The following is a 46724-nucleotide window of genomic DNA, read 5'->3' on the forward strand; positions in this document are numbered from 1 at the left end:
GTCGAAATCCGGCAAGACTTCAAGAAGCAATCCGTCCTCTGCCCATAGAGGCACAGCCACCACTGACGGATTGCCAAGTCGTGTCTGCGCCACAAGCGTGGTATGCAAACCAGGTTCATCCTCATCCGCCTTCTCGAATTGCACATCCTTCCACGATGCGTCATCCGGAAAACCAATGATAGCCTGATTGGCCTGACCCTGTTTGGCAACCTTTTCCCCGTCTCCGTCCATCAAAGCCTTTTCCAGTCTTTCCAAGAGTGAATCGGGTACTTGCACCATCTCTTCGTAGACCGCTTGCACCAGGGTGTCGATCTCATCCGGCAGGGTTAACTCCTGTTTCTCCTGCAAAAGGCACCAGGTCCGCAAGAGGAGCTCTTCACGATATACCGCCCCCCACCAGAGTGGTTTCCCGAAAGAAGGTGGCTCGTCCCCGACGAGTCCGGCAACCAAGAGTTGAGGCTCTGGTATCGGCCGGAATTCCCTTGTGTGCCTCCACAACCGCCCGGCCCGTTGAAGGACAAGATCGACGGGGGCGAGGTCCGTGGCTATCACATCGAAATCAAGGTCAAGGCTCTGTTCCGCCACCTGGGTGGCGATGAGGATTTTCCGGCCGGACCGTCCCCCATCCTCGCCGAAGGTAGCCAAGGCCAGTTCCTCACGTTTCTGCCGTTGATTGGAAGGGAAACGGGCATGAAAAAGATAGATTTCTGTCCCGTCAGTTAAGCGTTTCCCGACAGATTGCCCTTGTGCCTTGATTGTCTCACCATTCGGGAAAAGCCTGTACAGCTCCTGAGCACGTTGCACCGTGTTGACCAGGGCCAGCCCCAAGCCGCCATTTGCAAGTTTTTCCTCCAATGCTGAACGTATTGCCGGTAGATCCGACGAGATTCCAAACAGGTTTATTTTCAAACGCCGAGCGGGGTCTGCCTCGAAATGGACCTGATCGACTCTGCCAGAGTGGAACATGGAGAGACGAGGGTACTCCACCTCATGCGCGGGAAGATCGGTATTGACAACCTCCGCCAATTTGCGCCGGATCGACGGGGGCATGGTCGCGGAGAGCAGCACAATCGATGAGCCCAGCGCCAGCAACCAGCGCATCAAGTGAATCAGTAATGTGCCGGTGTAGGCATCGTAGGCATGAATTTCATCGAAAACCACCACCCGATTTGCAAGCCCCCACAAACGGACAAAGTTGTGCCGAACCGGCAGAATGGGCAACAAAGCCTGGTCCACTGTGCCAACACCATATTCCGACAGGAGCGCCCGCTTCTTGGAAGTGAACCATTCCCCGGCCCGGATCTCGCCTCCGGTATCGGGATCGTGGATGCCGGAAAGACGCAGATTCTGAAAGGTGTCATTAAGTAGCGTGGCGCCATGCACCAGTTGCAGATCGAGCTTCCGGTTGCCTCCCTGGCCGGATAAAAACCTGAGGGTTCGTTTGAACATGGCGTTCCCTGTGGCCTTGGTCGGTAGAGCCACATAGAGCCCTCGATGGCCGCACTTGCGCTGTAGCTCCAGATGTGCGTAGAAAGCGGCCTCTGTCTTCCCCTCTCCCATGGGTGCCTCCACCAACAGAATGGCAGGCTTTGTCAGTGCTGCAAGGGCCTCGCTGACCGCTTGCTGCAACGGACGGGGAGAAAAGCTGAAAACTTCCTCGAAGGGCCTGGATTCTTGGGAAAGCTGAGTTCGTGACTCCCAGCCGATTGCGTTCAATGCCTTTTCCGCCTTAACTCTGCTCTTTCGAAACCAGCCAGGGAGGTCAGGGCAATCATCAGGACAACCGAAGGGAAACCATTCTTCATTGGAACCAATCCAATCGGCAAAACTCGTAAGTCCCGCCAGCAACATAAATTCAGGCCCGGAAATGGTCGGCTTTGAGGGTAGTACTGAAGGGTTGAAAACCCCAAGCAAAGCCTCCGCAAGGCCATGACGAGCTTGTGTCCAATCATTCCTTACTTCTTCAAGTCGCTCGCCCCTGCCAACATAAATTTCTAGCGACGCCTTATCTTTCGCGTTTTCTGAGGCCCGATTGCCATGATGACAACCAACCGCATCCGCCGCCAGTTCGGCCAAATCTTCCGGCCATTCCCGGTCACGCAGAATCTCTGCCAAAGCAATCTGACCAACAAATCCGTGTCGGATGACGATATTCGGACTTCGTGGAAGACGCAAACCTGTCTTAGGAAGCAGCTCCGGCCACTTGGACTGAAACCCCGGACAAGACTTTCCCAGATCATGGCAGGATGCCAGGAACAAGAGCCACGGGCGTGCCTCCCCCCAGCCCATCCCCAATATTGCCGCCATCATGTCACGTGTCTTCTCTGGTTCACGTGCCAGTATCGCGTCCACACTGGCAGCAACATCTAGCAAGTGAAGGATGAGGGGGTGCCACTCTGAATCCCCATTTCTGGACGTCTTTGCCCACAAGTATCCAAATATTTTGTCCAACCCAATCCTCTTGATTTTCATTCCTTCCCAACCGCTGCCACATCCAGACAGTGATAAGGCAGCAAATGATATCGCAACGGTTGGCCTTCCTCGGCTTTTTCCGCCTTGCCCCAATAGTTAAAAAACCGTTCGAACCGTTTCATTGTTTAAACCGTTTGTTGAACTAACTGTTTAAGCGTTTAAACCGTTTCAGCCGCTTAAGCGTTCCAGCGTTCAAACCGTTTGAGCGTTTGGGCCGTTACTTTTTCAGATACGACTGCAGCATTGCGTCAAATTCTTCCATTTCAGGATCTTTCGGTTTCTTGTATTTCTGGCCCTTAAACTTGCTCCTCTTCAGGTGCTCGATAAACTTGTGCAACATGATCGACAGTTTCCGGTGCTGATCTATCAGTATCTCTGCCTTTTCCCGGACGATATATCCCTGGTCCTGGGCCACATAGAGTTGGCAGCGCACCTCGCCACAGCTCCCCTTGGCAATGGCAAGAAATTGGATGAATTCCTGGTTGCCGCCCCGTTCGTACCCCTCGGCGATGTTGGACATCACAGACACCGAGGCACGGCGGATCTGGTCTCTGAGGCCGTAGTCCTTGGCAAAATTCCCCTTGGCGGTCGCGGCATAGATCTGGTTGGTCAACACCCTTGCCAGTTTCCAGGTTTCCAGGTCTTCGAAGTTTTTCACGATCATTGTTATACCTCGTTTGAGCCGTTCCAGCGTTTAAACAGTTTAAACCGTTGGAACCGTTTGAACGGTTACTTCCTAAAACCCGATTTTCCGCTTCGGTTTCTCATCCGTGTCCAGCAACTGCCGGATCGCCTTAAAGACTATCTGGAAGTTCTCGTCGTACTCGGCGAGTCTGTTTTCCAGGATTTCGAGCCGGTCGGCAAACTCCTTGTGGCCGGCAACCATTTCGCGAAGCTTCACAAAGGCCCGCACCACATAGATACTGACCTCGACGGCTCTCTTCGTTTTCAGGATCGACGCGACCATCAAGGCCCCGTGTTCGGTAAATACAAGGGGAGAATATCTTCTTCCACCATGACCGGCAGCATCACTTGAGGTCGCAAATTGCGATCTCAAGTTTTGTCGGTCTCGTAACAACCCGAAAGGCTTCAAATGCCACCTAATAACATCAACTACTTACAACATGACACACGTCCGTCTCGCAGGTTGTTGCGAGACCGACAAATGTTATTGGATTGCGGACAGAAGAACAATGCTAGATTATTACCAGGGTTTTGATAGGCAAAACCTAGTAGTCGGCCTGATGGTTTACCGGACCGGGGACCAACGGCGGAACAGGTCCTCAGCTCCGGGCACCAAGCAGGTCGAGCAGGCGGGCGTGGATATTATCAAAGCCGCCGTTGGAGAGGATGGCGATCACGTCGCCCGGTATTGCGCTACGGCGGAGATGGTCAAGAATTTCGTCGGTATCGGCAAAGTAAAGGGCGTCCCGGCCGCGGCTGGCAAGATCCGCCACCAGTTGTTTGCTGGAAAAGCGTTCCCCGGGCGGCACCTTGTGCAGGGCCGGCGGCTCGCGGACAATGACCATATCGCTGTGGTCAAAACAGCCGGCATAACGCCCCTGGAAAACGTTGCGCATCGAGGTGTTGGTGCGGGGCTCAAACACGGCTATCAGCCGCCGCCCCTGGTATGCCTCGCCTAATGCGGCCAGGGTCTCCCGCACCGCGGTGGGGTGATGGGCAAAATCATCGATCACCGTGATCCCGTCCACCTCGCCGCGCACCTCCTGCCGCCGTTTGACCCCCTTGAAAGAGGCCAGCCCGGCGGCCGTTGTTTCCGGACCGATGCCGAGCCGGTGCAGCACAGCAATGGCCGCCAGTCCGTTCAGGCCGTTATGGCGGCCAGGCATCGGGCTTGCAAAATCACCATAGAACTCATCCCGGTATTGGACCCGGAAGGTCGTGCCCCGGGGGGTTACCCGCAACTCCTCCAGTTGCCAGTCCGCATCCGCTCCCTGGCCGTAGCTCTCCACCCGGCAGCGGGCCTGGGACACGATCTCCCGCACCACCGGATCATCGGCACAGGCGATGATGCAGCCGTCCCCGGGCATGATCGCCACCAGCCGTGCAAATGATCTTTTCACCGCCTCCAGATCTTCATAGATATCGGCATGGTCGAACTCGATACTGGTGATGATCGCGATCTCGGGCCGGTAATGGAGAAACTTGGGTCCCTTGTCAAAAAAGGCGGTGTCATACTCGTCGCCCTCAAGTACGAAAAAAGGGCTGTTGCTGGTGTTGAAATTGCGGCCGAACTCCTGGACCAGGCCGCCGATCATGAACCCGGGGGTATTGCCGGCCGCATGGAGCATGACCGCCAGCATGGAGGAAGTGGTGGTCTTGCCGTGGGTGCCGGCCACCACCAGCGGACGCTTGCCGGCCAGAAAAAAGGTCCGGATCGCCTGGGGAAAGGACAGATAGGGAATCCCGGCCGCGGCCAGGGCAACGGCCTCGGAATTCTTCCGGGTGACGACATTGCCGACCACCACCAGGTCGGGCCGGGGAACAAGGTTCTCCGGCCCATGGCCGCTGATCACCGGGATCCCCAGCCGGGCCAGAAAATCGCTCATCGGCGGGTAGACCTGCCGGTCGGAACCGGTGACCTTGTACCCCTGGCCATGGAGCAGACCGGCCAATGCGCCCATGCCGGTGCCGCAGATGCCGATCAAGTGGATATGACCGATGGAACCAGGGACCCGGTTCAGGTCGGGAGAAAGTTGCGCGCCTTGGTCAGCAGCCGGGAGATTCATGGGGTTCCGTTGGCAAGGCCTGGGGGAAACGGACCGGACAACCGGCCGCCGCGGCTGCAAGATGCGGCCGCGGCTAGCCCGCTGAAGAGAAAAACGGGCTACGAGCGAACAGTATCGTGGACCGACCGGTAGATGGAGTCAAAGGTCTCGCCAAAGTTGCCCGGCGAAAGACGGCCCACCTCAATGAACTTGACCACGATCTCCTTGGCAACCTTGAGAATCGCCTCATCGGATACCGGTTTGATCTGGGAGTCCGGCCCTGGTAAGGGGATGTTTTTCTTTCCTGTCATGGAGTCACCATAAAAAAAACCTCTGCTGCCGGAAGAAGGCCGTTTCTTTACCAGGACAGCAGAGGTATTTTTCTCATAGGAAAAACCGACAAGGCCCTCCCTAAAGAACCGGTTCAAACAGCCTCGGCCGAGGCCATGGAAGTATGGGTGGTGGAGCTAAGCGGGATCGAACCGCTGACCTCTTGAATGCCATTCAAGCGCTCTCCCAGCTGAGCTATAGCCCCATTCCCGAAAGGAGACCCGGACAGCGCCCGGGACGGCCCCCTGCGAAAACAGGGCTTGGATACCATGTTTGCCGAACCGGTGTCAAGTTTTTTCTCCGGGAACCGAGGCTGGGCAAGGTATAGCACTTGCCAAGCCCATCATACTCTGTTAGAGTATTTCGTCTTTATTCGGACCTGTTACCCTGCCTGGCGGCACCCCGGGCAAGCGACCGCCGGGGGACTCCGGAAAGGGTGGTTGCCGATGACATGGTTCCAGCAAGTTCGGGCGGTTCCGGTTCATTTCAGGGGCGCCGCCATTCCTGTCCCCGGGCGGACCGATCTTCAATCTTTTCCTTAACAATTTCTTTTGAGGACCCAAAGGACCACTTCATATGTTCTCTCCACTGAACGCAATACTTGGCTGGCTGTCCAACGATCTGGCCATTGATCTGGGCACGGCAAACACCCTGGTGTACATGAAGGGCAAGGGCATCGTCCTCAGGGAACCCTCGGTGGTCGCCATCCGCACCGACGCCCGGGCAAACAAGGTATTGGCCGTGGGCAAGGAGGCCAAGATGATGGTCGGCCGGACCCCTGGCAATATCGTCGCCACCCGGCCGATCAAGGACGGGGTCATTGCCGACTTCGAAGTCACCGAGGCCATGCTCCGCTATTTCATCAACAAGGTGCATAACCGCCGCACCTTTGTCCACCCCCGGATAATCATCAGCGTGCCTTCGGGCATCACCCAGGTGGAAAAACGGGCGGTCAAGGAATCGGCTGAATCGGCCGGAGCCCGGGCCATCTATCTTATCGAAGAGCCGATGGCCGCGGCAATCGGCGCCGGACTGCCGATCACCGAACCCACCGCCAACATGATCGTGGATATCGGCGGCGGCACCACCGAGGTGGCGGTGATCTCCCTGGCCGGGATCGTCTACGCCAAGTCGGTACGGACCGCCGGCGACAAGATGGACGAGGCGATCCTGCAGTACATCAAGCGCAAGCACAACATGGCGATCGGCGAGCGATCGGCCGAACAGATCAAGATCACCATCGGCGACGTGATGCCCGACGAACCCTACCAGACCATGGATATCAAGGGCCGGGATCTGGTCTCCGGGGTGCCCAAGACCCTGACCATCAACTCGGCGGAGATCCGTACCGCCATTGCCGAACAGGTGGATGCGATTATCGATGCGGTGAAAATGGCCCTGGAACTGACCCCGCCGGAGCTGTCCGCCGACATCGTTGACCAGGGAATCATGCTCACCGGCGGCGGCGCGCTGCTGCGCAACCTTGACAAACGGCTGAACAAGGAGACCGGGCTGCCGATCATCATTGCCGACGATCCGCTCTCCTCGGTGGTGCTCGGCTCGGGCAAGGCCCTGGACAACATCGATATCCTGAAAGAGGTCATGATCAACTGGTAACGCACCCCGTGACCCTTACCGCCGCTTTCCGCCCGTCCTCCGCCGCCAGTGCCGGCCGTCTTCTGCCTGTCACCGGGAGCGCCGGGGGGTGACATCATGAGGAAACAACATGGCAGACAACGCCCCGGACAGTATAAGGTACTGCTTTACGGGGCCCTGCTCACCCTGATCCTGATCCTGATCATCTCCACCGTGGGAAGACAGGAGTTCGGTTCCTCCCATAAATTCTCCCTGGAACTGATCGGGCCGCTCCAGTCGATGGTTTCCCGGGCCACTGATTTCAGCCGTGAACTCTGGCAGGACTATTACGCCCTGCTTGACGTCCGTGACGAGAACAAACGACTCCGGACCGAGTTACAAAAGGCCCAGGAACGGAACAACCAGTACCGGGAGGCCGCCGCGACCAACGAAGGTCTGCGCCGGCTGCTCCACTTCAAGGAATCACTACCCCTGCCCACCTTGACCGCCCGGATCATCGGCAAGGACCCCTCCCTCTGGTTCCGGACCATCATCGTTGACCGCGGCAGCAAGGACGGGCTGGCAAAGGGAATGCCCGCGGCCACGGCGGCAGGGATCGTCGGCGAGGTCCTCGGCACCTCGCCCAACTATGCCAAGATCCTCCTGGCCACCGACCCGAACAGCGCCATTGACGTGCTGCTCCAGCGCGGCCGGACCCGCGGCATTTTAAAGGGCCAGGGCAGCGACCGCTACCGGCTGCACTATGTGATGAAGAACGCGGACGTGGTCAAGGGCGACCGGGTGGTGACCTCGGAAATGGGCGGGATCTTTCCCCAGGGATTGCTGGTGGGCACGGTTTCCAGGGTGTACCAGGACCAGCGCTCCATGTTTCAGGAGATCGAGGTCGAGCCGGCCGTTGATTTCAGCCGGCTGGAAAACGTCATTATCATCATGAAAAAAAATTCTCCGGCCCAATAGCCATCCACTGACCCATGTCCGTTCTGGTCTTTCTCCTTATCGGGGTTCTGCTGCTGGTCATCCAGACCTCGCTACTGCCGGTGCTGCCGACCTGGCTGGGGCGGCCGGAGTTCACCTTTCTGCTCATCGTCTTCATCCCCTCGCGACTGGACCTGGTCCGGGGGGCGGTGGTGGTTTTTTTCATCGGGCTGTTGACGGATATCTTTTCCGGGATATTCCTGGGTCTCTATCCCATCACCTATCTGCTGATTTTCTTCACCCTGAAGACACTGTACCGTTATATGGCGATCAATGATTCCCTTTACCGGGCCCCGGTGGCAGCGGCCGCCTATCTCCTGGGCAGCGGACTGATGTTCGTCGCGGCCACTGTTTTCGGCCCGGGCGGCAGCCCTGAATGGTCCTGGGGGCCGCTTCTGCTCCAGACGCTGATGATCGCCATCCTGGCCATGCCCTGCTTCACCCTGTTCGACTATTGCTGGCAGCGGACAACGACCAGACCCAAAACCCGCTGGTCCCTGTTCAACAAAAAGCAGAACCACAACCGGTTCCGCACCTGAGCCGAAGCGCAGCAGCCGATGAAGTTCAAGAGAAGGCGGATTGACGCCAGAATATACCGGGTCGACGAAGAAGAGTTGACCAATCTCAAGCGCCGGACCGATATCGCCGCCATGGTGATCATCAGCCTGCTGGCGCTGATCATTGCCCGGCTCTGGTTCCTGCAGATTCACAGCGGCCCGCTTTACAAACAACTGGCCGACACCAACCGGGTCCGGGTCCTGGACATCCCCGCTCCCCGGGGCAATATCCTTGACCGCAATGAAAAAATCATCGTTACCAACCGCCCCTCTTTCAACCTTGTCTGGAACAAGGAAGACACCCCTGACCCGGAGGCGATGATCCAGCGTCTTTCCCGGATCACCGGCGTGGACATCGCTGTCTTTCTCGAACGGATCCGGGCCGCCGCCGATCTGCCCCGCCATATTCCCGTCACCCTTAAGGAGGACATCCCCTGGCATACCCTGGCCGCGGTGGAAAACAACCACCTGGAACTGCCCGGCATCCGGATAGTGGCCCTGCCCATCCGCGACTACCCGCACCAGGACCTTGCCGGCCACCTGATCGGTTACCTTGCCGAAATCAACCCAAAAGAACTGAAGGAAAAACAATGGGACAACTATGGGCGCGGCGACCAGATCGGCAAGATGGGGATAGAAAAACTGTTCGAGGAGTATCTGCGCGGTGAAAAGGGCAGGCAGTACATGGAGGTGAACGCCCAGGGCTTTGAACAGCGCCGCCTCAAGGGGATCGGCGCCCTGCCCGGCAACGACATCCAGTTGACCATTGATCTTGATCTCCAGGCCGTTGCCGAACAGGCCATGGTCGGCAAGGCCGGGGCAGTGGTGGCCATGGAGGTGGACAGCGGCCGGGTTCTGGCCCTGGCCAGTTCACCCACCCTGCCGCTGCATCAATTCCTGGGCGGCATCTCCAGCAAAAACTGGCGGGCACTGCTCAACAACCCCCTCCATCCCCTGATCAACAAACCGATCATGGGCCAGTACCCGCCCGGTTCCACCTACAAGATCGTCACTGCCCTGGCCGGGCTCTCCGAGGGGATCGTCACCCCTGACACCGTGTTCTACTGTTCCGGGTCCCTGGAGTTCGGCAACCGCAGGTACGGCTGCTGGAAAAAAAACGGCCACGGCCCGGTCAATCTCAACCGCGCCCTGGTCGAGTCATGCGATGTCTATTTTTACCAGGTCGGCCAACGGCTGGGCGTGGATCTCCTGGCCAGGTATGCCGAGGGCTTCGGCCTGGGCCGGAAGACCGGGATCAAACTGGAGCATGAAAAAGAAGGCTTGGTCCCCACCACGTCCTGGAAAAAAAGACGCAAAAAGGTGGCCTGGCAAAAGGGTGAGACCTTGTCAATTGCCATCGGCCAGGGCTTCAACCTGACCACCCCGCTGCAAATCTGCCGGATGACCGCGGCCGGCGCCAATGGCGGCACCCTCTACCAACCGCAGCTGATCGAGCTGATCCAGCGGGCGGACGGAACGGTTGCCAAACAGTTCAGCCCGGTTGCCGAGGGCCGGGTGGCGGGCAATAAACGTTTCCTGGGCCTGATCGACAAGGCCCTGGTCGGGGCGGTGAACGACAAACACGGCACCGGCCGGGCCGCCAGACTGGAGAAGATTACCGTGGCCGGCAAGACCGGCACCGCCCAGGTGGTTCGCCTGAGCCGGTACAAGGATGTGGCTGAAGAGGATGTCCCCTATAAATACCGGGACCATGCCTGGTTCACCTGCTTTGCCCCGGCGGACAAGCCGGAAATCGCGGTGACCGTGCTGGTGGAACACGGCGGTCATGGCGGTTCGGTTGCCGGCCCCATTGCCAAACAGGTGCTGGCCGAGTATTTTGGCATAGATCTGGAACCAGCCCCGGACATGGCCGAGGCGACCCATTAGTTACTGAGAAGTTCGAACTGCAGTGTCAATCGTCCGATGTTTTGTTAGAGGACAATCCTGAATTTCAAACTGGACAGAAGTAAAAACTTGGACATTCATCAAGCTTTTGAACCGCAGAGGACGCGGAGGACCGCAGGGGGTGGCTTTTAAAATAACTTTACTCTGCGACCCTCTGCGTCCTTAGCGGTAAAAAATTGTTATTCATCATTGTCAGTCTCGCAACAACCTGCTCGACGGACGTGATTCGTCTTGTAACTTGTTGATTTTATTGGGTGGCATTTGAAGCCTTTCGGGTTGTTACGAGTTCATCATCATTCGCCTTTTGTGAAAAAAATGTTTCGTTTTGATCGACGGCTGCTGTTTAATTTCGACTGGGTGATGCTCTGCGTGGTGGCGGTGATCGCCTCCATGGCCCTGATCAACCTCTACAGTTCCAGCTACACCGGCAACGGCGCCTCGGCGGTATTTCTCAAGCAGCTCTATTTCTATCTCTTCGGCTTCGGCCTGATCCTGATGATGATCAGCTTCGACTACCGCAGCCTGCTCCTCTGGAACTATCCGCTCTACACAGCGGTCATTCTTCTCCTCCTGGCCGCCCTGCTTCTCGGCGGCGACGTTGCCCACACCCAGCGCTGGATCAACCTCGGTTTCTTCCGGCTGCAACCCTCGGAACCGGCCAAGCTGATGCTGGTCATCACCCTGGCCAGCTACTATTACCGCAAGGATACCGGCAAGGGTTTCACCCTGCGCGAACTGGCGGTCCCGGCCCTCTTGACCGGCCTGCCCTTTGTCCTGATTCTCAAGCAGCCGGACCTGGGCACCGCCCTGATGCTGGGCGCGATCTTCGTCTCCATGACCCTGTTCGTCAAACTGCGCTGGTCCACCCTGGCCACCCTGGGCGGGGGCTGCCTGGCCGCCATTCCCATTGGTTGGAAATTCTTTTTAAAGCCCTATCAGCGGCAGCGGATCGAGACCTTTCTCAACCCGGAGGCAGACCCGATGAACAGCGGTTACCATATCATGCAGTCCAAGATCGCGGTGGGCAGCGGGCTCAAATTCGGCAAGGGCTATCTCAAGGGGACCCAGGGCCACCTCCACTTCCTGCCCGAACGGCATACCGACTTCGCCTTTTCGGTCTGGGCCGAGGAGTGGGGCTTTGCCGGCAGCCTCTTCCTGGTGGCGATCTACTTTTTCATGATCCTCTGGGGCCTGAATATCGGTATCTCCTCCCGGGACAAATTCGGGGTCCTGCTGGCCTTCGGCATTGTCTCGTTGATCTTCTGGCAGGCGATCATCAACCTGTTCATGGTCATGGGCCTGCTGCCGGTGGTGGGCATCCCCCTGCCCCTGTTCAGCTACGGCGGCTCGTCGCTCCTGACCACCCTGCTCGGGATCGGTCTGCTGATGAATATCCGAATGCGCCGTTTTCAAGGAAAAGGGTGAGCGATTTTTTCAGAAAAACGGTATGGTTTCAGTTTATTGTCGGTCTCGCAACAATCGCTCGACGGACGTGTATCATGTTATAATTTGTTGATTTCGTTCGGTGGCATTTGAAACATTTCGACTTTTAGCGATTTCATCATCGTTAAACACCAACCTGGTTCGGGAAGACGGCAAGCTCTTCCCACCACATCCGGCAAAGGAACACGGTTATGAAGAAAATAATCCTCTTCACCAGCCTGGCCCTGATCGTATCCCTGGCCGCTGGCCCCCGCACCACCCTGGCCAAGTCTGACTGCGGCCATCGAGTGGTCAGGGGCGACACCCTCTGGCAGATCAGCGACACCTATCTCGCCGATCCGCTGCTCTGGCCGACGATCTGGCGGAACAACCCGGAAATAAAAAATCCCGACCTGATCTTTCCGGAACAGATGCTCAGGATTCCGGGCCAGAGCACTGTCTGCACCAAGTACCAATGCGTCTACCAGGTAGTCAAGGGCGATACCCTCTGGCATATCAGTTCCATCTACCTCCGCGACCCGATGCTCTGGCCGAGGATCTGGCAGAGCAATCCCGAGATCAAGGACCCGGACCTGATCTTTCCCAAACAACGGATCCGGGTGCCCTGTGCTGAAGAAAAAAGAACCCAGGCGGTTGCAATCCCTGGGATCGAATCCAGCCGGCCGCCCCTGGCCCCGGCCCGGCCGGAGCCGGAAAAAGGGCTGGAGATCGGACCGCCGGCCGGGACCCCGGGCGGTCCCAATCCGGTGCTCACCCAAAGCGAGGCTGACAGCCAGACCAAGACCGATGTCTTTGGCCCCGGGCTCGGGGTGGTGGTAAAAGAACCGGTGGTCTGGGGCCGGGTGATCGGCCAGGACAACGGCTGGAGCACGGCCGGGGCCAACGAAACGCTGCTCATCGACAGCACCGGCGCCACGGTCGGACAACGCTACGGCGTCTATCGGGACCTGGGCCAGGTCCGTCATCCCAAAACCGGAAAAAAGATGGGGCACCTGGTCGTCGAGGTGGGCGTGGTCGAGGTTACGGCCCTGGGATCACCAAGCCACACCGCCCGGATCGTATCGATCTTTCAGGAGATAAGCAGCAACGACTATCTCGGCCCGCTGCCCCGGCAACAGGTGGTACCGATGCCTGTTGATCAACTGCGGCCGGACTTGAGCGGCACGGTGATCGCCCTCTTTAACCTGCGTAGCGTTGTTGCCGGCCGCGACATCCTTTACCTGGACCGGGGCGCCGGGGACGGCCTGGAGCCGGGCGACATACTCTATATCAGCAAGGAACGGAACAAAAAAAGCGCGGTCCGGGTGATCAGGGTCACGGACAGCACCGCAACCGCCATGGTGCTGCCCACCACCAACGGGTTCGTGTTTCCCGGCGACCGGCTCGCCGCGGTGCCATGATTCAGGGGACTGTAAAAAGTGAAAAGTGAAAAGTAAAAAGTGAATAGTGAACAGTGAACAGTGGCTTGGTTGCCGAATTTTTGCCTGTGACAATCAGTAGTTTTTCACATTTCACTGTTCACATTTCACTGTTCACATTTCACTGTTCACAGCCATTTCTTCTTCTTTCCCGCCTCCAGGACCAGGTCCCGCAGCGCCCGGATGAACCGGGGATCGAGGTTGAGCGACCCGGTCCGCTTCAGTTCCATGCCCAGGGACCGGGCCAGGTCCCGGTAGAGGATATCGATTTCGTACAGGGTCTCGACATGGTCCGAGACAAAACTTATCGGCACCATCAGTACCTGGCGGCAGCCTTGCCGGGCCAGCCGTTCCAGGGTCTCCGGGGTTGACGGGGCCAGCCACCGCACCGGCCCGCTCCGGCTCTGAAAGCAGAGGGTGCCGGTCTTGCCGGTCTTCTTTTCCACCGCGGCAATGGTCCTCCGGATCTGGTCCAGATAGGGATCACCCTGGTCAATGAACTTCCTGGGCAGGCTGTGGGCGCTGTAGACCAGCCGGGTCGGCCCGGCCTTTATCCCGGCCAGACCGGAGGTGATCCGCTCGGCCAGGCAATCGACATAGTCGGGCTGCTCCGGCCATTCCCGGATCTCGGCCAATTCAAGGCCCGGGGCGATGCGGGCCGCGGCCTGCCGGAGATCGTCGATTGAGGAACCGGTGGTGGCCACCGAATAATGGGGGTACAGGGGCAGGGCCACGGCCCGGGAAATTCCGGCATCAACCAGCTCGCCCAAGGCCACGGCGCCATCCGGCTGCCAGTAGCGCATGGCCATCACCACCTGGAACTCGCCATATTCCTTGAGCTGCGCGGCCAGGGCCTGTCCCTGGCCGGCGGTGATCCTTGCCAGCGGCGAACCGCCGCCGATGAGATTGTAGGCGGCCCGGCTCTTCGGGGCCCGCCGATGGGCAATGAACCGGGCCAGGGGCTTCTGCAGTAATTTCGGCCCCAGGCGGATGATCTTGCGGTCGGAAAAAAGGTTGCAGAGAAAGGGCTCCACATCCGCGGGTTTTTCCGGCCCGCCCAGGTTGAGCAGGATAACGCCGATGGGTGGTGGCATGTGCGTACTCACGGATTTGCGTTAAAAAGTGGCTGCCGGCCAAAGCAGCTATGTTGTTAGCTGCCACGGGCAGGCCGGTTAACCAGGTTGCCCATGCGCTACTTGCTGACCGGACACTGGAGACACATTAATTTTTTCAGGTTGTCCTTTACGGCCTTCCGGTCCCTGGCGGCAAGACCACCTGTTCTTTTAATGATAAGGCGGCTGTCCAGGGTGAAAAGTTTCATCCGTACCTTGGAGGGAGCCGGGAGGCCGGCCTTTTTTAAACTTCCGATGGGTGTATCCAGCGGCCAATCGGGATTATTCACACTGGTAATCATTGCCAAGACACAGTTTTCAGCAGGATCGTTAAAGCTCTCAAAATCAGACAATACCAGGGCCGGCCGCTTTTTCTCCGCGGTTTTATCCGTAAAGGGAAAAGGCACAACCACAACATCAAAAATTTTATAAGTCACGGTAAGCCTCTTCGTCGTATTGTGACGACCATTCGGAGAACGTACCCACAAGCGCCTTGGCAAACTCGAGGTCGATCGGTGTTGCCTTGCGGATCATAACCTTTTGATTTTCAGTAACTTCAAAGGCTACCGCGTCGCCCGGCCGCAGCCCTAAAAGTTTTCTGATCTTTCCAGGAATAGTTGCCTGGCTTTTGCTGGTAAGTTTGCTCATTACGGCTTCCATGTCACCACTCCCTTGCTTGATTAACTCCTGGTATGATAGTAATACCGTATTACCTTACTGTCAAACTTTTTTAGATGAAAGTCGCCGCCAAGCGCCGTCCTTGCCATGCCGGAGTGACGCCTTTGATTATTTCGTTGTGTCCAGCCGTTTTTCTGTCTTAGGTGGTTCTTGTGGTATTGCGGTCGGAGAAATGCTTGCGGATCCGGGCCGGTCCGGGCTATAACATGGGGGGATCGGCCCGGGCCGCAAACAGCGCCATGCCCTCCTGTTCCGCACACGACCAAAACTTCACCAGGGGAAAAACATGCCCGCTCTCCCGCCGATCTATCTCATTGATGGCAGCGCCTATATCTACCGGGCCTATCATGCCATTGCCCCGCTCTCGAACAAGAGCGGGCTGCCCACCCATGCGGTGCTGGGCTTTACCAATATTCTCCTCAGGGTGCTGCGCGATAAGGCGGTGGAGTATCTGGCCGTGGCCTTTGACGCCAAGGGTCCCACCTTCCGCCATGCGGCCTATCCCCGGTACAAGGCCAACCGGCCGGCAATGCCCGACGACCTGATCCCGCAGATCCCCTATATCAAGGAGTTGGTCAAGGCTTACAATATCCTCGCCCTGGAGCAGCAGGGGGTGGAGGCCGACGACCTGATCGCCTCGGCGGCCGTTGCCCTGTCCCGGACCGGCCATCCGGTGGTGGTGGTCTCCGGCGACAAGGACCTGTTCCAACTGGTATCCGACCGGGTAAGCCTGTGGGAGCCGATGAGAGACCTGCACTATGATCCGGCCGCGGTCCATGAAAAATACCAGGTGACCCCGGAGCAGCTGCTCGATTTTTTTGCCCTGATCGGCGATGCCGGCGACAATGTGCCCGGGGTGCCCGGGGTGGGTCCCAAGACCGCGGAAAAGCTGATCAACCAGTTCGGCTCCCTGGAGGCTCTCTATGCCGATCTGGCCCGGCTGGGCAAGAAAAAACTTACCGAAAAGCTGGCTGCCAACCGCGAGGCGGCCTTTCTCTCAAAAAAGCTGATCCGGCTCAAGGAAGATGTCCCGGTGCCGCTGGAGCCGGCGGCCTATCAGCGGCAGGAACCGGATATTGTCCGGCTCAAGGAACTGTTCAGCGAACTCGGCTTCACCCGGCTGCTCAAATCAGAGGTCCCGGCCGGGTCGGTGGGCCGGTCCGGCTTCGTCCTGGTGCAGGACCAGGACTCCCTTGAACAGATGCTCGGGGAGTTTGACAAGGCCCCTTTCCTGGTGGTCGATACCGAGACCTCCTCCCTGGACCCGCTCACCGCCGACCTGGTCGGGATCTCGCTCTGTATCTCGGCCGGGCAGGCCTTTTATATCCCGGTCGGCCACCGGGACGAAACCGGCGAACTGCTCCCCGGGCAGATGAAACAACAAACGGTCCTGGACCAGCTCCGGCCCTGTCTCGAAGACCCGGAGCTGGCCAAAATCGGCCATAACCTCAAGTTCGACTACTCTGTTTTTCTTACCCATAAGATCCGCTTGGCCGGGCCGTTATGGGATACGATGATCGCCTCCTACCTCCTGGAACCGTCGCGCCGCACCCACGGCCTGGACGACCTCTGCCGGGAACACCTGGACCTGGCCCTGACCAGTTTCGCCGAGGTGACCGATAAGGACAAACGGCCGGACAGCTTTGTCCGGGTAAAACTCGAAGCAGCCAGGGACTATTCCTGCGAGGATGTCTATGCCACCTGCCGGCTGTGGGAGTTGTTCAGGCCAAGGCTGGAACAAGACGGGCTCTGGCCGCTTTTTGCCGAGCTGGAGATGCCCCTGGTACCGATCCTGGCCAATATGGAACGGACCGGGATCATTGTTGACAGTAAACTGCTGGCCGATCTGTCCACCGAGTTCGCGGCCCAGCTCGATGAGCTGGAAAAGGAGATCCATCACCTGGCCGGCGGCCCGTTCAATATCAACTCCCCGCGGCAACTGGGCGAGGTCCTGTTCGACAAACTCAAATTACCCCACGGTCGCAAGACCAAGACCGGCTTTTCCACCGATGTCAAGGTGCTGCAGAAGCTGGCCCATGTGGAGATCGTCCAGCAGGTCATGGCCTATCGCAACCTGGCCAAGCTGAAATCCACCTATGTGGATAAGCTGGCCTCCCTGGTCCACCCGGTCAGCGGCCGGCTCCATACCTCCTTCAACCAGACCGTCACCGCCACCGGCCGGTTGAGCAGCAGCAACCCCAATCTCCAGAATATCCCGATCCGGACCGCGGCAGGGCAGCGGATCAGGGAGGCCTTTGTCCCGGCGGTCGGCCATTTTTTTATCGCCGGCGACTACTCCCAGATCGATCTGCGGGTCCTGGCCCATTACTCCCAGGACCCGGCGCTTTTGGCCGCCTTCCGTTCAGGCGAGGACATCCACGCCCGCACCGCGGCCGAGATCTATATGGTCTCGCCGCTGTTGATCACCCCTGAGATGCGGCGGGTGGCCAAGACCATCAATTTCGGCATTGTCTACGGAATGAGCAGTTTCGGGCTGGCCAACCAGCTCGACCTGAGCCGGAGCGCGGCCCAGACCTTTATTGACCGTTATTTTGCCCATTACGCCGGGGTTAAACGCTTCATGACCGATATCGTTGACCAGGCCCGGCGAGACGGGTATGTCACCACCCTGCTCAACCGGCGCCGCTTTCTCCCGGACATCAACAGCCGCAACCGGAACCAGCGGGAGTTTGCCGAACGCACCGCGATCAACACCCCGATCCAGGGCACGGCCGCGGACATCATCAAGCTGGCAATGATCAAGGTGGACGCGGCCCTGGCCCGGGCGGAAATGAACGCCCGGATGCTGCTGCAGATCCATGACGAACTGGTCTTCGAGGCGCCGGAGGACGAGGTGGAACAGACAAAGGGGCTGGTCAGGGAGGCAATGGAATCGGTGCTCACCCTGGACGTGCCGCTGGTGGTCAACATGGCCAGCGGAAAAAACCTGGCGGAGGTATAGTTTTTGATAAGGTGAGTTTTTCTGTCGAGTTGATCTTCTGCAAATGGTTCATCTAAACGCTTACAGGCCGGTGGTTTCCGCCTGCGCCACGGCCACCGAGGGCAAGCTGAAAAAACATAATGGAGGTTTGACGATGAAATCGTTCCTGTTCGGACTGTTCGCGTTTGGTCTTATGTTTCTCCTTGCAAACACGGTCCAGGCGGCCGACATTACCAACGGCAGCCTGGTGGAGTTGAAGGATTTCGGCCGCATGGCCCGGTATGACAAGACCACTGACGCGCCGGCCACCGGCGCAACCCCTGAGGACCGGATCAGCTTCCGGGTCGTGGAGAAGACCTCGGAGATCCCGGCGGCCCGGCCAGGGGACGCCTTTGGCATCTTCTGGCAGGTCTCCCGGCCGGGAGACTACACCCTGGTCCTTATTGATCCCCTGGGCGAACGGGTGATCAAGCAGAGTTATCAGCCGAAGATCACCTACCAGCAGACGATCCAGGTCTGCAGCGGCACCAGGCCGGGGCTGCACGCCTTTGAGATCCGCTACCAGGGCAAGGTCCAGCTCCGCAAGGAATTTCATCTAACCCTGGCCAGATAAGTTCAGTTGCCCAACAGCTCGGCGTAGCAGCCCTCGATCCTCTCCACCTCGGCCTGGGCGGTCTCCCACTTGTAGTACTGCCGGTCGAGCCGCTCTTCGATTTTTTTATATTCACGGCTGTATCCGGAAAAGGCCTCCTGGTCCTGGTAGAGTTCCGGGTCGGCCAGTTGCCGCTCCAGTTCCTTTTTCCGGGCCTCCAGTTTTTCGATCTCTGTTTCAGCGGTCTGCGCCTGGTTCCGGAACGGGGCGATTTTTTTACTCTTCTCCTGGCGGAGCCGGGCCTGGGTCTGGCGGACGGCCCTGCCCCGGGTCCGATCCGGCCCGGATTCCCCGGCCGACACCCTAAGCGCGGTTACTGGACTCTTTGCCTGCGGCCCGGTCCCGGCCGACAGCCGCTCCTGCTCAAGCCTGGCCAGATAATCGTCGATATTGCCCTCGTACAGGGATGAGCGGCCATCCTTGATCTCCAGGACCTTGTTGACGAACGAGTTGACAAAATAGCGGTTATGGGAGACCACGATGATCGAGCCGTTGTACTGCCGCATCGCCTCCTGCAACACCTCCTGGGATTTCATGTCCAGGTGGTTGGTGGGCTCATCCAGGACCAGCAGATTGGCCGGGGTGACGATCATCCTGGCCAGGGCCAGCCTGCTCTTCTCGCCGCCGGACAGGACCCGGACCTTTTTGTCCACCTCGTCGCCCTGGAACAGAAAGGCGCCCAGCAGCGACCGGACCCGGGTCATCGGCATGGTCTCCGCCATCCCCCATACCGTCTCCAGGGCGGTGTAGTCATGGGGCAGTTCCTGGGCCTGGTGCTGGCCGAAATAGGAGAGGGTGACGTTATGGCCCAGCCGCACCGTGCCCTGGTCCGGCTCAAGCAGCCCGGCCAGGATCTTCATCAGGGTGGATTTGCCGGCGCCGTTCACCCCGACCACTGCCAGTTTATCGCCCCGCTGCATCTCAAAACCGAGATCAACAAACACCCGCTGGTCGGCAAAACTCTTGGCCAGCCCCTCCACGGTCAGCACCTGCCGGCCGCAGTCCGCGGCCAGCGGGAAACGGAAGGAGACCTCCTGTTCGCTTTCCGCCAGTTCGATCCGCTCCATTTTGGCCAGCTGTTTGACCCGGCTCTGGACCTGTCTGGCCTTGGTTGACTTGGCCCGGAACCGCTGGACAAAACGCATGGTCTGCTTGATCCGGGCCTGCTGGTTCTCATAGGCGGCCCGCTCCACCTGGAGCCGAACCTCCTTGTCAGCCACGTATTTGGAGTAATTTCCCTTGTATGCCGTCAACCGGCCCAGGCTCAACTCCCAGGTGATCTCGGTTGTCTTGTCCAGGAAAATGCGGTCATGGGAGATGATCACCAGGCCGCTGTCGCAGGTGACCAGAAAATTCTCGAGCCAGGTCAGGGAGTCGAGATCAAGATGGTTGGTGGGCTCGTCCAACAGCAGCAGATCGGGCCGGGCCAGGAGCAGCTTGGCCAGCATCAGCCGCATCAGCCAGCCGCCGCTCAAGGTACGGCTGGGCCGGTCGAAATCGCTCTCAGCGAAACCCAGCCCCTTCAACACCTTTTCGATCCGGGATTGCACCCGATAGATGTCAATGCCCTCCAGCCGGTGCTGGAGCTGCCCCTGGCGTTTCAACAGCTGAGAAAATTCCGGGCTCTCCGGGGGGATGGCGGCCAGTTCCCTGTTCACCAGCTCAAGATCCTGCTGCATAACCAGGGCCTCGGCAAAGGCGGTCTCAGCCTCCTGATAGATGGTGCGCTCCGAGGTCAGACCGCTGGCCTCCTGGGGCAGGTAGGCCACGGAAAAATTGCGCGGCCGGGTCACCACCCCACTGTCGGTTTCGATCTGGTTGGCAATGATCTTCAGCAGGGTCGACTTGCCGGCGCCGTTGACCCCGACCAGGCCGATCCGTTCATTGGGATTGATCCGGGCCGAGACCTCCTTGAACAGGTGCTTGTCGCCGTAGCTGATGTCCAGTTTATTGATGGTGAGCATTTTTTTAATTCAGCGGTTTGAACGTTCAAACGGTTCAAACGGTTCGCACGGTTTCAAAAATCGAACCGCTGGCAGGGGAGTTGCCGATAAGTTGCACCGTGTACCGGGCCTGATCCGGCACGATCTCGATTTTGGAATCGCTCAACAGCCCCAGGGCCTGGAGCCGCTTTATATTAGAGTTTTTCCAGCCGCGCAGGGCGGATTCGTCCTGCGCGGCCACCGCCAGCCGGGCCGGGCCGGACCCGGCGAGCAGGCGCCGGGCCGTCTTGAAAAAGAGCCGGGCAAGGACCAGTTCGCCAAAGGCCGGATGATAGGGCCCGGCCACAACCTTGGCGGCAAGCTCCGGCAACGGCTGCAAACCCATCCGCGCCACCGGGATATCATGTTGGGCAAAAAAAACCTTTGCCCGGGCCGCCAGGGCCACGGCCCGGTTCAGGCCCAAGGGCCGGTAGCGGCCAACAGCGGTCAAATCGGCCAGCCCGCTGCCCGCTATGACCACCGTTGGATAGAGCCGGACAAAATCAGGGGCCAGTTCAGCCACCCGCGCTATCGTGTCAAGGAAGCGCACCGTACTGTCGCCAGGCAGGCCGAGCATCAGCTGGAGCCCCACCCGGATCCCGGCCCGGCGGAGATGCGCCACCGCCTGGACCACCTGGGCGGCGCCATGGCCGCGCCGGCTGGCGGCAAGCACTTCATCCTGCATCGACTGCACCCCCAGTTCCACCACTTCCACCCCGTGTCGGCTTAGAAAAGCCGGGGTCTCTTCAACCACATAGTCCGGCCGGGTGGAGAGCCGGAGGGCATCCACCCGGCCGTCGGCCAGATAGGGGTTAACCGCGCGCAACAATTCTTTTTGCCGGGCCTGGTCCATGCCGGTAAAGCTGCCGCCGTAGAAGGCGACCTGGACCCGGGCCCCGGGAAAACGGCGGGGCCGGGCCAGCCAGGTATCAATGACCGCAATCACCCCTGCCGGAGTGAGAGTCACTGCCTGGCGGCCGTCATTGTTGCCGATGATCGCATGCTGGTCGCAGAAAATACAGCGATGGGGGCAGCCCTGGTGGGCAACAAAAACCGGGATTACCAACTGAGAAAAAGACACTATCCGGTCTTGGCCACGGCCGGCAACAGGCGGTCAAGGTCCTGGAGGGCCGCGGCCGCGGCCTGCTGCTCGGCCTCCTTCTTGCTCCCGGCCCGGCCGCTGGCCAGGACCTGTCCCTGGAAACGGACCGCCACGGTAAACTGCCGGTCATGGGCCGGGCCCTCCTCCTTTTCCACGCTGTAGGTCGGGGCCTCGTTGTATTGTTCCTGGATCTTCTCCTGCAGCCGGCTCTTTGCGTCCGCCACCAGCAGGTCCTCCTTGCGGCCCTTGATCAGGGGGGCAAAAAACCGCTCCACCAGGGCCGCGGTGGTATCATAGCCGCTGTCCAGGAAGATGGCCCCGATCAGGGCCTCGTAGGAGCCGGAAAGAATCGATGGTTTTTGCCGGCCGCTGGTGGCGTCCTCGCCCTTACCGAGAAAGATGGTCTCGCCCAGGCCGATGCCCCGGGCCATCCCGGCCAGGCCGGCCTCGTTGACCAGGGCCGCCCGGAGCCGGGTAAGCTCGCCCTCCTTCAACTTCGGATATTTTTGAAAAAGCAACAACCCCACCGCCAGATCCAGCACCGCGTCACCGAGAAACTCCAGGGTCTCGTTGTCCTGGCCGGCCATGCCCTGTTCAAAGGCAAAGGAACTGTGGATCAGGGCCCGCTGCAACAGGATCGGCTCCTTGAACCGATAATCCAGACGCGCCTCCAGGGCCGCCAGTCTTTGCCGGTTTTTCCGGGCCATGGTTTGGATCGTCGCTGCCATGTTTTTCCCCCCGCTTTCCCCTGCCGCGCCGGGACCAGCGCCATTTACCGGAGAAAACACTTTCTGCTTGTCAAAAAAAATTATCTATGTTTAAGATGTCGCCACGAGAAAGCCGATGGTTTCTCAAGAGGGGCGGCGTAGCCAAGCGGCTAAGGCAGCGGTCTGCAAAACCGTTATTCACCGGTTCAAATCCGGTCGCCGCCTCCATGGTGCATCAACAAAGGGTCAGCCCTGGCAACGGGCTGACCCTTTTTTAATCAGGCCGGTTATCACTGCTTGAACTGCATGCTGATATCAACGGCCGGCGCGGAATGGGTCAAGCTGCCCACTGAGATCAGGTCCACTCCGGTTTCAGCGATCTGCCGGACCGTGTCCAGGGTGACCCCGCCCGATGCCTCGAGCAGGGCCCGGCCGCGGACCAGGATTACCGCCTCGCGCATGGTCGGAATCCCCATGTTGTCGAGCATGATGATATCCACCCCGCAGGAGAGACAGTCCCGCACCTGCTGGATCGTTGCCGCCTCCACCTCAATCTTCAGGGTATGGGGGATCAGGGGCCGCAGCCGCTGCACCGCCTCCTGGATCGAGCCGCAGGCCGCGATATGGTTGTCCTTGACCAGGACGCCGTCGGCCAGGTTGTAGCGATGGTTGAAGCCGCCGCCGACCCGCACCGCGTATTTCTCCAGGGTTCGCAGGCCCGGGGTGGTCTTGCGGGTATCGATGATCCGCACCGGCAGGGGCTTGACCTTGTCCACGAACCGGGAGGTGAGGGTGGCGATCCCTGAGAGATGCCGGGCCAGGTTCAACGCCACCCGCTCGGCCTTGAACAGGTCGACCACCGGACCCCGTATCGTGAGCAGGACGTCGCCGGCCGCGGCCCGGGTTCCTTCTTCCTTTACAGAGACAATCTTGATCCCCGGATTCTGAACCAGGAAGACCTCGGTTGCCACCGGCCGGATCCCGGCGCAGACCAGGGACTCCTTGGCCACCAGCACCGCCTCCCCGGTCTGGTCCGGTTGGAAGATCGCCTCGGTGGTCAGGTCGCCGCCGCCGATATCCTCGGCCAGATAGGCGGCAATCGCCTGGCGAAGTGGTGTCCGTTCCATCATATCTATTATTACAGGGAAGGGGTCCAGCCCTCTCCCCTTTCTCCTTGGTTAACGGCTTATCTCGCCAAGCCGGGCCAGACTCTCTTTGATCTTGGCCAGTTTGGCTTGAAACTGTTCCTGTTTTTCCTTTTCCTTGGCCACGATATCCGCCGGGGCATTGGCCAGGAATTTTTCATTATTGAGTTTAGCGGTCACCTTTTTGGCCAGGGTCTCGACCTTGCCCTTTTCCCTGGCCAGCTTGGCCAGTTCCTGCTCGATATCCACCAGCCCTTCCAGGGCCACGAATATCTCGATATCGTTATAGATATAGGAGGCGGCCCCCCTGGGACGGCTCCCTTGGCTTAACAGATCGAGATGTTCGGTCCTGGTCATCTCCAGGATGGCGGAGAGGTTGGCCCTGATTACCGCCCCCTGGTCCGGGTCCGGGCAGATCACCCCGGCCCTGATCCGGGCCGAGGGATGGATCCCGGACTCGCTCCGGATATTGCGCAAGCCGGTGATCACCCCCATCAGCAGTTCCATGGCCTCTTCAGCGGCCGGCGCCTCCCGTTCCGGCCGCACCACCGGAAAGGGCGCCACCATGATGCTCGTGCGCTCCCCGGGCAGGGCATGCCAGATCTCCTCGGTGACAAAGGGGGTCATCGGGTGCATGATGGTGAGAATTTCCTCCAGCACGGTCAACAGGACTGCCCGGCCGACGGCCCTGGCCCCGGGATCATCGCCATAGAGATCGGGCTTGATCCATTCCAGGTACCAGTCGCAGAACTCATGCCAGACAAACTGGTAGGCGCTGTGGGCCGCGTCGTTGAACCGGAAGTCGTCCAGCCCCTTGCGCACCTCGGCCACGGTCCGGTTCAACCGGCTCAGGATCCACTGATGGGGCAGGGACAGTTCTCCCGGCTTTGCGGCTGCCGAGGTATCGTTGTCCTCCAGGTGCAACAAGGCAAAACGGGCCGCGTTCCAGATCTTGTTGATAAAGTGACGGTAGCCCTTGATCCGGGCCTCGGACAGCCGCACGTCGCGGCCCTGGGCGGCAAAGGCCGCCATGGTGAAACGCAGCGCATCGGTGCCGTACCGGTCCATCAGCAGGAGCGGGTCCATCACATTGCCCTTGGACTTGCTCATCTTCCGGCCCTGGGCGTCCCGGACCAGGGCATGGAGGTAGACGTCCTTGAAAGGGGCCTGGCCCATGAAATGGATACCCATCATCATCATCCGCGCCACCCAGAAGAAGAGGATATCAAAGCTGGTGATCAACACCGAGGTGGGATAGAAGATGTCCAGTTCCCGGGTCGAGTCGGGCCAGCCCAGGGTGGAGAAGGGCCACAGGGCCGAGCTGAACCAGGTGTCGAGCACGTCGGTCTCCTGGACCAGTTGGGTTGAGCCGCATTGGGGACAGGTATCCGGATCAACGCTGCTGACGATCAACTCACCGCAGTCGCCGCAGGTCCAGGCCGGGATCTGGTGGCCCCACCAGATCTGGCGGGAGATGCACCAGTCGCGGATATTGTACATCCAGTCATAGTAGGTGTTTTCCCAGGTCCTGGGATGAATCCGGGTATGCCCCTCCTTGACCGCGGCGATCGCCTTTTCAGCCAGGGGCTTGACCGACACGAACCACTGCTTGGACAGGGTCGGCTCGACCACGGTCTGGCACCGGTAGCAGTGCCCCACCCCGTGCTGGTACTCTTCCACCTTTTCCAGCAACCCCTGCTCCTCAAGGGCCGCTACCACCTCTTTCCGGCAGGCGAACCGTTCCAGGCCGGCATAGGCCCCGGCCGCCTCGTTCATCACCCCGTTATCATCCATCACCCTGAGGGCGGGCAGGTCATGGCGGCGGGCTATCTCGAAATCGTTGAGATCATGGGCCGGGGTCACCTTGAGGGCCCCGGTACCGAACTCCCGCTCCACATGGGTATCAAAGACAATGGGGATCTGCCGGCCGGTCAGGGGCAGGCGCACCGCCTTTTCCGGCAGTGAGTTATAACGTTCGTCCGAGGGATGCACCGCCACCGCGGTATCGCCGAGCATGGTCTCGGGCCTGGTGGTGGCCACCACCAGATAACCGTTGCCAATGGTATAGGGATAGCGGATATGGTAGAGCTTGCCCTCGGTGGGCTCGTGCTCCACCTCCAGATCGGCCAGGGCGGTGCGGCAGCGGGGGCACCAGTTGATGATGTAGTCGCCCCGGTAGATGAGCCCCTGGTCATAGAGCCGGGTAAAGACCTCGCGCACCGCCCGGGAGAGCCCCTCGTCCATGGTGAACCGTTCCCGCTCCCAGTCGCAGGAGCAGCCCAGCCGCTTGAGCTGGTTGATGATCCGGCCGCCGGACTCCTCCTTCCATTGCCAGACCCGCTCGATGAATTTACGCCGGCCGAGGTCCTGGCGGCTGGTCTTTTCCAGGGCCAGCTGCCGCTCGACCACGTTCTGGGTGGCAATGCCGGCATGGTCGGTGCCCGGCAGCCAGAGGGTATTGAACCCATCCATCCGTTTATAGCGGACCAGGATGTCCTGCAGGGTATTGTTCAGGGCATGGCCGACATGAAGGACCCCGGTGACATTGGGCGGCGGGATGACGATGGAAAAGGCCTGCTTGCCTTGATCCATGGTGCCGCGGAAATGTTTCTCCCGGTTCCAGTACTCGTACCACTTCTTTTCCACGGCCTGAAACTCATAGGCCTTGGCAAGCTTGGCCTCTGGTTGCGAGGCCGGTCGGCTATCGGTTGAGGATTTCATTATTTTGTTTTGTACTCTTTTTGTCGGTCTCGCAACAACCCGCGAGACGGACGTGTGTCATGTTATAGCTTGTTGATTTTATTAGGTGGCATTTGAAACATTTTTGATTGTTACGAGTCCATCCTTTTTCATTAAATGGAAGTTGCTGTCGCTGCCCGGCGGGATCTCACAATACACTCCACGGCTTGGGCAGAAATATGTTGGCATAAAGATCCAGGGCATAGCGGTCGGTCATCCCGGCAATGAAATCACAGACCCGGCGGTGATCAGCCCCGGTGCCCGCAGCTTCCTCCCCGGGCACCCCGTTTTCAAGAAAATAGGCATAGAGTTCCCGGATCACCTTCTCGGCCTTGATAAAATCGTCATGTACTTTGTTGGTATCATAGACGTTATCATACAAGAAACTGCGCAGATCAGTGATTGCGGCGAGCACCGCCGGGGTCATTGTCAACCGTTTCCCGTTGTTCTCCAGGGTCCTGGAGATAATATCCTTGACCATGGTGCCGATCCGCTGGGAGTTGGTCTGTCCCAACCTGGAGACAATGTCCCTGGGCAGTTGTTCCTTGCGGATCACCCCGGCCCGGAGGGCATCGTCAAGATCATGATTCACATAGGCGATGATATCCGCCACCCGGACCACCCGGCCTTCCATGGTCCCGGGCAGTTCGGATATGTCCGAAGGCAGGATATCTTTTCTGCCCTTGGAATGCTTGAGGATCCCGTCCCGGACCTCGTGGGTGAGATTGAGCCCTTGCCCCTTTTTTTCCAGGATATCCACCACCCGGAGACTCTGCTCGTAATGGCGGAAACCGCCGGGGAAGAGTTCGTTGAGCACTGATTCGCCGGCATGGCCGAAGGGGGTATGACCCAGGTCGTGCCCCAGGGCGATGGCCTCGGTCAGATGGCCGTTCAGGCGCAGGGCCCCGGCCACGGTCCGGGCGATCTGGGAGACCTCGAGTACATGGGTGAGCCGGGTGCGGTAATGGTCCCCGGTGGGAGCGAGAAAGACCTGGGTCTTGTGCTTCAGCCGGCGAAAGGTCTTGGAATGGATGATCCGGTCCCGGTCCCGCTGAAAGGCCACCCGGATATCGCATTCCCTCTCCGGCCGCTGCCGGCCCCGGGATCTGCTGCTCAAGCAGGCGTAGGGGGAAAGGATCTCCGCCTCGCGCTGCTCCATTTTTTCACGTAATGTTCCGGACATTTTTTTTCATTCGACAAGGCGAGCTATCCCACCAGACAGATCTTAACGTAAACATTCAGTAAACCCCCTCCTGTCGGGAAAGGGGTCTTCTTCTACCAACGGCCGCTCCATTAAAAAGGGCCGGCTGTTCATAAACAGGCTATCAAACCGGTAAACGCTATCTTTTATCACCGGCGGGCGGTAAGAACAAGAGTTTTTCCTGTTGCGCGACCATCATGCCCGTTTGCCGAAGGGCATCAAACCGTTGCCAGCAGCCGGTCAAGGAACAGGGCAAGATGCTCGGCCCGGGCCGGGTTTCCCCGGGCGGCAAGCCCCTGTCGCCACTGGAGCAGGCAGCCGGAACAGGTGGTGACCACGGTCTCGACGGCAAGGGAAGAAAATTCCGCCAGCAGCTGCTCCCGGATCGCCAGCGACATGCCCGGATGGGCCAGCTGAAAAAGCCCGCCCTGACCGCAGCATCGGGGGCCGTCCGGCAACTCGACCAGCTTGACTTCCGGCAACCGGGCCAGGAGCTGCCGGGGCGGGTCAATGATCCGGTGGTGAAAACGGAGATGACAGGGATCGTGGTACAGGACCTGGCAACGGGTCCCTGGCATTGCGGCCCGCTTGTCCGGCCCCGGGTTGAGATTATCGAGAAAATAGGTGGAAAACTCCCGCAGCCGGACCGCAAAGGCCGCGGCCCGGCCGCGCCACTGGTCATCGTCGGCAAGCAGTTCCGGGTAAAAGGCCAGGTGACTGTAACAGGAACCGCAGGAGGTGAGAATCAGCTGGTCGTTATCCGCAAAGGCGGCGATATTCTTCCGGGCCAATTGCCGGGCCTCTTCCAGATTGCCGCCGGCCATGGCGGCCAGGCCGCAGCAGGTCTGGGCCGCGGGCGCTGATGGGGCAGCCCGGCCGCACCGGCTGAGCAGGCGGTCAACGGCCCGGCCGATCTCCGGCTGGAGATAATTGGCATGGCAGCCGACGAAATAGCCGACCCCGGCATCGGCAGGCCTGTCCCCGCTGGTGCGGGCCCGGTCCGGATCATCGATATAGCTGACATCGGCCGGGTGCGGCAGCCCGGCCGGATCCAGCGCGGCCAGCCGGAGCCGCAACCCGCTCTCAACGGGCAGAATCCGGGCCAATATCGTCTTGGCCACGGTTATTCCGCCGAGTAATCCGGGCGATACCATGGCCCGGCGGGCAATGAAGTTAACAAAAGAGCGACCGGAGATGGCGGCGAACCCGGCCCGGGCAGCGATAATCCGGCCCGGGGTATCCACCTCCCGGGGACAGACGTCGCGACAGGCGCCGCAGAGAAGGCACTTGGAAAATATCTCGGTAAAGAGCCGGGTCCGCCGCTCCGGCGGCAGGACGTCAAGGAGCTGGTTCCGGCCCCGGGCGCTGAAGGTCTCCCGGCCGGTGACCCGGTACACCGGACAGACCGGCACACAGGCCCCGCATTTGACACAGTCGTTCACGCAGTTACCTTGCCGCTGGTGCTAGGTCGAGGAGCCGGGTGCGCCGTTCCGGAGGAGATAGGCCTTGATAAACGGATCAAGGGCCCCGTCGAGCACCGCATCCACATTGCCCACCTCATGGCCGGTCCGGTGGTCCTTGATCATCCGGTAGGGCTGAAGCACATAGGAACGGATCTGGCTGCCCCAGCCGATCTCCTTCTTGTCGCCGTGCAGTTCCTGCCGCTGCTCGGTCTGCAGGTCCCGCTCCCGTTCATAGAGCCGGGCCCGGAGCATCTTCATCGCCATGTCCTTATTGCGATGCTGGGACCGCTCGTTCTGGCACTGGACCACGATATTGGTGGGCAGGTGGGTGATCCGCACCGCGGAGCTTGTCTTATTGACGTGCTGGCCGCCGGCGCCGCTGGCCCGGTAGGTGTCGATCCGCAGGTCCTTGTCGTTTATCTCCACCTCAATGGCATCATCCAGTTCCGGGAAGATAAATACCGAGGCAAAGGAGGTGTGGCGGCGGCCCCCGGTATCAAAGGGCGAGATCCGGACCAACCGGTGGATTCCCATCTCGGAACGGAGATAGCCATAGGCGTAATGGCCCTTGACCAGGACGGTGACGCTCTTGATCCCGGCCTCGTCTCCGGCCAGATAATCGAGAATATCAGTGCTAAACCCCTTTTCCTCGGCCCAGCGGAGATACATCCTGAGCAACATCTCCACCCAGTCCTGGGCCTCGGTGCCGCCGGCCCCGGCATGGATGGTCAGAATGGCGTTGCCAGCGTCATGCTCGCCCTGGAACATGCACTCAAGCTCCATCACCGCCATCTTGTCCGCCAGCCGGTTCAGGGCCTGCTCAGCCTCCTGTTCAGCCTCCGGGTCCGCCTCCTCCTCGGCCAGGTCAAGCATCACCCCGGTCTCCTCCCAGGTGGCGGCGAGGTCCTTCCAGACATTGACATTTTCCAGGATGCGGCCATGCTCCATCTGCACCTTGCGGGCTGCCGCGCCATTGTTCCAGAAATTCGGGGCCGCCAGCATGTGTTCCAGTTGGGCCAGCCGCTCCTGCTTTTTTTCTACATCAAAGATACACCTGTAAGGCAAGGAGCCGGTCTTTCAAATCCTGTAGTTTCTGTCTCAGTTCCGCTGACATGATCGTTCCACTCCCTGAAGATAAGCTGTAAAAACAACGTTTTTTAGATAGTTAATCAACACCCGTTTGAGCCGTCCCGGCGGTGCCGGGCAAATCCCGTGCCCGCACCCAGCAGCACCACGCCCGCACAGAGCCAGACGAACCAGGGTCCATGTCTTACGTAGAAGGTCTTTTCATCCAGCAAGGGGAGCGCGGCCGTGAGATAACAGGGTTCGAACAACGGCGAGGTGGCGGTCAACCGGCCCAGCGGGTCCACGAAGCCGCTCACGCCCGTATTGGCCGCCCGGGCCAGGCTCCGTCTGGTCTCTATCGCCCGGAACACCGCATTGGAAAGGTGCTGCCACGGTGCGCCGGACCGGCCGTACCAGGCATCGTTGGTCTGGTTGACCAGCAGGGTGGCCCCTTGCCGGGCCCAGGCCCGGGCAAGCTCCGGGAAAATACTTTCAAAACAGATTAATACCCCAATCCGGGCCTTCTGACAAGAGAGAGGTGGCCTGGCCGCGCCCGGAGTAAAGTCGCCCACCGACTCCACCAGGGCCCTGGGCAGGGGGAGATAACGGCGCAAGGGCATGTACTCGCCAAAGGGCACCAGGTGCTGCTTGTCGTAGCGGCCGCTGCTCTTGCCTTGCGGGTCAAGGAGCAGTGAACTGTTGAAATAGTGGACCTCGCCGGTTGCGGAGGTCTGAAAATAGGGGGTCCCGGTGAGCAGCCAGAGCTGATTGCGTTTAACGAAATCCCGGCACAGTTCGCCAAAGAGCGGGCTGGTCCGGGGATAAAAGGGCAGCGCGGTCTCCGGCCAGATAAGCAGGGTGTCCGGGTTACCCGTTTCCGCCAGGGCCTGTTGGGACAGATCCGTATAAATCTCCAGGGTCCGGCGCTGCATCAACGGGTTCCATTTCCGCTCCTGGGGGATATTGCCCTGGACCACGGCCACCTCCAGGGTCGGGGCCGTGGCAACCACCGCAGCCACCTGGGCACTGCGTAGCCCGTTGTAGAACAGGGCTCCGGCCAGCAGGGCCACGGCCGCGACCAGGGTAGCCTGGTTCCGCATGGACCGGCACGCCGCGGATTCCGCGCCGGCCGACCGGGGCAGAAAAACCAGAAAAAGCTGAAAAATAAGGCAATTGACCAGGACAATGAGAAAGGTGACCCCGTAATGACCGGTGAGATCGGCAACCTGGATCAATCCCGGCACCCGGTACTGGGTATAGGCCAGGTCCTGCCAGGGGAACCCGGAAAAGAGACGGCCGCGGAGAAAATCAAGGACCACCCACAACCATGGCCCTATCCAGAGAAGGGGCAGGTTCCGGCGTTGCCCCCAGGCAACGATTGCGGCAAAGACGGCAAAATAACCGGCCATGTAGGCGGCGAGCAGAAAAAGGGCGGCCAGGGAAAGCCACCAGGGCAGGTTGCCGTACCGGCCCAGGGCGATGACTACCCAGGAGAGCAGTACAATGTAGTAGAGTAAGCCGGCAACAAAGCCCAGGCCGGCGGCCCGGACGGGCGACCGGGAACGGATCGCCAGCAGGAGGGGCACCAGACCGATCCAGGCCAGGGGCCAGAGATCCCCCAGCCCGGGCGCGGCCAGGACAAGGAGCAGACTGCTCACCAGGGCCAGGGCCACCCTGCTGCGATTATGGCGGAATAAAGGGGCCGGGGTTGTCATGGGGGACTGGGGGGCAAAGAGGTCAGGGGCAAGAAAAAAAGCAGCTATGGTTTCCTGCTTATTTTCACGGTCCTGATATGCCGTTTGGTGGCCGAGGTCACCTTGAAAACCAGGGGGCCGATCTCCACCACCTCGCCCTTGACCGGCACCCGGCCCAGCTGGTGGGTGATCAGGCCGCCCACTGATTCGTAGGGCCCTTGCGGGAGGCTGACCTTGAAGAACTCTTCCACCTCCTCGATATCCACCTTGGCGTAGAGCAGGAGAGAACCATCGGCAAGCTCCTGGCCGGTCCTTTGGTCCTTGTCATACTCGTCGTCGATCTCGCCCACCAGTTCCTCAAGCACGTCCTCCAGGGTGATCAATCCACGGACAGCGCCGAACTCATCGACCACTATGGCCATGTGGATCTTCCGGGTCTGAAAATCCTTGAGCAGATCAACGATCCGGGCGGTCTCGGACACAAAATAGGCCGGCTTCACCAGGTCGCGCAGATCCGGGCGGTTCTCGCCCGGGCACATGCAGGCCAGCAGATCCTTGGCATGGAGTATCCCGATGATCTCATCGAGTTCCCCGCCATATACCGGGATCCGGGTGAACCCCTGGTCCGTGATCAACTGGATCACCTCGGGGATCGATTTCGACACATCCACGCTGGCGATCTCGGAGCGGGGAGTCATGATCTCGTGGACCAGGGTGTCCCTGAACTCAAAGATACTGTTGATCATCCGGCCTTCCCGGCTGGTGATCAACCCCTGTTCCTCACCCTCTTCCAGGAGTTCCTGGATCTCCTGTTCCAGGTCTTCGGTGGTGTCCGGGGCGCGGCTTAAACCGATAAAATCCAGAAATTGGTTAAAGAGATGTTTTCTTTCCGAGGGGCGGGACGGGTCGGGGGGAGGGTCTTTATCCATAAGATGTTGATGCCGCGATGTTGTACTCAAATCCACCAGGCGCAACAGCATGGAGGAATCCGATTTTTTCGTTACTGCGGGTAGAGTTACAAAATTCATGGGTAGGGGAAAACAGGGCCGATGTCAAGAAAAAAATTGACGGCCGGCCGGGAAACAGGTATAGAAACGCCTCAACCTAAGGGGGTATCATAAACCACCGGCCGGGCCGTCCCCTTGGCAAAGAAGGGACGGAAAGCACAACAACACACCGTACCCCACACAATTTTTCACACACCGAACAAGGGGATGAACGGTTGTCAACCCACTGATATTCATCCCCTTTCGTTGTCTCCGGGACTGGAGACAAGAGACAATTCCCTTTTCTAATTGCGCCGGGCTGATTATAATCCCGGAGTTCAAGTAAAGAAGACGGCAGGCATGCCCACCCGCATCCGTGCGGCAGGGCCCTGGCGAAACAGTCTCCCCTGGCGGGCGACTTTATTGGCACGAGGACTACGCCCCTTGAAAGGAAAGGTACTGATAGCCAACCGCGGCGAGATCGCCCTGCGCATCATGCGGGCCTGCCAGGAACTGGATCTCGATTATGCGGTGGTTTATACGGCAGCGGACGAGGACTCCCAGCACGTTCGCCTGAATCGTGACGGCAACAGCGATAAAAACAAGGCCTGGCGGGTTCACAGCTACACCGATCCCAACGATATCCTCGCGGTGGCCGACCATACCAACTGTACGGCCATCCATCCTGGCTACGGGTTCTTTTCCGAGGATTACCGCTTTGCCCGCCGGGTGACCACCCGCAACCGGCCGCTGACCTTTATCGGACCGACCTGGCAGGTGATCAAGGACCTGGGCGACAAGATCAATACCAAGCGGATCGCCAAGCAACTGGATATTCCGATCATCCCGGGGACCGACAGCCCGATCTACAACGAGATGGAGGCTGAGGAGATTGCCGAGCAACTCCTGGCCGAGCAGAAACATCAGGGTATCCGCAACCCCTCCATCCTGGTAAAAGCGGCGGCCGGCGGCGGCGGAATGGGCATTGAGGAGGTTTCCCAGATCGAGACCTTTCGCCGGGTCTACCGCCTGGTACAGAACTATGCCAAGCGGCAGTTCGGCGACGGCGGGGTCCTGATCGAGCAATGTCTGCGGGACTACAACCACCTGGAAGTACAACTGCTCTGCAGCAAGCATGGCGAACGGCTCCATTTCGGCACCCGGAACTGCACCATCCAGTCCACTGGCCGGCAGAAACGGATCGAGGCGGCGCCCGGCCTTGACAACGACTGTTTTGCCTACAATTTCGATGCCGCCGCCGTGCTGGATCAGATCGTCCACAATTCGCTGAAACTGGCCTCCCACGTGCGTTATGACAATGTCGGCACCTGGGAATGGATCGTCACCCGGGAGGGCAGGCCCTACCTGCTGGAGGTCAATACCCGGATCCAGGTGGAAAACGATGTCTCGGCCCGGATCAGTTATGTGAACGACAAACACCCCAACCTGATCAAGGAACAGATCCGGACCGCCCTGGGCGAACGGGTCGGCTACAGCCAGGAGGACGTCAAGTTCAGGGGCGCCAGCGTTGAACTGAGAATCGTGGCCGAGGACCCCCAGCGCGGCTTTGCCCCCTGGATCGGCACCATCACCAAATTCGACCTGCCCGGCTACGACTGGTCAGCGGTCTATACCCATGTTCCCAACGACCGGGCCTACCCGATCCCCAGCGATTTCGACCCCAACCTGGCCCTGGCCATCGTCTGGGGCGATTCCATCCGCGAAGCCAAGGAACGGGCCAGACGATTCCTCAAGGAGACGACCATTGAAGGCCGTAATGCCGGCGGCGCCCCCATTATGACCAATATCTCCTATCTGGACAATAATCTGGACCGTCTGTTGACCTTCTGACGAGAACGGGAATAAGCATATATGGATGACTTACGCAAACGGCTGCTGAAAAACGAAGAGCGCCTTACCTGCCTTGTCCGGATCAAGGCCGGCGCTCAGTGGGGCAACATCTCCGGTTTCCAGGAAAAGCTCAAGGTTCTGCAGCATTCCTTTTACGACCTGAGCGAGATGCAGCTCGACAGTGAACTGCGCAAGATCGAGGCCGGGATCAATTTTATTGAAAAACGCTGTGAAGAGGGCCTCTCCTCCATGGAAGGGGTGCGGATCGTGCGCAACCCCCTGCGGTTCACCCTGAAGGACATCCTGGAGAACGTCTACGAGGAGTACACCGAACTGGGCGGCGCCGGAGAGACGAGCATCGATCCCGCCATGGTGGCCGCCAAGGCCCAGATCGTCCGGCGGGTCAAGAAAAAGCTGGTCTCCCAGCCGGTGATGGTCATCGGCCAGGAAAAAGGCCATGGCGAGGAGTTCCGCAACGGCGGTTCATGCAAGCCCTGGGGCAATGAAAAGGCCCTGCGCTACATGCGGGTGGCCGAGACCGAGGGCATCCCGATCCATTTCTACATCTTCACCCCGGGTTCCTTTCCAGTGGAGGACTATCCCGGCGCGGCCCAGCAGATTGCCAGGAACCTCTATGCCATGGCCAAGCTGCGGGTGCCGATGATCTCGGTGATCTCCGAGGGCGGCTCCGGCGGGGCCGAGGCAGTGGGGCTCAGCGATTTCAGGCTGATGTTTTCCCACGGCTACTACTCGGTGATCTCCCCGGAAGGCGCGGCCGCCATCGAGGGCAAGATCAAGGAAGGGTCAAAGGTTCCGCCGGAACTGGTCGAGGCCTGCGCCGAGCGGCTGAAGATCACCGCCAGGGAGAACCTGGCCCTGGGTACCATTGATCGGATCATTCAGGAACCGCTCCTGGGCGCCCGGCGGGATGACTTCGTCTTTTTCAAGCAACTCAAATCCGAGGTGATCCGGGCCACCGACGAGGTGATCCTCAAGACCAAGAGCTTCCGCTCCTTCCGGGCCTACGAGGTAAAGCTGAAAAAGGCCGAAGAGGCCGCGGCCGAGGAGCCCCAGATCAACATCTCCTGGGACCTGAACCAGGACGAGATCAAGCGGCTGCTCAGCTTCCGTTCGAAAAAATACCGCCACCTGGCCATGGACGCCTTTGGCGGCCAACCAACGCCGTCCCTGGCCCTGTACCGAAAGCTCCGGAACATAGCTGCCCGGACCTATTACGGTTTCCGCTACGATCTGCTCCGCAACCAGCAGAAACAGGTGGAAAAGGTGATCAAGGATGTGTCCGGCGAGGGCTCGATTCTGCTGGATCGAGTCATTGCCCCGTTCCGCCGGGTCTTTGATTTCATCAACCGCGAGCAGGCGGATCGACCGGTGGTGGTGACCAAGCAGCCGGGCGACCGGACAAACGGCGAAGACCCCATTGATCTCGAACTGTGGGACACCTATACCAGCCCGCTGGCCAACGAGGACCGGACCGTAACCTGCCCCAATGCCGATAAGCACGGCTGCAAGGACCTCTGGGTGCCGGACCTGTACGGTGAGTTCGCCGGGGTCTGCGAGAACTGCGGCCACCATTTTCCCCTGGAATATGAATGGTATCTGAAGAATCTTTTTGACCCCGACTCGATCCGTGAGTTCAACGCCGAGTACCAGTCGCTGAATCCGCTGGCCTATCCCGGCTTTGACAGTCGGCTCAAGGTGGCCCGGGCCAAGACCGGCCGCAACAGCGCCAATATCACCTTCTATGCCCGGGTGATGGAAACCGAGCTGGTGGTCACCATGCTCTACAGCGACTTCAGGAACGGCACCGTGGGCGCGGCCGAGGGCGAAAAGTTCGTCCGGGCCTGCGAAAAGGCCCGGCTCAAGCGGCGGCCACTGCTGGCCTATGTCCATACCACCGGCGGCATCCGGATCCAGGAGGGCAGCATCGGCGTGGTGCAGATGCCCAAGTGCACCATGGCGGTGCGGGAGTATATCGATTCCGGCGGCCTCTATATCGTGGTCTATGACAACAACTCCTATGCCGGTCCGGTGGCCAGCTTCCTCGGCTGCTCGCCCTATCAGTTCGCCATCCGCTCCAGCCGGATCGGCTTTGCCGGCCGCCGGGTCATCCGCGAGACCACTGGCGAGGACATCCCGCCCGATTACCACCATGCCCGCAACGCCCTCAAACGGGGCCATATCCAGGGCATCTGGGATCGGCGCGAGTTCAGGAAGAACCTGCACCGGGCCCTGCTCACCATGGGCGGCCGGGCCCTTTATTACCGGTAACCGCGGCACCGGGCCGCGGCCCCTTACGCTGATTCAGAAAATGACCATGAACCAAGACATCAACTTTGACCAGATCCTTGACAAGTACCGGTCCGACCCCTACGAATATGTGGAGATCATCACCCCGCATACCGGCAAGATCCGTTTCCATGTCGAGAACGGCACCGAGGTAAAGGCGCCGAGCGGCACCTGGCGGCAGAACCCGGGCACCCTTCTCTACACGATCAACCGGGAGCGCAACCCCAAAAAGATTCACTCCACCACCACCGGGGTGATTGCCGATGTCCGCGGCGATCTGGAAGGCCATTTTGTCGAGGCCGGGGAAAAGATTCTCACCATCCGTCATCCCCTGAAAAAACGGGAGATCATCGAGGCCATCCTGCAGAAGGTTCTCTACCTGTTTCCAGCCCCGGAAAACGCCAAGTACTTCTTTTCCATGGAGGTGCAGTCCCGGATCGACAAAAACGGAGAACGGGATGTCTTTGTCGAGCCTGGTGACGAGATCATCATCATGTCCCTGATGAAACGGGACACCCCGATCCTCTATTCCGGCGAGCCTGGAATCATTCATTCCGTCTATTTCCAGCCCGGGGTAAGCGTGAAACAGGGCACGCCCCTGCTCGGCGTCTGCGCCCCGGAAAAGCTGCCCCTGGTCAAGGAAATCATCAACCACGTCAAAGCGGAATGGGCGTAAGCGCTCACAGGGCACCGAACCTGCTTTGTTATCGGCCTGTCCGCATACCGATGTATAGCGAACAGGCCTCTGCCTCGCATCTCCGGCACCCTGCAAGCGCTTACCAGGCAGGAGGCGACCCGGAGTCCGGCGGGGCTTACCCTGTGAGTGGTTACGAATGGGCATAACCCCTCCCCTCACCCCCCGACATATCCACCGGATTATCATTGATGAAGAGCTGCCCGGCCGGCGCCAACAAGTTTCGCCGGCCATTGCCGACCGGATCCTCCGCTATGGCGCAATAGTCGGCTGCCGGATCGAACATCACCCCCGGCTGGCCCGGGGCATGGACCGGGCCCGGCAGCTGATCCGGAAATGCGAGGAGCAGGACCGCTCCTTTATGAGCGGCACTGTAATCCTTGCCGATCAGCTCACCCACGGCCGCGGCCGCTTTGAACGGAAATGGCATGCGCCGCCGGGCGGGGTCTGGCTGACCCTGGTCCTGGCCAACACCCTGCTCCCCGAAAGCAGCAGGCTCTATCCCCTGGCCGCCGGGGTGGCAACCTGCGAGTTACTGGTCGGCTACGGCCTGCCGGCCCGGGTCAAGTGGGTCAACGACGTCCTGGTCAACGGCCGCAAGATCGCCGGCATCCTGGCCGAGACCGTGCATGGCGCCCGGTCCGGCGAGGAATACGTGCTGATCGGAATCGGGCTCAACGCCAACAACGACCGGTTTCCGGACGAACTCCGGGATACGGCCATATCGATGAAAGACCGGCTGAAAAACACAGTGGACATCACCTCCCTGGCCGCCCGGCTGCTGGGCAAACTGGCCTGGAATATCGGCCTGCTCCACCATGCCGAGGCCGAGCGTCTCCATGCTCCGGAGGAAGGAGATGGTCCCGGCCGGGACCATCCGCTCCTGGTCCGCTGGCAGGAACTCACCGACATGGTCGGCCGCCGGGTTCTTTTCGGCCATGATCTCCGGCAAAAACCGTTGTTCGAGGCCCGGGTCCTGGGGATCGACCACCAGGGCGGCCTGCTCCTGGAGTTGGACCAGGGCCACCGGATCACCGAATTTTCCGGTGAAATCCTCTACCTGGACTGAAGGTAACTGATCACGGGTGGTGCAGGGCACCCCAGGCCGGGCAGTCGCGCTGGAGAAGGTACTGGACGTACTGGCGAAACAGGGTCATTGCCTCCTTGAGCGAGGCATTGGAGAAATGGAGCCGGTCAAGCCGGTCCCAGGGCGATTCCAGGACATTTTCCAGGAGTTTGGCCGTGCCCGGGGAAACCGGCGTCAGGGACGCGGTGGAGCGGCATTGGCCGCAGAGCAGCCCGCCCCGGCTCGGACTGAACCCATAGGGACCGGACGGGGCGTCGATCCGGCCACACTTGAGGCAGCCGCTGAGACGGGGTCGATAGCCCATGATCTTCAACAGCTTAGCCTGGAACAGGATCACCACCCGGACCGGGGCCAGCCCCTGGTTGATCCCGGCCAGGGCCCAGACCAGCAGCGGGAACAACTCCTCGTCAACATCGTTTTCACGGGTCCAGAGCAGGACCTGTTCAACAATCGCCATTCCGGCCAGGTAGCGGTCATACTGTTCCCGCAGGGAGATGAAAGGGTCGAGAAGCTCGGCCTCGGCCACCCGGACCAGGCTGGACCGGCCCCGGTCGTCGTAGAGAATCTCCAGCAACGAAAACAGCTCCAGCTTGTTGACGAAACGCCGTTTGCTCCGCTTGGCGCCCTTGGCAATGCCGGTGAGTTTGCCGAGACCAGGGCAGGAGAAGGTAACGATCTTGTCGGATTCGCCGTGGTCCTGCAGGGCCAGGACCACGGCAACGGTACGTTTAAGGCTCATCCCGGGATAACCCGCCCGCCCCAGCCAGGTCCCGGGGGATCGAGATCCTGACGGTTTCACCGGATGCGCCCAGTCTGGGCAGGGGCCGACCGTTGAGGGTCAATTCCACCCCGCCGGCATTGCCGAAGAAAAAATTCAGGTTGTCATGGGCCCGCCACTCCCGGCCGGTACCCTTGCGAAAGAGCCCCTCCCGGACCGGCTGGTCGTCGATCTGGACCTGGAGCCAGACATCCTCGACAAAGCGGACCGTAACCAGAAAGGGAAAACCGGCCGGCTCCTCAACAGCACCCTCCTTGTCCAGGGACAAGGGCTGAGGGGATATATCCCCGGGCGTTGATGTCGGCTCAAGGGCTGCCGGCAATCCCGCGGACAGCGGATCTTCACCCGCGGGAAAACTATCCACCGGATCCGGAGCAATGGTTACAGCGGCCGGGGTCATGGACCGGCCCATGACCGGCGCCGGCGCAGAAGCATCCTGGCCGTAAAAACTGGTAAAGCCCAGGTAGCCGGCATAGCCGAGCAGCCCGGCAAGCAGCAGCAGGGCCAGGAAATAGGCTGGCGCAAAGGAGCGGTTTTTCTTTGCCTCGCGCTTGAGCTTGAGAATATCCGGCAGCGGTTCGTCGCTCTCCGGGTCAGTGCCCGGACCAGGTCCTGATCCGGACCGCGGCCCGTAACGGGCCAGCACCCCGTCCGCTTCCAGCCCGAGATGCTCGGCATAGAGTTTGAGAAAGCCCCGGACAAACACCGCGGCCGGCAGATGGGCCCGGCCATCCTCCTCAATGGCCTGGAGAATGACGATCCGGATCCCGGTGGCCGCGGCCACCTCGGCCAGGGATATCTCCTGCCGGATCCGTTCTTCCCGGAGATAGCGGCCCGCGGTCAGATCAGGCCGCCCCTCACCGGTCTCCCGGGCCGATGGCCGTGGTTCCCGGGCATGGTCGTTGCTGGACATGGATCTCCGTTTCCCTTCACCCGGCAGGTCCCGCCGACTCCCCCATGAGCCGGTACTGCTCTGTCCGGGCGTTACAACAACTCCTGAATATAGGCCTGCTCCCGCAGCTCTTTCAACCACTTCTCGTACTGTTTTTCCAACTCCTGCTGGTAGAGCAGATCCCGGATCTCTTCCCGCACCGACTCAAAAGGGGCCACTTCCCCGGCCTCGGTGGAGAGAAGCTTGAAAAACTGGTACCCGGAGCCGATTTCAACCAGGGGGCTGATCTCCCCGGGTTTCAACTCGGTAATGGTCTCCCGCATATGGGGGGCCATGTCGTCCTGCTTGAAGGTCCCGATATCGCCGCCCTCCGCGGCCGAGGGCAGATCGGAATAGGCCTTTGCCAGCTCCCGGAAGTTGCCGCCGGCCACGGCCTGGGCCCGGACCTGTTCGGCCCGCTGCCGGGCCTCGGCCTTGGCAGCTGCCAGTTCCTCCGCGCCCAGGTCCGCCGGCCGTGCCCCCTTGTTCCAGGAAAAACCCATCTGCAGGAGATGGTAGCCGGTGGAAACCCTGTCCGGTCCATAGCGGTGGTCGTAGTACTCCCTGGCCTTTTCATCGGTGATTACAATCCTGGAACGGACCTCCATCGAAACCAGCTTGGAGCGCAGGATCTGGGCCCGGATCGCCGGCCGGGGCCCCTGTTCGCTTCTCCCCGAGGCGGCCAGTTGCCGCTGGAACTCCCGGCGGGACATCCGGTTGCCGCTGACAACCTTGTCATAGGCCTCGTCCACCTCCTGTTCAGAGACCTCCACCCCGAGTTCCGCGGCCTTCTGGGCGGCAATCCGCTGGTTGATCAGGCTGGACAGCACCTCCCGGCGAGCCCGGGTCAGGGCCCCCTCCAGTTCGGCCGGCGGAGTCTTTTCAATGATCTGCTGGAAGAAATCCTTGCCCTCGGCATTCAGTTCGGAAAGGGTGATCGGCTCATCGTTGACCACGGCCACGACCCGGTCGACAAGCGCGGCCTTGAGCAGCGACGGCGCAAACAGCATCCCGGCACAGAGCAGGGCGACAAACATTCTCTTCATCGTATCAGGTATCCTTAAAATTGTCCGTCTCGCAACAACCGGCGAGACGGACGTGTGTCATGTTGTGACTTGTTGATCCGGGCGGCGGCCGGAATCCGAACCATGACCGGACCCGCTCCAGGGGTTACTCCGCCCCAGCGAAAATACTCCATTTATAATGACATCTCAACAGATTTGGCAGTAACACGCCGGCAAGGGGAATTCTCCATGATCCGGCCGCTCACCCCTGGCCGGCCCCATCCCTGAAACTCTTCTCCTTACCCTTGAACAGCCTGTCGATATTGTCCATATGACGCAACCAGATCAACAGGGCCATGAACATGGCCAGGCCGACCCGTGGCAATGATCCGTCCAGGGACCAGACCGTCACCGGCATCAGGCCGGCGGCCATGAGGGAACCCACGGAGACATAACCGGAAATCAACACCGCCCCGGCAAAAATCAGGACCGCAATTGCGACCGCCCAGGGGCAGAGCACCAGAAAGACGCCCAGGGCCGTGGCCACCCCCTTGCCGCCCTTAAAGCGGAGATAGACCGGGAAAAGGTGGCCGACAAAGGCGGCTGCGCCGGATAACACCAGCCAGAGTTCCAGGTTGGCAAAATCCCGGAGCAGCCAGCCGGCGGCAAGCGGCGGCAGCGCCCCCTTGCCGCAATCGGCCAGCAGGGTCAGAACGCCCAGTTTCCTGCCCAGCAACCGGCCGACATTGGTGGCGCCGATATTGCCGCTCCCGGATTTACGGACGTCGATCCCCGCGCTTCTGGCAAAAAGCAGACCAAAGGGAACCGAGCCGAGAAGATAGGCACAGATGAGAAGAAGGTACTCCATGGAGTTCCGGCTGGATAGAGGGATTGCTGGTCTTGTTTCTGATTAATGCCCCGGGACCGGTTACCGGGTTGGGATTATCAGGGTGACGCATCAAACGGTTATGGCACGGCACATCGACCTTACACAAAAAACGACACAAAGACAACAGAACATCACCAGCTGATAACTGGTCACCGGGCCTATAACTCGTGTCTGTCATTATCTCCGGACCTGCAAGTGGCTTTTTGGTGGAATTTCCGGGCAAACGCTGGTAATATAACCTGTTGATAATCACTACCAGGTCCATTGACCAAGACGGTCCATACTTCCTTTCAGCCTGTTTTTTCCATCATAAACCCATGCCGATCAGAACAATAATCACCTTTCCCGACCCGCTCCTGCGCCGAAAAACCGAACCGGTAACGGACTTTGACCAATCCCTGGAAAAACTGGTCGCCGACATGGCCGAGACCATGTACGACGCGCCGGGCGTCGGCCTGGCCGCCAACCAGATCGGGGTCTGCCGCAAACTGATGCTGGTGGACATCAGCGAAGACCGGGAAAACAAGGCCGAGCGGGAGTATCTGGTGCTGGCCAACCCGGAAATCATGGCCAGCGAAGGCGCCCAGATCGATGAGGAGGGCTGCCTGAGCGTGCCTGATCTCACCGCCAAGGTCAAACGCTTCTGGAAAATTACGCTCCGGGCCCAAGACATCAAGGGCCGGCCCCTGGAGTTTGAGGCGGTAGACCATTTTGCCCGGGTGATCCAACACGAGGTGGATCACCTGAACGGGATTCTTTTTCTCGACCATCTCAGCGTGCTGAAACGCTCGCTCTACAAAAAACGGCGCAAAAAACAGCTCCGGCAGGAAAAAGAGGCCCATGGCCAATAGACTGCGGATCATCTTCATGGGCACCCCCGGGTTTGCCGTGCCCTCTTTAAAGGCCCTGCTCTCCGGGCCGGACCAGGTGGTTGCGGTGGTCACCCGGCCGGACCGCCCCAAGGGCCGCGGCAAAAAGCTGACCCCGCCGCCGATCAAAGAGTTGGCCCTGGCCGCTGGCCTGCCGGTACTCCAGCCCACCAGGATCCGGGGCGAGGATTTTCTCCGGAAACTTGCCGCCTATTCTCCGGATATCATCGTGGTCACCGCCTACGGACGGATCCTGCCCGGCCCGCTGCTGGCCATGCCGCCCCTGGGCGTCATCAATGTCCATGGCTCCCTGCTCCCCAAGTACCGGGGCGCGGCCCCGATCCAGTGGGCCCTGATCAACAACGAGACCGAGACCGGGGTGACGATCATCCAGATGGACCAGGGATTGGATACCGGCGACATCCTGCTGCCGGCCCGGATCGATATCGCGCCGGACGATACCGCCGGCAGTCTGGCAATCAAGCTGGCCGAGTTGGGCGGCAGAACGCTTCTCAAGGCCCTGGACCTGCTCCGGGCCGGCAACCTGCGCCCGCGGCAGCAGGACAACGACCTGGCCACCCCGGCGCCGTTGCTCAGCAAAAAAGACGGCCTGGTTGACTGGCAACAGCCGGCTATTGCGATCAGCGGACTGATCCGCGGCCTTGATCCCTGGCCCACCACCTATACCTATCTCAACCATAAACGGCTCCAGCTCTTTGCCCCCAAGGTGGTCCCGGCACCCCCTGACACTCCGGCGCCGGGCACCCTCTGCCGGGCCGACAGGGACGGACTGCTCATCGCCACCGGCCAGGACCTGTTACTGGTGCGGGCGGTCCAGCCCGAGGGCAAACAGAGGATGGAGGCGGACGCCTTTCTCCGGGGCCACCCCCTTGAACCAGGGACCGTGTTCGGCCGATGAAAACGACCCGGGCGCGTATCCTCTTCTGGTTTCTCTTCTTAAGCCTGGCCTCCTTTGCCCTGCTCATTCTGCTGGCCTGGGACGATACCCTGGCGGGCCGGGTCCTGTTCCATTTCCAGCAGGTCAGGGACAACAGCGTCCGGATCCGGGCCGCGATCCGCGAGTACGGCAACCTCGGCCCCCTGGTCTTCATGGGCCTGCAGATCCTGCAGGTGATCTTCGCGCCGGTGCCGGGCGAGGCCACCGGCATCCTGGGCGGTTATCTGTTCGGCGCCCTGCCCGGGTTCCTCTACTCCAGCCTGGCCCTGACCATCGGCTCCGGCCTGGCCTATCTGATGGGCCGGTTGCTGGGCAATGCCTTTCACGACAGAATAACCAGCACCAGGCTCTATGTACGCTTCAACAAGCTGGTGGTGAGCAACGACTGCATGGTCCCATTTATCCTCTTTCTCCTGCCCGGGTTCCCCAAGGACTCGCTCTCCTATCTCCTGGGGATGAGCATCATGCCCCTGCGGGTTTTTATCTTCATCGCCGGGGTGGCCCGGCTGCCCGGCACCCTGGTCCTCTCCCTGCAGGGGGACCAGTTCTACCGGGAGAACTACCTCGGGCTGCTGCTGATGGTGCTCTTTTCCCTGGCCATTTCGCTGCCATGCTTTTATTATCGCAAGAAAATTTTGAAATATCTGCTCAAGTCCCAGAAAAAGTCAGCCCAGAAATAAACAACCACCACCATGGAGACCGTACCCCCAAAAATCGCCTATGCCGACTGCTTCTCCGGGATCAGCGGCGACATGTTCCTGGCCGGGCTGCTGGACAGCGGCCTGCCCGGGGAGGTGCTCCATGGCGGACTGGCCCGGCTCGGGCTGGACCGGGTGGAGCTGACGATCAGCCGGGAGAAACAGCAGGGGCTTAGCGCCACCCGGGTCCGGATCACGGTGGCCGATGAACAACCGCCCCGCACCTGGAAAAATATCCAAGCTCTGCTCAAGGAGTGCGAACTTTCCGCACCGGTCAAAAAAAAATCACTGGCCGTGTTTGCGGCCCTGGCCGGGGCCGAGGCCAAAGTCCACGGCTGCCCGGTGGATGAGGTCCATTTCCATGAACTGGGCGGAGTGGATGCGCTGGTGGATATCGTCGGCACGGTGATCGGCCTGGACCACCTGAAGATCGAGAAAATCATCGCCTCGCCCCTGCCCATGCCCAGGGGCTGGGTAACCTGCGGCCACGGCCGATTGCCGCTGCCCGCGCCAGCGGTATGCGAACTTTTAAAAGGGGTGGAGGTATACGGAGTCGACCTGGATCAGGAACTGGTCACCCCCACCGGCGCGGCATTACTCAAGACCCTGGCCAGCGGGTTCGGGCCGATGCCGCCGATGGTCATCGACCGGGTCGGCTATGGCAGCGGCAGCCGGGTCCGCAAGGACGGACGGCCCAACCTGTTCCGGCTGATCATCGGCCAGGCCCTGACCTGTACCGAGGCCCGGGAGGTGGAGGTGATCGAGACCAACCTTGACGACTGGTCGCCGGAATCCTTTCAGTTTGTCAGTGAACAGCTCTTTGGAGCAGGGGCCCTGGATGTCAGCATCGCGCCGATCCAGATGAAAAAGGGGCGGCCCGGCTTTCTCCTGCAGGTGTTGGCCGACCCGGCCCATGCCCTGGCCTGCAAACAGCTGATCCTGACCGAGACCACGGCCATTGGCCTCAGGTTCCGCATTGAGCAGCGGCTGACCCTGGACCGGACCTTGGGTCATGTGGTGACCCCCTGGGGAAGGGTACAGGTAAAAAAGGTGGAGACCCCCCGCGGCCCGGTCCTGTATCCGGAATATGAGGACTGCTGCCGGCTGGCCAGGGCATATAAGATCCCCTTGAAAGAAATCTATGGCAAGGTGGGCCGGCGGGGCGTGGCGGAGTTTATTCCCATTGCCGATCAAGGAGAAAAAAACAAATGACCACCCTGATCATGGCCATCGCCTCCGGGCTTTACAGCGGCTACCTGCCCATTGCCCCGGGCACCTGGGGCTCGCTGGTGGGGATCGCTCTTTTTGTTTTACTGAGCAGTCTGTCTTTGCCGGTCTACGGCCTGGTGGTGGCAGGGCTGCTGCTGGTGGGCTTTTTTGCTGCCAACGGGGCAGAGAAGATCCTGGATAAAAAAGACCCGGGCGTGGTGGTGATCGACGAGATCGTCGGCATGCTGATCACCATGACCGCGGCGCCGATAACCCCGTGGGTACTGCTGCTCGGCTTTCTTTTATTCCGGCTCTTTGATATTGCCAAGCCCTTCCCCTGCAACTGGGTGGATAAGCGGGTCAACGGCGGGATCGGGATCATGCTCGACGACGTGATCGCCGGAATCTACGGATTTATTGTGTTGCAGGGGATTTTGTACTTCATCCAGGGGTGAGGGTAAAGTTATTTTCAAAAAGCCATCCTCCGCGATCCTCTGCGTACTCTGCGGTTCAAGGTTCTCTGTTAAAAACAGAACGGCTTGTTACCGCGGAGGTCG

39 protein-coding genes and 2 tRNA genes are annotated in these 46724 nt (G+C 60.2%); 18 read left to right on the forward strand and 23 right to left on the reverse strand.

Annotated features, from left to right (window positions below; genetic code table 11):
* From cas3 to L3J03_03700, 6 genes are all read right to left on the reverse strand, one after another.
* Positions 1-2472: CRISPR-associated helicase Cas3' (gene cas3, locus L3J03_03675; protein MCF6290078.1), on the reverse strand; the 2472-nt coding region annotated here is incomplete at its 3' end.
* Positions 2473-2689: 217 nt separating this feature from the next.
* On the reverse strand, positions 2690-3136 hold the full coding sequence (locus L3J03_03680; protein ID MCF6290079.1) for a four helix bundle protein: 447 nt from the start codon (positions 3134-3136) through the stop codon (positions 2690-2692).
* Positions 3137-3208: 72 nt separating this feature from the next.
* A complete protein-coding gene (locus L3J03_03685; protein MCF6290080.1) occupies positions 3209-3439 on the reverse strand; it encodes a hypothetical protein in 231 nt (76 codons plus the stop codon).
* Between the two features lie 316 nt (positions 3440-3755).
* Positions 3756-5222, reverse strand: coding sequence for a UDP-N-acetylmuramate:L-alanyl-gamma-D-glutamyl-meso-diaminopimelate ligase (mpl, locus tag L3J03_03690; GenBank protein ID MCF6290081.1), 1467 nt, complete (start codon positions 5220-5222; stop codon positions 3756-3758).
* 98 nt (positions 5223-5320) lie between these two features.
* On the reverse strand, positions 5321-5512 hold the full coding sequence (locus L3J03_03695) for a hypothetical protein (GenBank protein ID MCF6290082.1): 192 nt from the start codon (positions 5510-5512) through the stop codon (positions 5321-5323).
* Between the two features lie 148 nt (positions 5513-5660).
* Positions 5661-5736 (reverse strand) — tRNA-Ala (locus tag L3J03_03700).
* A gap of 371 nt (positions 5737-6107) precedes the next feature.
* Between L3J03_03700 and L3J03_03705 the strand changes: the two genes are divergently transcribed.
* The 6 genes from L3J03_03705 (at position 6108) to L3J03_03730 (ending at position 13407) form a co-directional block, all read left to right on the forward strand.
* Positions 6108-7148, forward strand: a complete 1041-nt coding sequence (locus L3J03_03705; GenBank protein ID MCF6290083.1) for a rod shape-determining protein — start codon at positions 6108-6110, stop codon at positions 7146-7148.
* 96 nt (positions 7149-7244) lie between these two features.
* A complete protein-coding gene (gene mreC, locus L3J03_03710; GenBank protein ID MCF6290084.1) occupies positions 7245-8084 on the forward strand; it encodes a rod shape-determining protein MreC in 840 nt (279 codons plus the stop codon).
* A gap of 14 nt (positions 8085-8098) precedes the next feature.
* Entirely contained in the window at positions 8099-8641 is a 543-nt protein-coding gene (gene mreD / locus L3J03_03715) for a rod shape-determining protein MreD (GenBank protein MCF6290085.1), read from the forward strand.
* An 18-nt stretch (positions 8642-8659) separates the two neighbouring features.
* Positions 8660-10546, forward strand: coding sequence for a penicillin-binding protein 2 (gene mrdA, locus L3J03_03720; GenBank protein ID MCF6290086.1), 1887 nt, complete (start codon positions 8660-8662; stop codon positions 10544-10546).
* Between the two features lie 333 nt (positions 10547-10879).
* A complete protein-coding gene (gene rodA, locus L3J03_03725) occupies positions 10880-11989 on the forward strand; it encodes a rod shape-determining protein RodA (protein MCF6290087.1) in 1110 nt (369 codons plus the stop codon).
* Between the two features lie 209 nt (positions 11990-12198).
* Positions 12199-13407: a LysM peptidoglycan-binding domain-containing protein gene (locus L3J03_03730; protein MCF6290088.1), complete on the forward strand. Its 1209-nt coding sequence runs from the start codon at positions 12199-12201 to the stop codon at positions 13405-13407.
* Positions 13408-13553: 146 nt separating this feature from the next.
* Here the strand turns inward: L3J03_03730 and hemH are convergent, their stop codons facing one another.
* The 3 genes from hemH to L3J03_03745 form a co-directional block, all read right to left on the reverse strand.
* Positions 13554-14519, reverse strand: coding sequence for a ferrochelatase (gene hemH / locus L3J03_03735; protein MCF6290089.1), 966 nt, complete (start codon positions 14517-14519; stop codon positions 13554-13556).
* Positions 14520-14617: 98 nt separating this feature from the next.
* Positions 14618-14944, reverse strand: a complete 327-nt coding sequence (locus L3J03_03740) for a type II toxin-antitoxin system PemK/MazF family toxin (GenBank protein MCF6290090.1) — start codon at positions 14942-14944, stop codon at positions 14618-14620.
* 19 nt (positions 14945-14963) lie between these two features.
* Positions 14964-15197: a type II toxin-antitoxin system PrlF family antitoxin gene (locus tag L3J03_03745; GenBank protein ID MCF6290091.1), complete on the reverse strand. Its 234-nt coding sequence runs from the start codon at positions 15195-15197 to the stop codon at positions 14964-14966.
* Between the two features lie 304 nt (positions 15198-15501).
* Between L3J03_03745 and polA the strand changes: the two genes are divergently transcribed.
* On the forward strand, positions 15502-18177 hold the full coding sequence (gene polA, locus L3J03_03750) for a DNA polymerase I (GenBank protein MCF6290092.1): 2676 nt from the start codon (positions 15502-15504) through the stop codon (positions 18175-18177).
* A 172-nt stretch (positions 18178-18349) separates the two neighbouring features.
* Complete coding sequence (locus tag L3J03_03755) at positions 18350-18769, forward strand: hypothetical protein (GenBank protein ID MCF6290093.1); 420 nt, start codon at positions 18350-18352, stop codon at positions 18767-18769.
* Positions 18770-18771: 2 nt separating this feature from the next.
* On the opposite strand, the gene L3J03_03760 is transcribed toward L3J03_03755, so the two are convergent.
* Genes L3J03_03760 through rnc form a run of 3 tightly spaced genes read right to left on the reverse strand, consistent with a single transcriptional unit; the run spans position 18772 to position 22620 of the window.
* Positions 18772-20772, reverse strand: a complete 2001-nt coding sequence (locus tag L3J03_03760) for an ABC-F family ATP-binding cassette domain-containing protein (GenBank protein ID MCF6290094.1) — start codon at positions 20770-20772, stop codon at positions 18772-18774.
* A gap of 34 nt (positions 20773-20806) precedes the next feature.
* Positions 20807-21871, reverse strand: coding sequence for a radical SAM protein (locus L3J03_03765; protein ID MCF6290095.1), 1065 nt, complete (start codon positions 21869-21871; stop codon positions 20807-20809).
* On the reverse strand, positions 21871-22620 hold the full coding sequence (gene rnc, locus L3J03_03770; protein MCF6290096.1) for a ribonuclease III: 750 nt from the start codon (positions 22618-22620) through the stop codon (positions 21871-21873). The genes L3J03_03765 and rnc overlap by 1 nt, the downstream gene beginning before the upstream one ends.
* Positions 22621-22751: 131 nt before the next feature.
* Between rnc and L3J03_03775 the strand changes: the two genes are divergently transcribed.
* Positions 22752-22827, forward strand: a tRNA-Cys gene (locus L3J03_03775).
* Between the two features lie 62 nt (positions 22828-22889).
* Here L3J03_03775 and nadC read toward each other — a convergent pair.
* The 7 genes from nadC to L3J03_03810 form a co-directional block, all read right to left on the reverse strand.
* Entirely contained in the window at positions 22890-23726 is an 837-nt protein-coding gene (nadC, locus tag L3J03_03780; protein ID MCF6290097.1) for a carboxylating nicotinate-nucleotide diphosphorylase, read from the reverse strand.
* A 51-nt stretch (positions 23727-23777) separates the two neighbouring features.
* A complete protein-coding gene (locus L3J03_03785) occupies positions 23778-26465 on the reverse strand; it encodes a valine--tRNA ligase (protein MCF6290098.1) in 2688 nt (895 codons plus the stop codon).
* Between the two features lie 166 nt (positions 26466-26631).
* Entirely contained in the window at positions 26632-27666 is a 1035-nt protein-coding gene (locus L3J03_03790) for a deoxyguanosinetriphosphate triphosphohydrolase (protein MCF6290099.1), read from the reverse strand.
* 236 nt (positions 27667-27902) lie between these two features.
* Entirely contained in the window at positions 27903-29126 is a 1224-nt protein-coding gene (locus tag L3J03_03795) for a (Fe-S)-binding protein (protein ID MCF6290100.1), read from the reverse strand.
* A gap of 21 nt (positions 29127-29147) precedes the next feature.
* Positions 29148-30261 (reverse strand): peptide chain release factor 2 gene (prfB, locus tag L3J03_03800; GenBank protein MCF6290101.1). Its coding sequence is split into 2 segments (ribosomal slippage): positions 29148-30191 and positions 30193-30261, totalling 1113 coding nucleotides; the frame shifts between segments, so codons are not numbered across the junction.
* 55 nt (positions 30262-30316) lie between these two features.
* Positions 30317-31927: an apolipoprotein N-acyltransferase gene (gene lnt, locus L3J03_03805; protein ID MCF6290102.1), complete on the reverse strand. Its 1611-nt coding sequence runs from the start codon at positions 31925-31927 to the stop codon at positions 30317-30319.
* 44 nt (positions 31928-31971) lie between these two features.
* Complete coding sequence (locus L3J03_03810; protein MCF6290103.1) at positions 31972-32835, reverse strand: hemolysin family protein; 864 nt, start codon at positions 32833-32835, stop codon at positions 31972-31974.
* Positions 32836-33336: 501 nt separating this feature from the next.
* Here L3J03_03810 and L3J03_03815 point away from each other — a divergent pair.
* The 4 genes from L3J03_03815 (at position 33337) to L3J03_03830 (ending at position 38813) form a co-directional block, all read left to right on the forward strand.
* Entirely contained in the window at positions 33337-34743 is a 1407-nt protein-coding gene (locus tag L3J03_03815) for an acetyl-CoA carboxylase biotin carboxylase subunit (protein ID MCF6290104.1), read from the forward strand.
* Between the two features lie 21 nt (positions 34744-34764).
* A complete protein-coding gene (locus L3J03_03820) occupies positions 34765-37032 on the forward strand; it encodes an acetyl-CoA carboxylase carboxyl transferase subunit alpha/beta (GenBank protein ID MCF6290105.1) in 2268 nt (755 codons plus the stop codon).
* Between the two features lie 46 nt (positions 37033-37078).
* Positions 37079-37726, forward strand: coding sequence for a hypothetical protein (locus L3J03_03825; protein ID MCF6290106.1), 648 nt, complete (start codon positions 37079-37081; stop codon positions 37724-37726).
* A 157-nt stretch (positions 37727-37883) separates the two neighbouring features.
* The gene (locus L3J03_03830) at positions 37884-38813 is read left to right on the forward strand and encodes a biotin--[acetyl-CoA-carboxylase] ligase (protein ID MCF6290107.1); all 930 of its coding nucleotides are present in this window, start codon (positions 37884-37886) and stop codon (positions 38811-38813) included.
* Positions 38814-38823: 10 nt separating this feature from the next.
* Here L3J03_03830 and recO read toward each other — a convergent pair whose 3' ends face one another.
* The 4 genes from recO to plsY form a co-directional block, all read right to left on the reverse strand.
* Positions 38824-39570, reverse strand: a complete 747-nt coding sequence (gene recO, locus L3J03_03835) for a DNA repair protein RecO (protein ID MCF6290108.1) — start codon at positions 39568-39570, stop codon at positions 38824-38826.
* Positions 39560-40522, reverse strand: a complete 963-nt coding sequence (locus L3J03_03840; protein MCF6290109.1) for a DUF4115 domain-containing protein — start codon at positions 40520-40522, stop codon at positions 39560-39562. The genes recO and L3J03_03840 overlap by 11 nt, the downstream gene beginning before the upstream one ends.
* 71 nt (positions 40523-40593) lie before the next feature.
* Positions 40594-41586 carry a peptidylprolyl isomerase gene (locus L3J03_03845; protein MCF6290110.1) on the reverse strand — a complete coding sequence of 331 codons (993 nt, stop codon included), beginning with the start codon at positions 41584-41586 and terminating at the stop codon, positions 40594-40596.
* Positions 41587-41806: 220 nt separating this feature from the next.
* Complete coding sequence (gene plsY / locus L3J03_03850; protein MCF6290111.1) at positions 41807-42412, reverse strand: glycerol-3-phosphate 1-O-acyltransferase PlsY; 606 nt, start codon at positions 42410-42412, stop codon at positions 41807-41809.
* 338 nt (positions 42413-42750) lie between these two features.
* Between plsY and def the strand changes: the two genes are divergently transcribed.
* From def to L3J03_03875, 5 genes are read left to right on the forward strand one after another with little or no spacing between them, the layout of a single operon-like run.
* Positions 42751-43284: a peptide deformylase gene (def, locus tag L3J03_03855; GenBank protein ID MCF6290112.1), complete on the forward strand. Its 534-nt coding sequence runs from the start codon at positions 42751-42753 to the stop codon at positions 43282-43284.
* Positions 43274-44221 (forward strand): methionyl-tRNA formyltransferase, encoded by a 948-nt coding sequence (fmt, locus tag L3J03_03860; GenBank protein MCF6290113.1) that lies wholly within the window; start codon positions 43274-43276, stop codon positions 44219-44221. Before def ends, fmt begins: the two co-directional genes overlap by 11 nt.
* Positions 44218-44940 (forward strand): VTT domain-containing protein, encoded by a 723-nt coding sequence (locus L3J03_03865; protein MCF6290114.1) that lies wholly within the window; start codon positions 44218-44220, stop codon positions 44938-44940. The genes fmt and L3J03_03865 overlap by 4 nt, the downstream gene beginning before the upstream one ends.
* 12 nt (positions 44941-44952) lie before the next feature.
* On the forward strand, positions 44953-46170 hold the full coding sequence (gene larC, locus L3J03_03870; protein ID MCF6290115.1) for a nickel pincer cofactor biosynthesis protein LarC: 1218 nt from the start codon (positions 44953-44955) through the stop codon (positions 46168-46170).
* Positions 46167-46622, forward strand: coding sequence for a phosphatidylglycerophosphatase A (locus L3J03_03875; protein MCF6290116.1), 456 nt, complete (start codon positions 46167-46169; stop codon positions 46620-46622). The genes larC and L3J03_03875 overlap by 4 nt, the downstream gene beginning before the upstream one ends.
* The last annotated feature ends 102 nt before the right edge of the window (positions 46623-46724 follow it).

It is taken from the genome of Desulfobacterales bacterium (assembly GCA_021647905.1).
GTDB lineage: Bacteria > Desulfobacterota > Desulfobulbia > Desulfobulbales > BM004 > JAKITW01.

Excerpts from the sequence above, each read along its gene's own strand:
- L3J03_03830 (MCF6290107.1), top strand. The coding sequence starts at position 37,884 with ATGGGCATAACCCCTCCCCTCACCCCCCGACATATCCACCGGATTATC.
- L3J03_03730 (MCF6290088.1), top strand. The coding sequence starts at position 12,199 with ATGAAGAAAATAATCCTCTTCACCAGCCTGGCCCTGATCGTATCCCTG.
- L3J03_03825 (MCF6290106.1), top strand. The coding sequence starts at position 37,079 with ATGAACCAAGACATCAACTTTGACCAGATCCTTGACAAGTACCGGTCC.
- L3J03_03840 (MCF6290109.1), bottom strand. The coding sequence starts at position 40,522 with ATGTCCAGCAACGACCATGCCCGGGAACCACGGCCATCGGCCCGGGAG.
- L3J03_03760 (MCF6290094.1), bottom strand. The coding sequence starts at position 20,772 with ATGCTCACCATCAATAAACTGGACATCAGCTACGGCGACAAGCACCTG.
- larC (MCF6290115.1), top strand. The coding sequence starts at position 44,953 with ATGGAGACCGTACCCCCAAAAATCGCCTATGCCGACTGCTTCTCCGGG.
- lnt (MCF6290102.1), bottom strand. The coding sequence starts at position 31,927 with ATGACAACCCCGGCCCCTTTATTCCGCCATAATCGCAGCAGGGTGGCC.
- mpl (MCF6290081.1), bottom strand. The coding sequence starts at position 5,222 with ATGAATCTCCCGGCTGCTGACCAAGGCGCGCAACTTTCTCCCGACCTG.
- L3J03_03680 (MCF6290079.1), bottom strand. The coding sequence starts at position 3,136 with ATGATCGTGAAAAACTTCGAAGACCTGGAAACCTGGAAACTGGCAAGG.
- L3J03_03695 (MCF6290082.1), bottom strand. The coding sequence starts at position 5,512 with ATGACAGGAAAGAAAAACATCCCCTTACCAGGGCCGGACTCCCAGATC.
- L3J03_03785 (MCF6290098.1), bottom strand. The coding sequence starts at position 26,465 with ATGAAATCCTCAACCGATAGCCGACCGGCCTCGCAACCAGAGGCCAAG.
- L3J03_03685 (MCF6290080.1), bottom strand. The coding sequence starts at position 3,439 with ATGGTCGCGTCGATCCTGAAAACGAAGAGAGCCGTCGAGGTCAGTATC.
- mrdA (MCF6290086.1), top strand. The coding sequence starts at position 8,660 with ATGAAGTTCAAGAGAAGGCGGATTGACGCCAGAATATACCGGGTCGAC.
- nadC (MCF6290097.1), bottom strand. The coding sequence starts at position 23,726 with ATGGAACGGACACCACTTCGCCAGGCGATTGCCGCCTATCTGGCCGAG.
- mreD (MCF6290085.1), top strand. The coding sequence starts at position 8,099 with ATGTCCGTTCTGGTCTTTCTCCTTATCGGGGTTCTGCTGCTGGTCATC.
- L3J03_03810 (MCF6290103.1), bottom strand. The coding sequence starts at position 32,835 with ATGGATAAAGACCCTCCCCCCGACCCGTCCCGCCCCTCGGAAAGAAAA.
- mreC (MCF6290084.1), top strand. The coding sequence starts at position 7,245 with ATGAGGAAACAACATGGCAGACAACGCCCCGGACAGTATAAGGTACTG.
- recO (MCF6290108.1), bottom strand. The coding sequence starts at position 39,570 with ATGAGCCTTAAACGTACCGTTGCCGTGGTCCTGGCCCTGCAGGACCAC.
- def (MCF6290112.1), top strand. The coding sequence starts at position 42,751 with ATGCCGATCAGAACAATAATCACCTTTCCCGACCCGCTCCTGCGCCGA.
- L3J03_03705 (MCF6290083.1), top strand. The coding sequence starts at position 6,108 with ATGTTCTCTCCACTGAACGCAATACTTGGCTGGCTGTCCAACGATCTG.
- L3J03_03820 (MCF6290105.1), top strand. The coding sequence starts at position 34,765 with ATGGATGACTTACGCAAACGGCTGCTGAAAAACGAAGAGCGCCTTACC.
- hemH (MCF6290089.1), bottom strand. The coding sequence starts at position 14,519 with ATGCCACCACCCATCGGCGTTATCCTGCTCAACCTGGGCGGGCCGGAA.
- plsY (MCF6290111.1), bottom strand. The coding sequence starts at position 42,412 with ATGGAGTACCTTCTTCTCATCTGTGCCTATCTTCTCGGCTCGGTTCCC.
- L3J03_03845 (MCF6290110.1), bottom strand. The coding sequence starts at position 41,586 with ATGAAGAGAATGTTTGTCGCCCTGCTCTGTGCCGGGATGCTGTTTGCG.
- L3J03_03875 (MCF6290116.1), top strand. The coding sequence starts at position 46,167 with ATGACCACCCTGATCATGGCCATCGCCTCCGGGCTTTACAGCGGCTAC.
- L3J03_03755 (MCF6290093.1), top strand. The coding sequence starts at position 18,350 with ATGTTTCTCCTTGCAAACACGGTCCAGGCGGCCGACATTACCAACGGC.
- L3J03_03865 (MCF6290114.1), top strand. The coding sequence starts at position 44,218 with ATGAAAACGACCCGGGCGCGTATCCTCTTCTGGTTTCTCTTCTTAAGC.
- rodA (MCF6290087.1), top strand. The coding sequence starts at position 10,880 with ATGTTTCGTTTTGATCGACGGCTGCTGTTTAATTTCGACTGGGTGATG.
- L3J03_03745 (MCF6290091.1), bottom strand. The coding sequence starts at position 15,197 with ATGGAAGCCGTAATGAGCAAACTTACCAGCAAAAGCCAGGCAACTATT.
- polA (MCF6290092.1), top strand. The coding sequence starts at position 15,502 with ATGCCCGCTCTCCCGCCGATCTATCTCATTGATGGCAGCGCCTATATC.
- rnc (MCF6290096.1), bottom strand. The coding sequence starts at position 22,620 with ATGGCAGCGACGATCCAAACCATGGCCCGGAAAAACCGGCAAAGACTG.
- fmt (MCF6290113.1), top strand. The coding sequence starts at position 43,274 with ATGGCCAATAGACTGCGGATCATCTTCATGGGCACCCCCGGGTTTGCC.
- L3J03_03790 (MCF6290099.1), bottom strand. The coding sequence starts at position 27,666 with ATGTCCGGAACATTACGTGAAAAAATGGAGCAGCGCGAGGCGGAGATC.